Raw genomic sequence first — 56,284 nt, forward strand, 5'->3', positions numbered from 1 at the left:
AGGGCAATCTCAAAAGAAAAGCTGAAACAGGCAGGGCTTGTGAGTTGCTACGATTATTACATGGAACGTCATGCTTTGAAGTTATGTTGAACCGCCGTATGCCGAACGGCATGTACGGTGGTGTGAGAGGGGAGATTTAATCTCCCCTACTCGATTGTATGGCGTTCAGAAATGAGCGTCTATTTTTTTACCCAAATGAAAGGAGAACTAAAAATTATGAAAAAGATATTGAAACGATTATGTACGGGCTTCTTAGCTCTTGCAACTGTCGTTACCACTTTGCCGAGTACACCCGTTCATGCGTCGGAAAAGCAATACTGGACGGAGTCTGCCGAGCGTGTTGATATCGTAGAGCGTGTCAATAATGACGGCTCTATTACAGAAACCTTTAACGAGGGACACATGAAAGTCGAGGACGAGGACGCTTATTGTATCGACATCAACAGGCTTTCAAAAACGGTTATAAAATACGTTCTAATGCAAGCGACCGCATGAGTGCTGACCAGATTGCCGACGTTGCGTTATCCATTGAATATGTAAAACAGTATGCAAAAAACCACACAGGGCTTAGTAGCAAGCACGCCTACCTTTTAAGACAGTTAGTTGTCTGGCAGAGATTAAGTGTTCATTTAGGCTGGAATTGTGATAATGTGCGAGCTTCTTATGATGAAATGCTGTTGACTTCCTGCTTGCAATAAGATATAATATGACTATAAAATCAAATTAGTCATAATGGAGGTATGAGGTATGTATAAAGAAGTTAGCATATCTTCAAATAATGTTCCGATAACCCTTTCTATCTGGTATACAGAAAGAGGTAGTCCTACCATTGTTTTTTTGCCGGGTACTATGTCGCACCCTCTCATGTATGAGAATTTTCTATGTGGACTGGGTGCAAGAGGATTTAATATAATAGGTGTTCATTATCTTTCACACGGGAAAAGCCCTAAAATCAAACAAAATTATACAATGGAAGATTTGCTGTATAATGTATATGACGCAACAACTTACGGAATAGAAAATTTCGGAGCTAACATAGCCGTCATGGGTTCCAGTCAAGGCGGGATTTTAGCAGCAATGGCGGCGGGTAGGGATACAAGATTAAAAGCCGTTTTTCCACATAATATCATGCTGACTACACTAAAAGAAACTATGAGCTTAACAAAGTATCCTGCATGGACACACCGTTTTATGGGGCTGATACAGTGGGGCTTTCGTGTGGGCGGAAAGTTGTTGCCTAACTACAAGGTTCCGGGAGACGCTTATTTAGACTATGACAAAGTATTTTATAGCGAACAGGCAAAACAAGATTGCTTAAACGACCCTATGCTTTTACCATATTATCCTTTAAGATTTGTCGCCAGTTTATTTAATGCTGACTTATCGTGCTTGGAGAACGGCTCAATACAATGTCCAGTTATTTTAATTACAGCCAAAGGCGACCCGCTTTTTAGCTTTGATTATACCAACAAAGTATTTGATTTAATCCATGCGCCGCAAAAGGAATTACTTACTTTAGAACTTAATCGTCACATGATTTTTAATGAGGATACGGACACGACGATAAACGCATTGGAACCTACATTGCATAAATATCTAGGATAGCATATTGATAATATGAGCAGCAAATGCTATACTTTTCATGATGATACTAATGATTTAGTCATAAGGAGGTTATGAGAATTGCCACGATTTACAGAACAAGAGAAAGAGATCATTAGCAGTAAACTTTTGATAGAAGGAGAAAAGCTGTTTGCATTACACGGTTTGAAAAAAGTAACGGTTGATGATTTAGTAGCCGCTGTAAACATATCAAAGGGGTCTTTCTATTCTTTTTATCCCAGTAAAGAACACCTATATGTTGAAATCAATTTTCGCTTACAAAAAGAGTTATTTACAAGTATAGAAACAACCATTAAAAAGAAAAAGTATAAGAACCATAGAGATTTAGCAAAGGACGTTATTATGCTAAGTTTAACGGGGGTGATTACTTCGCCTATTCTTTCACAGATTGATTTATCTTTAATGGACTATCTGCAAAGAAAAATATCGTCAGATATTTTTGAAAATCATATGTACAGTGATATTCGTATATTGGAGATACTGGAAGATTTAGGGGTTATATTTTTGGTTCCGCATACAGTTATCATAAAATCTCTGTATTCTGTTTTATCCTGTTTGGAACAATTCAAAGAGGACGAAGAACTGAATATGATACAAAATCTTTTAGTGAATGGTATTATTCAGCAAGTAGTAGCAGAGTAACAATTTTGTTTGGTTATTTGACAGGCAGGTAGCCAAACAAATTTTTTACAGTATATATGACTATATATCTGTAAACGTCATAAAGTTAAAGGAGGAAAGAATAATGATTGATGTAAAAAAACTGTATTTTAGCTATACTGACAAACCGTTTGTTGAGAATGTAAGTTTCCATGTTGGGAGGGGAGAAATTTTCGGCTTTTTAGGACCCTCTGGAGCCGGAAAGTCAACCATACAAAAAGTATTGACTGGGCTTAACACAAAATATAAAGGCAGTGTAAAAGTTTCAGGTATTGAAATAAAGGAACGCACAAATCGGTTTTATGAAAATATTGGAGTAGACTTTGAATTTTCAACCTGCTATGAGAAATTCACAGCACGACAAAATCTCGCCTATTTTGCTTCTCTATATGAAAAGCAACCTCGGTCTATTGATGAATTATTGCATATGGTAGGCTTGGAAAATGACGGGGACAAAAAAGTTGCTGACTTTTCCAAAGGTATGCGTTCTCGCTTGAATTTCATTAAAGCGTTAGTCCATGACCCTGATATATTATTCCTTGATGAACCTACAAGCGGTCTTGACCCTACAAATAATCGTTTAATGAAAGACATTATTCTTGCGGAAAAGAAACGCGGAAAAACGATTATCATTACTACTCACAATATGTTTGACGCAACAGAGCTATGTGACCAAGTAGCCTTTATCGTTGCCGGAAAAGTCAGTGCATTGGATAGCCCGCATAATTTGATTATGTCAAGGGGAGCTGCCAAAATACAATATACCTACTATGATAAAGGCGAGAAAACCGGAGAATGTCTGCTTGATAGAACCACAGAAGATAAGTTGTTAAAAAGTTTAATTTCCGAAAACCGTTTGCTTTCTATTCATAGTAGTGAGCCTACATTAAATGATATTTTTGTTGATATTACAGGGAGGACACTTCAATGAGATTGGGACGTTTAATTTGTAGTGATATACATTTCCAATGGAAATATGGTTTCTATTTTATCTACTTTATATTAACAGTTTTATATGTGTGTGGGATTGCCTCTTTGCCGGGACATTGGAAAACGGATATTGCTTCTATCATGATATACTCTGACCCGGCAGCAATGGGATTGTTTTTTATGGGAGCGATTGTCCTTTTGGAAAAAAGTCAAAAGGTATTAAATGCTATTGTAGTGTCTCCCGTAAAAATGTCCGAATATATACTTTCAAAAACAGTTGCGCTGATTGCCATATCTACGGTAATTGCAATGATATTAGGATTAGTTTCCGGTAGCAATCAGTTACTTAGTATCGCAGTTGGTACGGCTTTGACATCAGCAATCTTTACTATGCTTGGAATTATTGCGGCTACAAAAATTTCAAACTTGAACCAATTTCTCATTGTGATTATGCCGATAGAAATTGTTTGCTTTGTTCCACCTATCGTTGGTCTGTTTGTAAAGTTACCAGATATATTCCGCTTTTTTCCGTTCACAGCTTGCATGAACCTTATAACTGGAAAAAGCATTTTACTATCGTTTGATATGGTACTTGTAATTGCTACGTTGATTATCCTCTACATAGTTGCGCGACATACAGTTAAGCATATGTGGAAAAGTTTAGGAGGTGTAAAGCTATGAAAAGGATATTATCCAGTACCATACAGGTATTTAGACAAATCAAGAGCGACCCTATGATGTTTGCAGCTTGTTTTACGCCTTTTGTCATGGGAGCTTTGATTAAATTCGGTATTCCCTTTCTTGAAAGAATAACAGATTTTTCTTTGCAAGCATACTATCCGATTTTTGATTTACTACTTTCTATCATGGCTCCTGTATTACTCTGCTTTGCATTTGCAATGATTACATTAGAGGAAATCGACGATAAAGTGTCACGGTACTTTTCGATTACCCCTCTTGGTAAGTCGGGGTATCTCTTTACAAGGTTGGGAGTACCCTCAATTATTTCGGCAATCATCGCTTTTATTGTACTGTTGCTTTTTTCATTAGAAAAGTTGTCCATTGGAATGACAATATGTTTGGCGCTTCTCGGCTCAGTACAGGCAATTATTGTTTCACTTATGATTATTACATTATCAAGCAATAAATTAGAGGGTATGGCAGTTACAAAACTAGCTGCACTTACATTACTCGGAATACCAGCCCCCTTTTTTATTGATAGTTACTACCAGTTCGCGGTTGGCTTCCTTCCATCATTTTGGGTAGCGAAAGCCATGCAGAATGAAGCGGTTCTTTATTTCTCCATAGGATTGGTGGTAGCTTTAGTCTGGTACTACTTCCTTACAAAACGTCTGTTTCGGAAGCTGGCAGGATAAGGAGTCATATTATGGAAAAAGGTAGACTTCTGCAAAACAAAAATATAAATAAGGCTATTCAGGTTTCCAAAATCACACTAATCATCAACCTGAGTTTATCGCTACTTAAATTTGCTGCCGGATATATAGGAAAGTCAAGTGCCATGCTGTCGGACGCTGTACACTCGGCTTTTGATGTATTAAGCACAATCGTTGTGATGGTTGGAATTAAAATATCAGAAAAACAGCCTGATAGAGAACATCCTTATGGGCATGAACGTATGGAATGTGTGGCTTCCATTATTCTTTCTGTCGCATTGGCTATAACAGGTGCTGGAATTGGATATTCAGGTATCAAGAAAATCTTTTCAGAACAGTACAATACGCTTTCTGCTGCTAGTGGAATCGCACTTACGGCGGCAGTCTTATCCATTGTTATAAAAGAGTGGATGTACTGGTTTACAAGGATTGCTGAGGGAGTCCATCAAACGATTGAAAACAACTTTCCACAATGTAAACATTGTATGGTACATGTTAATACGAATGAACTTCTCTATTCTGCATAGGACAGGGAAGATGATTTAAGGCTATTGAAAGGGAAAGGAGGGAAGTAGGTTATGGAACAATACTGGTGGATTATCATTGTTGTGGTTTTGATTGTCGTTGGTTTACTTAAAATTGTAATTATGAAGAAGTATAACCAAAGGAGAAATTCTAACAATCGTTCAAAAGATAGCGAGGACGACAAGATGTATTAAGGTTTATTGAAATCTGTTATGTTGTAGAATGATGTTTTTAGATACTAGAAAGTGCTTTAAGGGGGCTAACGTTATGGAAAGCTTTGAGTACAATTCTATACAATCAAATACAATTTAATAAATCTTTACAAAAAATTGAATGCAATACGGCTTTAAAGGCTCGTACAAACCATATGTTTTGTGCGGGCTTTTTTAGTGCAAATAATTTTTCAAATTTTTTCGGTTTCAACTTAGCAAATCACACCTGCAATTCCCTATATGGTGCGGAAAGAGGGACAAACACTTTTCACGTCATAACGGAAAGGCGGTAATGATATTCGTATTTGTGATGATGAATTGGCACAAGCCTTGAAAAAGCTGTCCGAACGTAACTGTGAAAATTTATTGATGTACTATTTCTTGGAAATGAGTGACACCGAGATTGCAAAAAGACAGAATATTTCCAGAAGTGGAGGAACGAAAAGCCGGGCAGAATCTATTGATTTCCATCCTTTTTACGGGGGTAAAGGCGCTTGTCATCTGGCTGGCTGCAATTTAAGATCTCGCCCATTTGTTTTTGCGTGAGATCACGATCTTCTCTTAGATTTCGGATTCTACTATACATTTTCTTCACAAACTTATTTTGAGGAAGGTTCGAACATGCTAAAAAAAACGAGATAATAGAAATAGGTATTTATCAATTTGGAATCATTTCCAAAACAGAAATTATTTTTGATCAAGAAATCAGAAAAATATGTGAGGATAATGTCTGCCGCCTGTACGGGAAGTCCTGGGCTTGTCCTCCGGCTGTGGGTACAGTTGATGACTGACGCCAATATGCAAGAGCACTGGTATTTAATGCCGTTTATCCTTTGGACAATTCCTTCGATTATGAAGGAATGATAAGAGGACACAGTGGGTTCAAGGATCTGTGCAGTCGATTATATACAGTGATAAAACCACAGTTGCATTTTTTTCTCATATTATCAAACGAAGGATGTAAACGGTGTAAAAACTGTACTTATCCTTCAGTAAAATGCAGAAATTCAGAAATGTTATCTCCTTCTTTAGAAGGTTTTGGGAGCAATGTTGCCAAGCTGGAAGAAACTGCAAACCTAAAGTATATGAATGAAAATATCGTCACATATTTCGGAATGTTGCTGTATTAACCATCATAGAAAGTGAGGAATATCATGAAAAAAGATGTAATAGGCATTATCTGACATTAATAAAGCATATAAACACCGTAATACCACATCAGAATACTAGTTCTTTTAATATTAACTTTTATCGTTCGCCAAACTGCCAGGTCGATTATATTTTCTGTATTCAGTGGGAGACAGAGAAAATTCCTTTTTAAAAAGTTTTGAAAAAGCCAGCTGATCTTCGAAACCAAGGGAACCGGCGATCACAGAAACAGGAAGTCCTGTCGTCATCAACAGACGGCAGGCTTTTTTTAACTTTAATTTTAGAAGATAGTGTTTTGGAGAGTATCCAAATTTCTCAGAAAAAATTCTGCTTAGATAATTTGGATGGACTCCGAAAGATTTTGCCAGATCTTTTATCACTATTTTTTCTGAATAATTGGTATCTAAATAAAACTTTACTTCATCTGCAACGGATACTTTTCCCCAGCTTCGCTCGTTAAAAGAAACATCTTCAAAGAGCATGCCGATAATATTAAGGAGCAGACTATTTGCCTTAAAATATTGGCTTGTCGTATTCCCCTGCAGACCTAGAATCTGAGAAATGACTTCTTCGTATTTTTCGGTATCAAGCTGATGGATGATATAAATATCTTCGGAGGAGGTCATAAGCTGGTATGTGTAAGTTTGCGAACTGATTCCGAGGTAGCCGATCCAAGCATAACTCCATGGATCGTCTGTTGAAGCTTCATAATAGGAAACTTTACCCGCAGGAATGATAAAAGCATCTCCAGTGGAAAGGTGGAATATGTGCTCATTGATATGAAGTTTTCCCTTACCTTTTAACACGAAATGAATTAAATCGTAGGAACGGTACTTCGGTCCATAGTGGTATCCTGGTAAACAGTCTTCGTAACCAGCACTGTAAAAGGAAAGATCGGAATTTGATTTGTAAATTAAGGAGTGTTGAGTTTCTTTATATTCTTTCATGGTTTTATTATAAACAAAAAGGTTAGGTTTTTCCATATTTTTTTATGTAATTTCTATATAAAATGAATTCTGTTTATTTTATTATGATTGTAGAAAAAAGGAGAAAGGAGAGTAATACAAAGTGGGTGGGATGAGACAAAAGTATCATCTTGAACCGGACCGGGGCCTCTTAAATGACCCAAACGGATTGGCTTATTTTAAAGGAAAATACTATGTTTTCTTTCAATGGAACCGATTCGCAAAGGATCATGGATACAAGGAATGGGGGCTTTTTAAATCATCAGATCTTTTGAACTGGACATTTGAAGGAAGCGCCTTGCTTCCAGATCAGATTTATGATCAGGACGGCGTCTACTCGGGAAGCGCATGTGTGATAGAAGATAAGTTATGCCTGTTCTATACCGGGAACACAAAATCGGATGGTCGGAGAAAAGTTTATCAGTGCATGGCGGTGAGTTCAGACGGAAGAAAATATCTTAAACACGGATGCGTGCTGGAGACTCCGGCAGATTATACGGAACATTTCAGGGATCCGAAAGTGTTTAAGGGAAGCCGCCAGGGCTATTTTATGGTAATCGGTGCCCAGAAGAGTAATGGGAAAGGCGCTGTTGCTCTGGCAAGTTCCTGTGACGGAGTTCACTGGAGCGTAAAGGGAAATCTGGCTGAAACAGAGATGTATGAAATGGTGGAATGTCCGGACCTGTTTGAACTGGACGGTAAACATGTTTTAATGTTCAATCCTCAGGAACGTGACAACGATAACGATGTATGCGGAGTTAGTTTTTCCGCATATAAGATCATGGAGTTTGATGAGAAAACGGAAACGGTTGGTGACCGTGACCTCGATAAACACTGTCGTTTTGATCAGGGGTTTGACTTCTATGCACCGCAGACATTCTGTGATGATAAGGGACGAAGGATTATGTTCGGATGGATGTCACGAATGAATGAAATGCAGGAGCAGATTTTTGCGGCTGAAGAGAGAAACATTCATTGCCTGACGCTTCCAAGAGAACTGAATGTGAAAAATGGCAGGTTATATCAGAGGGTCCCGGAAGAATTCGAACGATTGAAAGGAAAGCAAATTCCTTTAGAGATGCCGAAAACGAAAGAAATAAAAGCGGTATTCCCCCAGAAAGCGGCATTTGTTAAAGTGTCAGGATCAGATTTGGATCAGGGAATATTCATAAGGTTTCCAGAAGATGGTACAAAGATATTCTATAATGGAAGTGAAAAAGTTTTCACATTTGTAAGGTATGACTGGGTAAATAAGACGGAAGAACAAAAGAGTTTTCCAATGGAAATGCTTTATTCATTGGAATTATGGCTGGATCAGTCCAGTATTGAGATATTTTTAAATGAAGGGGAGTATGTGCTGTCTTCGAGGATCTATTCAAAAGGAGAAGGGCAAACCGTTATTTTTAAAGGAATGACAGAAAAATCAGAGATTGAGTGTAAAGAGATCAATACAGGAGGTATGCATAATGAGTGACAAAGAGTTGGCAAAAAAGATTGTTGAACTTGTTGGCGGCAAAGAAAACATTGTTTCCGTAAGGCACTGTGCAACGAGGCTTAGGATAGTTGTGTCGGACAAAGAGAAGATCCAGGTGAAAGAAGTAGAAGCGTTGGATAAAGTAAAGGGATCTTTTTTCAATTCCGGTCAGTATCAGATTATTCTGGGCACAGGATTGGTAAACAGAATTTATGATGAAGTTATTAAGATTACCGGCGGACCAGATGAGGGGCAGGTTGAAGAAAAGAAAGAAGTGGTTTATGGAAATAAATTTCAGAGAGCCATTCGGATGTTTTCAGATGTATTCGTACCGATTATTCCGGTTCTGGTGGCGACCGGTCTTTTCATGGGTCTCAGAGGCCTTCTGACACAGCAAGCAGTGCTGGGAGTATTTGGAATGACACCGGAAGATATCCCAGCTTCCCTGCTGACATTTACACAGATTTTGACGGATACTGCTTTTTCGTTCCTGCCTGCGCTCGTCTGTTGGTCTACATTTCGCAATTTCGGCGGAAGCCCGGTCATCGGAATCGTACTTGGTCTCATGCTTGTAAGCCCGAGCCTTCCAAGTTCTTACGACGTTGGATCAGGAGTGGCAGATCCGCTTGTATTTTTCGGATTTATCAAAGTGGCAGGATATCAGGGATCAGTCCTGCCGGCTTTCGCTACTGGTATTATCACGGCAAAATTTGAAAAATGGCTCCGAAAACATGTACCGGATGCCCTTGATCTGATCGTGACACCGTTTATCACACTTTTTGTTGGTATTGTGATGGCTCTGTTTGTGCTTGGACCGATTCTTCACTATGTGGAAAATGGAGTTTTATTTGTGGTAGAGAACCTGCTGTTCCTTCCGATGGGAATCGGGGGACTTATCTATGGTAGTTTTGGACAGTTGCTTGGAATATTTGGTATACACCATATCCTGAACTTCCTGGAAATCAGTATGCTGGCTAATGATGGATGGAATTACTTAAATCCAATCGGAACATGCGGAAATGTAGCTCAGGCGGGCGCTGTTCTTGCAGTAGCTATCAAAGCAGCTTCAAATAAGACAAAACAGGTCGCATACCCTTCCTGTCTGTCAGCGCTTCTCGGAATTACAGAGCCGGCTGTTTTTGGTGTAAATCTGCGATTTGTGAAACCATTTATCATGTCCATGATCGGTGGAGGAATTGGAGGTTTCCTTGCTTCTTTGTTCCACTTAAAAGCAACTGGAATGTCAATCACTGGTATTCCGGGAACTCTTTTATACCTGAATGAACAGCTTCCGATTTATATATTTGTAAATGTAGTAGCTTTTGCGGTAGCATTTATTCTTACGTGGTTGTTTGGATTTAACAAAAAAATGGAGAATGCGGCATGAGTATTGTCTTAAAGGATCACATCGTACATATCAGTAACAACAAGATCAGTTATGTGATGGAGGTTGTTGACGGGAAATATCTGATACACAGGTATTTTGGGAAAACAATCCGGAAGTACAGAGGGACAGGAATCCCTCTGTATTTTAAAAGAGGATATAATACCAGCCACAGCTGCAGTGTGGAGAATGTATCTTTTGACGATTTCCCATTTGAATATCCTGTAAGAGACAGTGGCGATTACAGAATCCCAGCAATTTCTTTCGTGACAGCTTCAGGGATCCGGCATGCGGATTTTAGATTCGAGAACTGGAGAGTTTTACCGGATAAGCCATCACTTCCGGGGCTTCCTGGCATTATTGCGAAAAAAGGAGAGGCTGAAACGCTGGAAGTGGTCTGCAGGGATGAGATGGCAGAATTAAAATTGTATCTTTATTATACCATTTTACCGGATATCGGCGTCCTGATGCGTCATCAAAAGCTGCAAAATACAGGCAGCCGATCTATATGTATTGAGAATATCCAGAGCATGTCTCTGGAACTTCCGGCGAAAGAATACGATGGTCTGATTCTCTATGGAACACATGCAAAAGAGGCAAACATGGAAAGATTTCCGCTTCATCATGGTGTACAGCGGATTGAAAGCGTGCGAGGCAGCTCCAGCCTTCAATATCAGCCGTTTGCTGCTCTGATGGATCACGAGACAACGGAAACCTCGGGAACAGTATATGGTTTTCAGCTTATTTACAGCGGGAATTTTCTTGCACAAATAGAAAAGGATCAGTTCGGTAACATACGTGCTCAGATGGGGCTTCATCCGGATATGTTTTCCTGGGAACTGAAACCTGGGGAAAGCTTCTGTACACCGGAGGCAGTGTTAAATTACAGTGGCAACGGATTAAATGAAATGAGTCATAATTTTCACCGTTTGTACAGGGAACATCTGATTCCCGGGGAATTTGCCGGAAAAGTACGTCCGGTGCTTTTAAACTCGTGGGAGGCTATGTACTACGATGTCAGTCTGGAAAAAATAAAGGAGCAGGTAATAATTGCCAAGAGACTGGGAATCGAGCTCTTTGTACTGGATGACGGATGGTTTCGCAGAGGAAACAACAGTCATGATTCCATGGGTGACTGGATATGCAATGAGAAAAAGCTGCCGGGTGGGATCCGGCAGGCGGCAGACCTGGTTCACAGTCAGGGACTTCAGTTTGGTCTTTGGTTTGAGCCCGAAGCGATAAGCCTCAAAAGCGATCTGTACCAACTTCATCCGGACTGGGCCCTTGGCGTTCCGGGATATCCAAATACGGAAGGGCGTCATGAGTACCTGCTGGACCTGACCAGAACAGAGATAAGAGATTATATCAAAAACGTTCTAGATTCCTATTTGAGGGAAGGATTTATTGATTATATCAAATGGGATATGAACCGGCCTCTGACAGATGTGTATTCACAAGCTTACCGGGATGGAAATAGTAAGGAAACCAGCCACAGGTACATCCTGGGGTTATATGAAATCCTTGAGTGGCTGAAAACTGCTTATCCTAAGGTTCTGGTAGAAGGATGTTCCAGCGGAGGAGCGAGATTTGATCCGGGCATGCTGTATTATGTGCCTCAAAATTGGGCCAGTGACAATACAGATGGCTATGACAGAGCGGTAATCCAGAATGGTTTCAGCCTTCTGTATCCCAAAGAAGTAATGGGAGCGCACGTAAGCATTACGCCGAACCATCAGACGGGAAGAACAACATCACTGCGTACAAGATTTCAGACAGCCCGTTTTTTCAATCTTGGGTATGAATTGGATGTAACAAAGTGCAGCGAAGAAGAATTAAAGATTATTTCAGAGCAGATTTCACAATATAAGTCAGAACAGGAATTTTTTAGTAACGACATTTTTTACCGTCACGAGGTTCCTAATCAGAATTATTATATGTGGTCATGCGTGGGGAAAAAAGAGTGTAAAGTGATAATCTATCAGAAATTTTTCAATCCCCTGTACTCTCATGGGTGTTTCCGGATGCTTGGGCTGGATCCTGATGCGGACTATTATGAAGAAGCAACAGGCAGAATATACGGAGGAGATGAACTGATGGAAATTGGAATTACGGTGCCTCTTGTAAAAGAAGATTTTTACGTATTTGACATTCATCTGATAAAAATCGAGGAGAAATAATAACGGTATGAAAATAAAACTGTTTGCCAGTGATCTGGATGGGACATTGCTTAATGAACAACATAAAATATCGCAACAAAGTGCTGACGCAATCCGAACCGCACAGCAAACAGGAAAAGTATTTCTGGCGGTTACTGGCAGAGCGTGGGGGACGGCGTCTCTCTTATTGAAAGAGGCGGGCATATCCTGCGTATGCTTTTGGCGTATGGAATTGAATTTGAAATTAATACAAGTTGCGGTGATTTTTCTACAGACACTTGTGTTTATAACGGTGTCAAATATAAGGAATAATAAAGCAGCTGTCTATTCGTCCCATTGGCAAGCTTTCAAATCGACATGCCAATCATCTTTAAACACAGCGCCTTCTTCTAATAAAAGCAGTCCTTGTTCATGCCAGCCCGGGACCAGTCTTCCGGCGTGATTGACCACACGGTGGCAGGGATAACTGCCGTAGTACTCTGCCATGCCAAGGACCCTGCCCACAAGTCTTGCGTTTTTTTCTCTGCCGATCAGACGGGCAATCTGGCCGTAAGTCGCAACCTTCCCCAGGGGAATTTCTTCCACTACAGAGAGGATTTCATAAATTAAACGCTCATCTAAAATCTTTTTCATATGTGCAACCTCAAAAATGTATTACAGATCATATTAATCAAATCATGCTTCAAGAAAGAAGAAATGTCAAGATGAAGGATGACAAAAAATTGAATGGAATCTGCACAGTTCTATGTTATACTGAACATATACATAGAATGGAGGTTGAGATTATGGGAATTTGGATGATGAAGCACTGACAGCAGGGCGTTGGTGTTTCCATAGCCTTGCTGATCGATAAGAGGCGTAAACAAAGAAACGGTCAGGAGGCAAAGGATGTCATATTTTAATTATCAGTCAAAAAAGATTTATTACAAAGAAACAGGAAGCGGAAAACCCGTAGTGTTATTGCACGGGAACACAGCATCTTCCAGGATGTTTGAATTTATACTGCCTTTATATGAAGATAAGTTTCATGTAATTCTTATTGATTTTTTGGGCCATGGGAAATCAGACAGGCTGGAAGCATTTCCGGCGGAACTCTGGATGGAAGAGGCAAGACAGACTATAGCTCTGCTTGAGCATCTGGATCTTGGAAAGGTAAACCTTGTGGGAACCAGCGGCGGTGCATGGGCGGCAGTCAATGCAGCCTTGGAACGCCCCGATCTGGTGGACAAGGTAGTGGCGGACAGTTTTGACGGACGTACTCTGGCAGACGACTTTGCAGAGAATCTGCTTAAGGAGCGGGCAGATGCCAAGAAGGACGAAATGGGGACAGCATTTTACGAGTGGTGCCAGGGGGAAGACTGGGAACGCATCGTGGATATGGATACAAGTGCGATGGTACAGTGTGCCAAAGAGAAGCTGCCCTTATTTACAAAGCCGCTGAGCGCGCTAAATAATCCTCTCCTGCTGATGGGCAGCAAGGGAGATGACATGTGCAGATCAGATTTTCTGGATGAATATCGTGCAATAACCAAAGAAACCAATGCAGAAGTATGTATTTTCCCGGAAGGGGTACATCCCGCAATTCTCTCCTGTGCCGAGAAGGCGGCAGAGGTTATTGCCGGATTCCTGGAAGGAAAAGAAACATAAGGAGGCTGGAAGATGAGAATGCCGGAGAAGATTGAAGCAGACATGTTTGCACCCTGTGGGATGAACTGCATGGTTTGTTACAAACATTGTTATCATAAAAAACCTTGTGCCGGATGTCTGAACAGTGACCGGGGAAAACCGGAACACTGCCCGAACTGCGGCGGTATTATTTCCCTGCATGATGCAGAATGCAGCGAATGTCAACATAAGATACACACATAACGCAAACGGGGGAAGGTGAAAGCACTTGTGGAAAAAAAGATGAGCTGCTGCGGCACAGCTGTTATTGAAATGTCTGGTGCAGCCGGTATAACGCTGGTTTCTGAAAAAGACAGAAATCCGATGTACACAACAACTTATGGAGTTGGAGAAGTTATCCGGGATGCTGTGCAGAAAGGCTGCCGAAAATTTATCATTGGAATTGGCAGAAGTGCAACCAATGACGGCGGGATTGAGATGCTTCAGGCTTTGGGATACGGATTCCTGAATGCCGGGGGTAAGCAGGTTCCTTTTGGAGCCAGAGGACTCGCTGAGCTTGAGAGGATTACGGACACCTGCGTGCTTCCGGAATTAAGTGAATGTAAGTTTGAGATGGCATATGACGTGACCAATCCTCTGTGCGGGAATCATGGATGCAGTGCGGTCTACGGGCCCCAGAAGGGGGCTGAATCTGTGACAGGCATTGATATTTCAGCAAAATGTTAGAGACTGCAGGAGAAAGGAACAGCCATGAAAAGATCCGGTACCGAAGATATGCCATGGAAGATCTGGACTTTCCAAAGGAATCTTTTGATGTGGTCATCAGCTCACTTGCATTCCATTACGTGAAGGATTTTGAACGTTGGCAGAAAAGATCAGCCAATGGATTGCGCCGTCCTATGATGCTGATCGTGGCGGCGGAAAAGGATTGACAAAAGGAGGTGCGGAATGCTGGAAGACGATGTGATAAAGGCGGCAGCCGGGGAAGAGCCGCTGATACAAAAAAAATATGAAGGTGAGATACTGTGTCTGGAAATGCCTGTAAAGGTAGAATTTAATCATGTTTGTTTCAAAAAATGCAGGTTTGTATCATGTGATTTCAGCGGTTCTATGTTCTACAATGTAAAATTCCTGAACTGTGATTTCTCTAACTGCAGATTTCAATCCTGCTATTTAAAAGAAACGGAAATATGGGGATGCAAAGGTGACGGAGGAGACTTCAGTCAGAGCACGTTCCGCACAACAATGGTTGAAGAAGGATGTTATCACTATGCCAACTATGAAGGCACGCTCTGGGACGGCTGCAGACTTAAAGGAGTTGATTTCAGTGAAGCGTTTTTTGCGGAAGTAAAGTTTAAAAAAATCCGGTTTGAAAAAGTGAACCTTTCCCGAGTCGATTTTTTTAAGACGCAGCTGGAAGGCATCGACTTATCGGACAGCAACATCGAGGGAATCATGGTATCCGATACTTTTCGGGAACTGCGCGGGATGAAGATCGGCCCGATGCAGGCTATGGATCTGGTGCGTTTCTTAGGAGTGAAAATCATCTGAGTTTTGTTATAAGCAAATGGGCACAGAGAATAAACCGTGTTATGCTAAATAATGCCAGGCAGAAAGCCGGAAGGGTCAGGGAAGCCGCTTTATCGTCACTCTGAATTTGAAGATCGCCGATTCGGATCAGGTTACGGAGCACAGGATGACGGGATTTAAAATACAAGGTGTGCCAGGGGCTGATTCCCGGTGTTCGGACAGACTCAGGGGCAAACGGCTTCTGCTGGTAGAAGATAATGAACTTAATATGGAGATTGCGGAGACGATACTCACTGAAGTGGGATTCGTGGTTGAAAATGCAGAGAACGGAAAGGAGGCTCTCGACAGGTTCCTGGCATCTGAGCCGGGACATTATCAGGCAGTCCTTATGGATCTGCAGATGCCGGTCATGGACGGATACACCGCTGCAAAAGAGATCCGGAACAGCACACATCCCCAGGCTCTTACGGTTCCGGTGATCGCTCTGACAGCCAATGCCTTTGCAGAGGACATGGCTAAAGCACTGGCAGCAGGCATGAATGATCATGTCTCAAAACCGATTGACTACAAGCGCCTCATAAGAGTTTTGGAAAAAAATATAGAGTAGAGAAAGATGAGGAATGACATGAAAGACCAAATACTGTTGATCAATGATCTGGCCGGTTACGGCAAAGTGGCACTGTCTGCCATGCTGCCGGTCATGACCCATGCGGGACTTAATTTATATAACCTGCCCACTGCACTCGTCTCAAACACTCTCGACTATGGAAAGTTTGAGATATTAGAGACCACAGAGTATATGAGGAAGACGATGAAAGTCTGGGAGGAGCTGGGATTTTCTTTTGACGCTGTCTGCACGGGGTTTATCGCATCTGAAGAGCAGGTAAAACTGATCTCAGACTATCTGAGAGATCAGAAAGAGAATGGAACATGGATTTTTGTAGATCCCATTATGGGAGATGAAGGGAAGCTTTACAACGGAATTGAAGGAAAAACCGTAGGTTATATGAGAGATCTGTGCTCCCTGGCCGATGTGATCGTGCCGAACCTGACGGAAGCAAGCTTTTTAGCGGAAATGTATCAGGGAAAGGAAGTCATCACAGAAGGAGAGAGCAGAGAGCTTCTCAAAAAACTCAGAAAGCTTGGTGCAAAATCTATCGTCATCACGAGTGTAAAGACGGAGGCCGGAGATTTTGTTTTGATCTATGACCATCAGACGGATACGGTGTCTGAGCTTCCATTTGAACAGATTCCGGTGCGTTTTCCGGGAACCGGAGATATTTTCTCGGCTGTTCTGGCAAGTCAGGTACTGAACGGAACACAGCTTGACAAAGCGGCCGAGCGGGCCATGACCGCCGTCAGAGAGCTGATCCTGCTCAACAGAGAGACAGCCGATAAGTTTAAGGGAATACCGATCGAGAAAAATCTGGAGGTGCTGAATTTTGAGACGTCCGAAGATTAAACTTACACTGATCGAAAGAAAAGGGGATCACGGTTGTCACCGGGGACATAAGGCCGGAGACAGTTTTGATTTTGATACGGAGAGGGGACAGCTTTGTCCGATGGCTATGCATGTGGCGTTTCCGTACGTTGATATTTTAAGATATGGCGGAAACATTCCGGGTCAGCCGGAGGGAACGGCGGTGTTCTGTTGTCCGGACGCGGATACGATTAATGTCTTTAAAGCTGAAATCATCAGTGAAGAATAGTGAGGAGCGGTTAATCAGAGTTAGCCGCTCCTTTCCGAATTTTACGGTATCCGAAAGATACCAGATTTCCTGGCGGTAACCATCCTACTTTTTTGTGCGTACTTTACGTTTGGAGAACGGGGAATTATCATGAAATTAGAATCTAAGCATTCACAAAGGAGGATAAAGGGATGACAGCAGAAGCGTGTATTAAATTATTAAGAGAGATCAAAGATGCGGCGTTTGCAACGGTAGATGAAGAAGGACATCCCCAGGTGCGCATTATCGATGTCATGATCGCAGAGGGAGAAAAGCTGTATTTTTGTACGGAAAGAGGGAAAGACTTTTACCGACAGCTGATAGCAAATGAATATACGGCTATCACAGGGATGAACAAAGAATTTCAGATGGTGAGGCTTTCCGGCCCGGTGAAAAAGCTTTCGGATCAAAAGATGTAGATTGACCGCGTTTTTGAGGAGAACCCGATGATGAACGATGTGTATCCGGGGGAAAGCTGAAGCATGTATCGGCTGCGGGACGTGCAGGGACGTATGTCCCCAGAAATGCATTAGTGAAGGAATGCCGTATATAATACTACAGGATATCAGTCATAAATATCTCATTCAGCCGCTGGATAATAAATGACGGTATTGTAAGTTGAAATTCTTCCTGAAGTGAAATATAATAAACAAAAACATGTAAGGGAGATAAATTATGAATGTAATAGAAATCGTAAAGTCGATTGTGCTCGGTATTATCCAGGGAATCACAGAGTGGCTTCCGATCAGCAGTACGGGCCATCTCATTCTGTTTGACAACATATGGCCAATGGCTTCAAGTCCGGAGTTTTTTGAAGTATTCAAAGTAGTCATCCAGTTCGGGTCTATTCTGGCGGTTCTGGTTCTGTTTTTTCACAAACTGAATCCATTTTCTCCGCAAAAGAGCAGAAGAGAAAAACGGGATACGTATAACCTTTGGAAAAAGGTCATCGTAGGGTGCATACCGATTATTATCGTAGGGCTTCCGCTGGATATGATATTGGAAGATTATCTATCGGGTGTCTATGTAATAGCGGCAACTTTGATCTTGTACGGTATTGCATTCATTGTCATTGAGAGCAGAAACAGGCGTCCATCCATGCGGTCACTGGAGGATCTGACTTATAAAGCGGCGTTTTTTATTGGATGTTTTCAGGTGCTTGCGGCAATTCCGGGGACATCCAGAAGCGGTGCAACGATCCTGGGAGCCGTGTTATTAGGCTGCTCCCGTTATGTTGCCAGTGAATTTTCATTTTTCCTGGCAGTTCCGGTCATGGCCGGGGCCAGCGGTCTGAAACTGATCAAATATTTTCTGAAGGTAGGAATGTTTTCAGGCAGTGAATGGCTTCTTCTGACTGTGGGAACCGTGGTTTCCTTCTTAGTGTCCATCCTGGCAATCCGTCTGCTGCTAAGTTACATCCGAAAACATGACTTTAAGGTCTTTGGGATTTACCGGATCCTGCTTGGTATCGTGGTAATTGTATACTTTGGATTCCTGGCATAATAATGAAAGAAACAAGTTTGGAATAAATAAAAAATGCATCTGTTACAGATTTCATTTTTCTGTAACGGATGCATTTTTAATGGGAAATATATATTTTTTGTATTTTTAACTATTTGCAAAATCTCTGGTAAACATGTCGCTCTTTTCCACAAACTCCTCCATATTTTTAAAACCAAGGCGGTGGAGAAGTTCCATCACATACGGATTGTCAAGGGGTGTTTTATATGGTGCTTCTTTTCCGTAGGTCTCTACATTTCTTTTTCCCTTGTCCTTATCAATGATGATTTTAGGCCCGCCGACACATCCGCCTCTGCATGCCATTCCCTCAAAAAAGTTGGCGTCTGTCTCGCCCTTTTGGATCTGTTCGATCATGGCCTTGCATGCAGGGACGCCGTCTGCCTGCTGTGCACGGACCGGAACTTCCCTTCCCGGACTGAGTTTTTCCACAGTAGACCTTACGGCCTCGCTGACGCCGCCGGTGTGGGCATAGATCCTGCCCGCCCTGGAGGAATGTTCCCTGTCGTTGTCGGCAAGTTCTTCCGGCCGTATCTCGGCCGCGTCGAAAATATCCTGTACTTCCTGAAATGTCAGTACATAGTCCACTGCATCTGCAATGTCCGGTTCCCTGGCTTCTTTCTTTTTTGCGATACACGGGCCGATGAATACTGTAACCGCATCGGGATGAATATGCTTTACCGCCCGCCCTGCCGCGATCATCGGGGAGACTGCTCCCGGCACGTGGGGGATCAGTTCATGGTAGATTTTGCGGATCATGGCGATCCAGACCGGACAGCAGCAGCTGGTGAGCTGGAAATCATCTCTTGAATTGATATGCTTGTCAAATTCCAGAGCCTCCTTCAGAGTCAGAATGTCTGCAAAGACCGCTACTTCCACCATTCCTTTGAATCCGGCGGCTTTCAGTGCACTTCTCAGCTGTCCTGGGGAAGCATTTTCATACTGGCCTACGAAAGCAGGGGCGATCAGGGCATAAACATCTTTTTCTTTACTGCGCACTTCTTTTAACACGGGGAAGATATCCTTGCTCTCTGCCAGCTTATCCAGCCTGCATGACTCAATACAGACACCGCATCCGCTGCATTTATCCGGATCGATAGCCAGCTTTCCGTCAACCTCTTCTATGGCGTCAAAAATACAGCTGTTTTTGCATGCCCTGTCATAGGCACAGCTCTCACATGATTCCGTGTGGATGACCGGGGCATACTGGTCCGGATTTAAAAGGCAGTCAAGCTGATGAGGATCATAGTCAGCCTCGCTGATATCTTCATTTTTCATTTGTTTTTGAAGCAATTCTTTGTAGAGTTCATGGAATGATGTTAATTTTTTTACTTCCGGCATATGAATCACTCCTATTCTGCATTCAGTGCGGCCATAGTGATATAATTGTACGGCTGATTAAAATGCGGAAGGAAAAACAGGTCGAACAGTTTTAACTTATCAATGGTGACTTTTTCCTGGATGGCCATAGAAAACAGGTGGATCGCCATGGAGATATCATAGTCGGAACAAAGCTGTGCACCGAGGATTCGTCGCGTCTTTTTGTCATAAACGATGCGGATCACGACCTTATAGTTGTCCTTCTCCATAAACCCGGCTTTCTGCCAGTCCTCATAATCTGTGGCGGCGGCATCAAAACCGAGTTTTTTTGTTCGCTCCAGGGAAAGCCCGGTGCTTACCATGTTTAAGCCCCAGATGCTGATCCCGTTAGAACCCTGTACCCCCGGGGATTTCAGCTCTGTACCGCAGGCGTTGTGGGCGGCAATGATCCCGGAACGGACCGCATTGGTGGCCAGTGCGATATAATCCGTATCTTCGATGGCATTGTTGTAAACGGTGGCACAGTCACCCACGGCATAGACGTCCGGGCGGCTGGTCTGCTGCATGAGATCTGTAAGATAAGCGCCGTTGTTGTGAAACTGCTTAAGCTGGCCGTTTCCGAGCTTCGTGTTGGGGCGGAAGCCTACACAGAATATGACCATGTCGGCGTCGTAGGTGTTTTGGTCTGTGACTACTTTATCGACTTTCCCGTTTCCTTCCAGCTGTTTTACTTTCTCTCCAAATGCAAGGCGGATTCCGTGGTCAGACAGCTGCTTTTCCATGCGTTTGCAGAATATATCGTCATAGTAGGCGGAGAGACAGGTGTCTGCGCAGTCAATTAAAGTGACTTCTCTGCCGTTTCTCTGAAAAGCCTCGGCAAGTTCCACACCGATATATCCGGCTCCGACGACAGCGACTTTCTTTATAGAGGTATCTCCAAGCTTTTCGATGACTTCCGCCGCATTCTGATAGAGCTTTACAAACTGGACATTGTCAAGACTCATGCCCGGAAGCTGGGGGCCTACCGGAGTAGAGCCTGTGGCAAGAATTAGCTTGTCGTAAGGGTACTCACAGTCTTTGCCGGCAGCATCTTTCGTATAGACGACCTTGTTGTCAAAATCTACGGAATTGACCGAGGTCTCCATATAGATCTTTGCGCCCTTCCCTTCCAGGATTTCTTTGCTGGAATAAAACAGCCCGTCAGGCCCGGAAATCTGTCCCCCGATCCAGAGAGCCATCCCGCAGCCTAAGAAACTGATATTGGAATTGGCGTCAAAGGCGGTGACGTCCACATCCTTATAATTGTCGAGTATCGTATTCAGCGCTGCGGTACCTGCATGATTCGCACCGATGACAATAATTTTTTTTGGCATAATCCTTATCTCCTTTATATCTGATAACACTTGGTATAATAATCAGTATGCCAAAAAAAGAAAAAATTATTGATTAGAGGAGGAATAAAACGATGCTGATCTTAAACGGGAAAATCCTTCCTATGGAAGGAGAAACTATAGAACACGGCTATGTGCAGACGAAAGGAAAGGTAATAAAAGAACTGCCGTGTGGATGACCGGGTCGGAAGCCTGAAACCCGGGAAGGATGCGGATCTCGCAGTATTTTCCGACAATCCGGTGAGTACCCTTACCAAGACGCTCTATACATTCATCGACGGTCAGATCGTTTACCATGAAGGAGATAAGAGTTAGGGTTTTAAGATGACCTTGATGCACTCGTCCTATTTTTGTCGAAGATTTTGTATGCGTGTTTCCCTTTACTAAGAGGAAGGCGGTGTGTGATGATATCGGTGGCGTCAAAGGAACTGTCTGGGATTGGGAAAGGATAGGGTCCACATATTTCTGTGCAGGGCACTGTTCCATTCTCAGTGTGATATTCCGGTCAAAAAAGTTGCCCAGAGGGAATAGATTGTATCTTCCACCGTAGACACCGATTATTGTCACGGTTCCGCATTTTCTCACCACTTCGGATGAGATCTCGATGGCAGACTTGGAGCCGGCCTGGAGTTTCAGGGCGGATTCCACTTTTTCCACAACCGACATTTTTCCGTCATACCCACGCAGTCGATGACACGTTCTGCACCCAGTAAAAAGGCCCATTTGATTGTCAAAAGGCGACTGGACCACAGCCTGAGACCACAACATCAGGAATAAGACCTGTTCATCTTCAAGTTCTTCCGGGACTTTTACAGGCCCTACATTGGCATAGGGGACCCGGAGATACTGTGCCTGTCCTCCGGGATATCCGCCGAAGGCGTCACTGTACCCGAACAGGCCGCCGGCTCCTCCGTTTGGATCAGATGGAGATCGGAAGCGCAGATGGCTGTGGAGGTCACTTTGACGATGATATTATTCTCCTTTTCGATCCTGGGGTCCGGAACCTTTTCTACTCCCACATCTTTCACCCCGTGATAAACAATCGCATCCATAGTTTGTACCGTCCTTTCTAAATATCATATTTACTTTTTAATATGGCTTTTGTCATGGACAGCTATACTTGACAATTAACTCTTACGGTTGTAAGATTTTAAAAAAAGGAGACAAATGACTATGAGAATCATAAAGATTTTGATCCCAATGCTGGGATGCCTTTTCTGCCTTTCTGCCTGCGGCACAGAAACGAACAAGAATCCGAAAGGAAGTACAGAAAAGATCAAAAAAGAACTCTTTGCGGCGGCAGACTGTTATAAGACGATTTATTCGTCCGCAGACAAAGGGAAAGGCATAAATCCGGTATTGTCCAAGAAGGAGATCCACAGAATCGTTTGGCGGCTCGGAACATGCGGATATTCCGCCGCGTGTATGGAAAATGACTGTGATATGCAGAATGGACGGACAGTGGAGAAAGCTTTGCGGAAGGCCGAAAAAGGCGGGAAGACTTCCACCGTGTTTTTTGGTGTCACCAGATCCGGTGGAATCCACAGATATGAACTTAGGATGAAAGGAAAGAAAGCAGAATTCACAGACGCCTATCTGGACTGGGACAAACAGGGAAATCCGGCGGTATCCTATGTAAAGACAGAAAAAGTATCCTCTTTTAGAATGACAGAGAAGGGCTGGCTGATCTGGGAGACCATACATACAGAAAATGAGGAGATGGACACCCACAGTATGATCCGCATCCGTCCCCTCTCAAAAGAATACCGTAGATTTTGCAGGAGATATATTGAACCGGTGGGTTACAGAGGAAATAATCTGTTTCTTACCGACTGGGATGAAAAACAGCCGGGGAAACTTTATATGAATGATCTCTATGAGTATCTGTACCGTATAGAGACCGGCAGATATTTTGACGGGGACAACGGGACAAAAGGAATACTGTCAGAAGAATTTGAACTTCTGCTTCAAAAATATCTTCCGTTTTCAAAGAGACAGATCCGTGCACTGGCAGACAGAGGCGAAGACGGAACACGTTATCTGTGGGAGCCTTTAAGGTGCGGAAACTTAATTCCCCAGAGTATGCCGGTTCCTGAGGTGATCCGGGCAGAGTATAAAAAAGACGGAAGGATCATCCTCACCGTGGATGCTGTTTTAAAACAAAAGGGGACGGACTGCCTGTTCCGCCATAAGGTGACCTTAAAAAAATCCGAGGACGGCAGAGTGCGGTATATCAAAAATCAGATCAGGAGCTCAGATAAAGAGAGAGTTTTAGATTATCAGAAAAGGAACCGATAAAGCTGTCAGACGGGAAGGTTTTCTGTTATAATAGCAGAAAGTGAAGACAGGAGGTTTTGAGTATGGAAATATCAAAAGTGACGGAAGTATTCTTCAGCCCTACATACAGCACGGAACGCATTGTCAGACTGATTGGTGAAGCGTGGGAAGAAACTCATCAGGAGATCGACCTTTCCAGAATACCAAAGGAAGGGGAAGTACACGAATTTGGAGCACAGGACCTGGTGATCTTCGGAGTCCCGTCCTACGGGGGAAGAGTGCCGGCTCCGGCTGCAGAGCGGTTTCGAAACTTAAAGGGACAAAAGACACCAATCATCCTTCTGACCGCATTCGGAAACCGGGACTATGACGATACTCTTCTTGAGATGAAAGACCTGGCAGAGGAGCAGGGATTTGTTCCTGCGGCAGCCGTGGCTGCAGCGGCGGAACATTCCATTATGCGCCAATATGCAGAAGGAAGGCCGGACAGCCGGGATAAGAGTGAGCTCACGGACTTTGCGGTGAAGATTCGGGAAAAGATAGAGCAGACAGAAGATACAGAAAGGGTCTCAGAGCTTTCCGTGAAAGGAAACCGGCCGTACCGGGAGTACAATGGCGTTCCCATGAAGCCTTCTGCCGGAAAACAGTGTAAGAAATGCGGTCTCTGTGCCCGTCTCTGTCCGGCCGGCGCCATACCTGCAGAGCATCCGGAAGAGACAGTGAAGAAAATGTGCATCTCCTGTATGCGGTGTATTGCCGTTTGTCCGGAACATGCAAGGAGCATTAGCAGACCGATGCTCCTTGCAGCATCTATGAAACTGAAAAAAGAGTGCAGTGAACGAAAAAGGAATGAATTGATCATATGAAGCCAGAACTGATTATGCTCGGGACCGGGCATGCAATGGTTACCAAATGTTATAATACATGTTTTTCCATCCGCAACGGCGAGGAATATTTCCTCGTGGATGCAGGAGGAGGGAATGGAATCCTTTTAAGGCTTGACGAAGCTCAGATTCCATTTGAACAGATCCGCAGTATGTTCCTGACCCATGCTCACACGGACCATATCTTAGGCGCCGTCTGGATCGTCCGGAAAGCGGCGTCCATGATGCTTTCGGAAGCTTATCACGGGTATTTTACCATCTACTGCCACGAGGAGGCCGCAAAGATCCTGAAAGAGATCTGCCGGCTCACATTGGCAGAAAAATTTTTGAAGTTTTTGGGCGGTAAAATACGGATACAGGAAGTAGAAGACGGAGAAGAGATGGATATCTCAGGGATGCACGTCCGCTTTTTTGACATACATTCCACGAAGGCAAAACAATTTGGATTTCGTGCAGATTTGGAGGAAGGCATTTCACTGGCATGTCTTGGTGATGAACCGTACAACAGCATCTGCAGACCTTATGTGGAAGGAGCGGACTGGCTGCTTTGTGAGGCATTCTGTTTATATGGCATGAGGGATATATTCCATCCATATGAAAAGCACCACAGCACAGCGTTGGATGCCGGGAATCTGGCCGAAAAACTCAAAGTCAGAAATCTGGTGCTTTACCATACGGAGGATACCGATTTAAAGAACCGGAAGAAGCAGTATACAAGAGAAGTGAAACTGCTGTACTCAGGGACTGTCTATGTGCCCGATGACCTGGAGGTACTGAAGCTGTGACAGAAAATGTCAGCAGCCAAGAACACTCAGATAATGCCGGAAGATCTGTACATGGACTTTTTCATCCATGGCGATCCGGTTTAGCACGGCGCAGACAAACGGGTCCTGTATCTTAGAGGCAGTCTCCAGATAAAAGCTGGCGGCCGCCTCTTCTGCTTCCATGTTGCTTTTCAATGCCTGGTGAAGATCCTTTGTATAATCAGGGGCGTCTCCGCTCCAGCATTGGCAGGGGTCTTCGGCGAATCTCGGATCGCCGCCCAGAAGGGAGACCAGTGTGCCGAGCATCTGCATGTGGTGCATTTCCACCTTTGCTATTTTCATCAGAGTATCGGCCAGTGAGGAATACTTTTTGAAGAAGATCCAGTTTTGATAAATGTATGTGGTGACAGCAGTCAGTTCGCTGGACTGGGCTCTCAGTGCAGGCAGTATCATTTCCGCATACCGGGGGTTCCGCCGGGCTGCTTTTACAGGCGGATAGGGATGGGGATCTGTGACCGCCGGATGGTAAGAATCACAAAATGTCATATGAAAAATCCTTTGCTGTTTCAGTTGTTTTTATAATATGCACGCCCGGCCGGACGGTGAATCTTTATAGTACATTTCAAAGGCATATGCATATTCTATAAGTACTCAGATTTGAAGGGTGTAGGGACCGGTGAGACAGCAAAGAAAAGAACGGATAGCCATGAAAGTGTCTGTCAACAGTATTTTTGTAAACCTGGTACTGTCAGCATTTAAATTATTTGCCGGCATTGCGGCAAGATCCGGCGCCATGATCTCGGATGCGGCCCACTCCGCATCCGACGTGTTCAGCACGATCATTGTCATGGCAGGGGTTGTCCTGGCTTCCAGGGAAGCAGATGAAAAACATCAGTACGGTCACGAACGGATGGAATGTGTGGCGGCGGTCCTGCTGGGCGCAGTGCTGTGCATAACGGGGCTTTTCATAGGAGCTGCCGGGCTTCAGAAGATTTTTGCGGGGGATCAGGGAAAACTTGTGATCCCTGGAGCCCTGGCCATGGCGGCCGCCCTGATCTCCATAGCCGTCAAAGAGGGGATGTACTGGTATACGAGGAATGCAGCCAGGAAAATAGATTCTGCTGCGCTGATGGCGGATGCGTGGCACCACCGCTCCGACGCCCTATCTTCCGTCGGCAGCCTTATCGGTGTCCTGGGAGCCAGGATGGGGTTTCCAATTCTGGACCCTCTGGCAAGCGTGGTGATCTGCATTTTTATTGTAAAAGCGTCCTACGACATTTTTGCAGACGCCGTGCGCAAAATGATCGATGAGTCGTGCAGCAGGGAGACGGTGGAACAGATGAGAAGCGTGATTCTTGACCAGCCCGGGGTCAGGGGGATTGACGATATCCGAACGAGAAAATTCGGGGCCAGGGTATATGTGGATGTGGAGATCTGCATGGACGGAAATCTTCCGCTCAGGAAGGCTCACGATACGGCGGAGAAGGTCCACTTAAAAATCGAGGAAAAGTTTGCGCCGGTGAAACATTGTATGGTACACGTAAATCCCGTCAAGAATGAAGATGGGGGAATGAACGAGGAAACGACAAAATGAAACTAATTTTATCTTACTTGAAACATTATAAAAAAATGTTTGCACTGAATGTATTTTCGGTATTCGGCTTTGCTCTTGTGGAGCTGGGGATACCGACCATCGTAGCGTGGATGATCGACCGGGGCGTAACGGAAAAGGACACGGCTTTTATTTTTGAGATGGGAGGAGTGATCCTTCTTGTCTCTTTGCTTGGAACCGCGGGGACGATCCTGCTGGGCTACTGCTGTTCCTATCTGTCTACCTCCATCACAAGGGACATCCGAAATGACATGTTTGAAAAGACGCAGGAATTTTCACACAGGGAATTCAAAGAATTTGGGACGGCATCCCTTATTACGAGAACGACCAACGACGCTTTCCAGATCCAGATGTTTTTAAATATCCTGTTCCGCACCGCCCTGATGACGCCGGTGATGACCGTCGGCAGCATCGTGCTCGTGCTGAAAGCTTCTTTAAGTCTTTCTATGGTGATCCTGGGAACTATACCTTTTATCGTTGTGGGAGTGATCATCGTGGCAAAACGCTCTGAGCTTTTAAGTGAACGCCAGCAGTCCTCGCTGGAATGGATCAACCGCATTTCCAAGGAAAATATCAGCGGTATCCGGGTCATCCGGGCGTTTACCAACGACAGGCATGAAAAGAAGCGCTTTGATGAAGCCAACAGCGCCTATATGGGATATTCCAAAAAGCTGTTTAAACTCATGTCTGTCACCCAGCCGGCCTTCTATTTTCTCATGAATTTAGCCGGTATGCTCATTTACTGGATCTCTAGCATTATGATAGAGCAGGGAGGGCTGAACATCGGACAGCTGGTAGCCTTCATGGATTATCTGTTCCATGTGATGTTCTCTATCATGCTGTTCTGCCTGGTTTTCATGATGTATCCCAAAGCGGCGGTCAGTGCCAGGAGGATCACCAGGATCTTCGACGCTGTGCCGGCAGTTGAAAATACTTCGGGAGAAGGAGGCAGCCCTATCCGCATTGATGAGATCACGTTTGACCATGTGACCTTCGCATACCCGGACGGAGAGGAAGCAGTGCTTACCGACGTGTCCTTCACTGTGAAAAAAGGAGAGACTATCGCCTTTATCGGCAGCACGGGTTCCGGGAAAAGCACTCTGATCAATCTTGTCCCCAGGGCTTATGATGTGTCCGGCGGAAGGATTTTGGTCAATGGGACAGACATCAGAGATATAGATCTTAGTTCCCTGAGAAATTCTATCGGGTTTATACCGCAGAAGGCACTGCTTTTCTCCGGAAGCATCGCAGATAATCTCAAGTTTGGAAAAGAAGATGCCTCTTTTGAAGAAATGGAGGAGGCGGCAAGAACTGCCCAGGCATATGATTTTATCATGGAAAAGGGCGGGTTTGACGTACAGATCACGGAAAATGCAACCAATGTATCCGGCGGACAGAGGCAGAGGCTTTCCATTGCGCGGGCACTTGTGAGAAAACCGGAAGTCTATATTTTCGATGATTCTTTCTCTGCTCTTGATTTCAAGACAGATGCAAAGCTCAGAAAAGAACTGAAAAAGGTTTTAAAGGATGCGGTCATGATGGTCGTAGCCCAGAGAATCACCAGCATCATGGATGCAGATAAGATTATGGTGCTCAATGAGGGACGGGTCGCAGGAGCCGGAACTCACAGAGAACTGCTGGAAAGCTGCAGGATTTATCAGGAGATCGCTGCATCCCAGCTGGATAAGGAGGAACTGGCCGATGATTAAGAAAATAAAACAGGCGGGTGCGGTGATCAGCAGACTCAGGCCGTTTATCGCTCCTTATAAATGGGGATTTATCGGAGCGGTTGTGATGACGGTTTTAAGCGTGGCCGCCATGACCTCGGCACCAAGGATCGAGGGAATGATCACTACCCGGCTGGCCAAAGACGCGGCACAGATCGCAGGGAAAGTACCCGGCGCGGGAGTCCGGTTTGATGTGATCGTGAGAATCCTTGCAGTACTTGCGGCTGTCTATATTATAAAGATGGCATCCCAGGTCATTAGTATGTTCCTGCTGACCAATTCCATCCAGAGCGCAATGCATGATATGAGAAATGCGGTGCAGGATAAGATCCGAAGGCTGCCGGTGAAATATTTCGATACCCACAGCTTTGGAGATACTTTAAGCCGGGTGACAAATGATATCGACTCGGTATCCAACGGTTTGCAGCAGAGTTTTACCCAGGTCATCAGCGGAGTCCTGACGCTCATCCTGGTCCTTGTGATGGTATTTACCATCCAGCCAGTGATGGCATGGCTGGTCGTGCTGATCATTCCTGTCAGTATTTTGATCAGCGTGGCTGTGGTAAGGAAAAGCCAGAAGCACTTCAAGGCTCAGCAGGACTCTCTTGGAGAACTGAACGGGACGATAACAGAGCTCTATACGGGATACAATGAGATTCTGCTGTTCGGAAGGCAGCAGTCTTCCCGGGAGCGGTTTAAAGAGATCAACGGAAGGCTCCAGAAGCATGCTCTGAAAGCACAGTTTGTATCTTCCATGATGAGTCCGCTGATTTCTCTGACTGTATATCTCTGTATCGGAGGTGTGGCAGTATCCGGGACTGTCTTTGTAATACAGGGGATGCTGACCGTGGGCAATCTCCAGGCTTTCATCCGCTATATCTGGCAGTGCAATGAACCCCTCTCTCAGGTGGCTCAGCTCTCAGCTCAGATCCAGGCGGCATTTGCAGGGATGAAAAGAATTTTTGAGATCCTCGATGAACCCGAGGAGATTCCCGATCCGGAACCGGGAACCCGTATCTCCGATGTAAAAGGAGAGGTTTCATTTGAGCATGTGGCTTTTGGATACGGAGATAAACCGGTCATAAAGGATTTGGATATTCATATAAAAAGCGGCCAGATGGTCGCCATCGTGGGTCCTACCGGGGCCGGGAAAACAACCATCATCAACCTGCTGCTGCGTTTTTATGACACAGACAGCGGAAGAATCCTGATTGACGGCGTGGATATCAAGTCCATGAAAAGAGAAGACTTAAGAAGCATGTTCGGCATGGTCCTTCAGGACACATGGCTGTTTTCCGGAACAATTTATGAAAACATCCGGTATGGAAGGCTGGATGCCAGAAAGGATGAGGTGATCGATGCGGCCAAGACGGCAAATGTCCATCACTTTATCCGGACGCTGCCGAAAGGATATGATATGGAGATCGACGAGGAAGGAAGCAATATTTCCCAGGGTGAAAAACAGCTTCTTACGATTGCGAGGGCAGTGTTAAAGGACCCGAAAATATTGATTCTGGATGAAGCTACATCTTCCGTGGATACAAGGCTCGAAATGATACTTCAGGAAGCTATGCATAAGCTGCTGGCCGGAAGGACCAGCTTTGTCATTGCTCACAGGCTGTCAACCATAAAAAATGCAGACCTGATTCTTGTGCTGAAAGAAGGCCGGATCGTGGAGACCGGCACACACACGGAACTGCTAGAAGAAAAAGGATACTACGAACAGCTTTACCACTCACAATTTTCCACATAAAAAAATCACCAGGCCGTATTTTGTCAGGTCTGGTGATTTTTATGCTTGGATTAAAGCAGGCAGTTCAGTACTTTCAAGTGTTTCAGGGCATGGAAAATCCCATCCTCTTTATAATGCCGGGTGACGTAATCTGCGGCTCTTTTCGCTGCCCGTGTTGCGTTTTCCATGGCAACGGCCGTACCGGCGGCCTCAAACATGTGAACGTCATTGTCTCCGTCTCCGAATGCATAGCTGTCATCCTGTGAAAAGCCGAGAGCACTGGTCGCATAGGCAACAGCATGTCCTTTGTTGAAGGATACGCTGGAGACATCGGCGGAGCCGTCAAAGTGGTCATTGATGATATATTTGCCGTCAAAATTCTGCTTGATCGTCTTTAGATGTTCCGCATCCCTGTAGATGATATCAAATGCATAGGCCCTGACATCCCGGATGTCCCAGCTCTCTTCATGGATTACATCGATGGATTCGTATGGTCTCGTATGTCCGTACAGATACAGCGGATTGCCGTGGTATACGACACCGTCTCCGAGGAGACAGTAGGAGCACTGGGAAACCCTGCACAGCTTAATGATTTCTTTCAGTTCGGCGACGGTAAAGCTGTTGTCCAGCAGGACGCTTCCCTCGTGCTCTATGCGTCTGCCGTTTGCGGCTATAAATCCGTCGGCCAGCCCGGAAAACATATGCCTGATATAGCCGGCAGGCCTTCCTGATGCGATCATGACCGTGTGCCCTTTTAACCTCAGTTCCCGAAGGGCTTTCTGATTCGAGGGAAGGATGTCTTCCTGATCCGCAAGGGTTCCGTCGATATCAAAGAAAAAAATTTTTTTGGACATAGTATGATACCTCCATTCTGATTGCAGTTATTATACCATATATGCAGAGTAATGTGTCACTTACCCTCTGTTTTTTACCACTTGGCTGTTTTTCATTTACAGCCTCACGGCCTCTGCTATAATAAAGACGTGGAGATGAAAAGATGAAGATACGGATTGAAATTGATGAAAATTTAATGGAAGAAGAGGTCATCATCCGGTGCGCCGGTTTAAATGACATCGTCCGGGAAGTGCAGAAAGCGGTCTCGGAGGCAGCATCCGGGACACAGACGGCCGTGTTTTCCAAGGGAGAGCAGGAGTACTATTTCCCGCTTTCCAAGGTTTTGTTTTTTGAGACAGACGGAAACACCATCAACGTGCATACGGCGGATGATATCTACGAGACCAGGTACCGGCTGTATGAACTGGAGGAGATGCTTCCGGGGTCCTTCATGAGGATCTCAAAGTCGGCAGTTGTCAACACCAACAGGATCTATTCCATCAGCAGGGGGATGTCAGCTTCCGGCGTCATACAGTTTGAACATACCCATAAGCAGTTGTATGTGTCGAGACTTTATCTGAAACCGCTGAAGCAAAAATTAGAAGAAAAGAGGATCGGAAGATGAGAAAAGAAAAGATTTTCTGGGGATTGTTTTTTATCTTTGGAGCAGTGTTCATTATTTTTGGAAGACTGGGGTACCTGAGAGAAGTCAGTGTATTCAGCCTTATGCTGACTATATTTTTCGCAGCCATGCTGATCAAAAGCCTGATGCATCTGGAGTACACGGGAATCCTGTTTTCCATTGCATTTCTCTGCATTATTTATGCAGGGCCGCTGGGAATCACCGCTGTCACGCCATGGCCGGTATTAGGAGCTGCACTCCTGGGAAGCATCGGGTGTCATCTGCTGTTTCCTTCCAGGAAAAAGAGATGGAAGGAATGGCACAGAGATGAGCCGTTTGAGTCAGTCATTGACGAGGAGGACGGAACTGCTGTCTGTCACAGAACTACATTCGGTTCTGCCGTCAAGTATGTAAATTCTGATCATTTCAAATACGCACAGTTTGACGTAAGCTTCGGAGAGATCAAGGCTTACTTCGACAATGCAGGAGTAGAGGGCGGAGATGCCGAAATCAATGTGGACGTATCGTTTGCAGGGATGGAGCTTTTTCTGCCGAAAGAGTGGACGGTGATCAATCAGGCCAGCGCTGTCTTCGGGGCTGTGGATGAGAAAAACAGGAACCACGGCGACGGTACGATACGGATTAGACTGACCGGAAGAATCAGCTTTGGGGGAGTCACGATCATCTATGTATGACATCTTCCACATGATTTCCGTTCGGCTCTTAGAATGCCTCACTCTAACCATGTAAAAATGGACATAATGGCTGCCGAACAAGTATTGTCAAGTAAATTGGACGCAGTATCTGCCAGAGAAAGCAGATGAATAAAGAACACTATTACAGAATGGTTCCCTTCTGCTGAAAGAATTCCTTCTGCCGCAGATATTATATGGAAAATATCGTATGAAAACAGCTGGTTCATCCGGCTGTTTTTTGCGTTTCTCTTCTTGTTTTGTGTTATAATTAATAATATAGTGTAAATTGGAAATAAGAACGGAAATATTTGGAGTGCAGTAACGGGGGAAATGTGATGACAGGAAGAGACACTATTTTAATCGTTGATGATATGGAGATAAACCGTGTCATCCTCCGTGGAGTGTTTGAAGCAGATTACAATTTTCTTGAGGCAGAGAACAGACAAAGCTGTCATGAACGTATGGACGGAGGCAGATGCATCGCTGATCCAGTGGGGAGAAAAAGATGCATGTATGCTGTCCTGCCATGATATTACCAGGTATAAATAACATAGAAAGGATGATGAAAAATGGCTGTAATTGGTGCATTTATGGTACCGCATCCCCCGTTGATCGTTCCCGAGGTGGGATGCGGAAAGGAGCAGGCGGTGGCAGACACCGTAAAAGCTTACAGAGAAGCCGGAAAAAAGATCGCCTGTCTTGCCCCGGAGACAGTAGTGATCGCCACACCCCACTCTGTCATGTATACGGACTACTTTCACATTTCTCCGGGAGACGGGGCCCGGGGGGATTTCTCACAGTTTGGAGCCGCAGAGAGCCGGATCTGTACCGACTATGACCGGGAAATGACAGAGCTGATCACGAGGCTGGCGAAAGAAGACGGATTTATGGCAGGCACTGCGGGAGAGCAGGAGAAACAGCTGGATCACGCGTCCATGATTCCTCTCTATTTCATACAGCAGAATTATCAGGAGTTTCAGACTGTCAGGATCGGCCTTTCGGGTCTTTCTCTTTCTGACCATTATACAATGGGGCAGTATGTGAAAAAGGCGGCAGACAGCCTTGGAAGAAAGACAGTTTTTATTGCCAGCGGAGATTTGTCCCACCGACTGATGGAGGACGGGCCTTACGGATACTGTGAGGAAGGTCCCCGGTATGACAGCAGGATTATGAAGACTATGGAAAGCGGAAATTTTCTGGAGCTTTTTGAGTTTGACGAGGAATTTCTTGAGAAAGCAGGAGAGTGCGGCCACAGGACTTTTGTGATGCTGGCCGGAGCCCTGGACGGCACGGCCGTGAAAACGGAAAAACTGTCTTATGAGGGGCCGTTTGGCGTGGGATACGGGGTCTGTGCCTTTGAGCCGCTCAGGGAGGATCCGGACCGGAAGTTTAAGGACGAGTATTTGAGGCTTCAGAGAAAGAAGGCGGAGCGAAGGCAGGCCAGAGAAGACTGTTTTGTGCGTCTGGCGAGACTGTCACTGGAGTCTTATGTGAGAAACGCAACCGCCATCGGAGTTCCGAAAGGGCTTCCGGAAGAACTTTTGAGCAACCGGGCAGGTGTCTTTGTCTCTCTGAAGAAAGAGGGAAGGCTGAGAGGCTGTATCGGCACTATTTGTGCAACGAAATCTTCTGTTGCTGAGGAAATCATACAAAACGCGGTCAGCGCCGGAGCCAGAGACCCGAGATTCTCCCCTGTCAGGGAGGAAGAACTGGATCAGCTGGAATACAGTGTGGATGTCCTCGGAAAGACTGAGAAGGTAACATCAATGGAGGAACTGGATGCCCAAAAATACGGAGTCATCGTAACACGGGGAGGGCGGAGAGGGCTTTTGCTCCCGAATCTTTCCGGTGTGGATACTGTGGATGAACAGATTGAGATTGCAAAACAAAAAGCCGGGATCGGAGAAGAGGAATCTGTACAGATCGAGCGGTTTGAAGTCATAAGGCACAGGTGAGAAGATGAAAGAGACATGTACGGTATGCATGCACCGCTGCAGGCCGAAACCAGGCCAGTTCGGGAGATGCGGGGCCAGGAAAAATGTAAACGGTATGATCGTGTGTGAAAACTATGGCAGGATTACTGCCCTGGCTCTGGATCCTATCGAAAAGAAACCGCTTTCCATGTTTTATCCTGGGAGTGTCATACTGTCTGTGGGAAGCTTCGGATGCAACTTAAACTGTCCTTTCTGCCAGAACTATGACATTTCCATGGAGAATGCAGATGAGGCGGAGACGGTCTTTCTGGCACCGGAGAAGCTTGCACTCAAGGCTTCGGAACTCAGGGCCAGAGGCAACATCGGAGTCGCATATACTTACAACGAACCGCTGACAGGTTATGAATATGTGAGAGATGCGGCAAAAATAGTAAAACAGTACGGAATGAAAAATGTTCTCGTGACCAATGGCGCCTTTTCAGAAGCCGTGGAAGAATCGCTGCTCCCTTACATTGATGCGATGAATGTGGACTTGAAAGGCATAAGAGAAGAATATTACAGGAAATTGGGAGGAGATCTGGGCACGGTACAGAATTTTATAAAAAAAGCGGCGGACAGATGTCATGTGGAACTTGCAGCACTGATCGTTCCCGGAGAAAATGATACGAGGGAAGAGATGAAGGAGATGGCCGCCTGGGTGGCCTCTGTAAATCCGGAAATTCCGCTTCACGTGAACAGGTTTTTTCCGAGATGGAAAATGGCGGACAAGAAGGCCACGGAAGCCGAACAGGTCTACCGGCTGGCAGAGACAGCGAGAGCTTATTTGAAATATGTATTTGTGGGAAATTGCTAAGAGAGAACAGCGGGACATGGTCCTTGCTGTTCTCTCTTGTGTTCAGGCATTATATGCCGCAATGCTCACGGCCCCCGTAATACTGAAGGCTTTTGGGGATTCCGGATAGCTCACCCGGAAACTCAGGGAAGCCGGGCTGTGCAGGGCTTTATCTGTGATAAAACAAGCCGATGCCGATGCGATCCCGTCTGAGGCGGCAGGGGAAAAAGAAGCATATAAAAGCGCGGGCTTGCTGTTGATGCACGGAAGGATACGAAAATACTTCCAGCTTCCGGGACCGGCAATAAAATGATAGCTCACAAAGTAAAACGAAGACGGCATCAATATGGCTGTATGTTCATCTGCCTGTCTGATCTGTCCGCCCTGTTCAAAGACCTGGAACATGGGAAGGAGACTTTCGGAGGCAGAATCGGCATCAATACTATATTGGGCACAGGAGGGCAGATGGCTTCCCGGGGGTTGGCAGGAGACAGTAAAATGATTCAAAACATCACATCCATAATTTGTCTTTCTATATTTTATGGTCCCGGGAAAAATGTGTGAAAGAAAAAACGAGGGAGAAGATTTTTCATAGAAAAAAGTATATTGTATACAGGTAGGAAGGTCACGTATTCTATGGTAAAATAAAAAAAAGATGTACAGTTTAGAAAAGAGGTGCAAGATGGAGCAGAAAAATGAAATGAAATGGACCATTCTGAAAAGTTCTGCACAAGGTTTATTGGATTGCCTTCATTGTTATACGAAGAGCCAGCTTTTAGAGATTGCCTCTTTTTATGGAATGGACGGCACACGGTACAGGAAGCATGAACTGGCGGAGAAACTGGAAGCCGAGATTTTAGCCCAGATGCCTGCTGTTTTAAAATACAGCTCTTCTGAAGACTTGAGAGGACTGAAACTGCTTTTGAGTGAACCGGACGGGCCGGATGGGGAAAGCGCCGGCATCTGGACATACCAGAAAAGAGGCTGGCTTTTTGTATTCGGTGAAGACGGCGGGAGGAAGTTTGTTGTGCCGCCCGGGGTAGAAGCAAAGATCGTAAGATTTTTGTCCAATGCAAAAAACAGGAAGACAGTCGTCCACAACCAGGAGTTGTACCGGTATGCAAGAGCTCTGGCTCATTTGTACGGCGTTTATGAAAAAAAACAGCTGATGAGGGTGTGGGAAGAGTTTCACAGCACACCGCTCAAGAAAGGGGAGCTTTCCAGATTCCTGAAAATTACCGAAAAAGTCTACGGAGATTACCGTGTCGAAGGGCGCTACGTGATCTCCTCCAAGATTTCGGATACCAGGGTCTGCTTAAACCTTATGAATGAGGTGAAAAACCTGCCGTATTACATACCCGATCAGGAGGAAATCCGTCTGTATTATGAAGAGTATGTGGATGTAGATGCACCTGAGTACAAGGAACTGAGAAGGTTCCTGGAGAAAAGGAAACACAATCCTCTGTCGTTTGCGGAGCTGATGACAGCGCTGGAAGACAATCTGCTCTTAGGAGGCGGTGTCTCTCAAATGTTCAGTCTGATGAAAAACGCCGGTATTTTTCTGAATGAGACACATGAAAAAGAGGAATTTCTGGCCTGCTGCGCCCGCTGGCAGAAACGCACCCGGCAGTGGAGATGCCGGGGCTTTACGCCAGAAGAGATCATCGAAGAATAAGAAGTACAGAGCCTTCTATGGCCTCCGTTGTCTGATGCAGCGGAGGCCATATGATTTGTCAGTTTTATTCTGTGCGGGAATTTTTCGGTTTGTTTTGCTTTTCTTCAGGGAATCGGCAGAAGTCAGAAAGGGGCATAGGACGTCCGAAGAGATAGCCCTGTATGCCTTCGCGCTGCAGAGCTTTGATAATTTCAAACTGATCCTGTGAGATGGAAGAAAAATCGGATATGACAGACTTTTGATTGCAACAGGAGCGAATAGCTTTATTCCGCCGATTGGAGAAATGCGAACAGCCAATAATGTGTTTGGACCGCATCCTGCCGATTCAGCTCATTGAAAAGGTGGGAAAAGTCTACAAAGAACAGTTTGAGGCACATGGCTGTCAGTTTATTCTTGGGCAAAAGTCATGGATATACATAAGAATAGTGAAGGGGCAATTGACGCAGTTTTTTAGAAGATGGAACCAGACTGGACTGTGATCCGGTGAGTGTGGCAGGACTCTCAGGAGTCTGGTCAAATGCTATGAAGCAGGCACAGGCAGCGGTTCCATGTGTCCGTTGCAGATTTCTTTGTTGTGGATGAGAAAGGAAAATATTTTTATCAGTTATCTTAAAGTTGTCTTAAATATCAGTTTCTGCCAGCCTGTCTTGATGTTATAATAGAACTATCAATGGTACAGTTCAGTTACAGCACTTGATTAAAAGGTTGATACAAAGAGAAATTGAACAGAAAAATAGCAACTATTGATATGAAAACAGTATAACAAATGTTAAAACAGCAGACAAAATTAACAGTTAGATTATATGCATGTTTATCAAAAGACAACGGGGACACTGACAAAGAAAGCAACAGCATTACCAACCAGTTACAGATGTTACGCTATAACGCAAAAGAAAAGGGCTTTATAGCTTTCTGTACCGAACAGGGCGCTTGCCGGAACTGTTCAGATACAGAAGTTCGTATGTATCTATATCTGCAACATAGATCATTTCTGTGATATCATCGATTTATTTAAACACGATCGTCCTCCTCTGCCCCCTTTTATTCTTAACCTGTCTTTTTATATTCAGCTGCGGCAAATACTGTACTTGTCATTATACAACAGATTTTGCCGAATTCTCAGTCGTTTACTGTAAAAAACGCGAAATATGCGTTACATTTTGAACAGACTGATTTACCTTGACACATATATCCTACATGTGTAAGATATAGATGATGTTGATACCTGAAGATCAGGAACAGGAGGTATTTATGAAAAAGACAGGGATTTTTATACTCGGAGCGGCAGCGGCACTTGGCATTGCCGCATATGCTCTCTGGAATTATTTTGGCACAGGACGTCCAGGAGATGTACTTTCCGAGTATGTTTCGTGTATTGAGAAAAAAGACTATGGGACGATGTATGGACTGTTAGATAAAGGCAGTCAAAAGGAGATCTCAAAAAAAGAGTTTATACAGAGAAATCAAAAGATCTATCAGGGGATAGGGGCTAAAAATATGAAGGTTACTGTGGATAAAGATTCAGAGGGAGATAAGGTTTCCTATCGCATGTCCATGGATACGATCGCAGGCAGGATTTCTTTTGATCACCAGGCTCATTTTGAGAAAGAGGGAAGAGATTACCGTCTCAAGTGGGATGACAGCTTAATCTTTCCGGACATGGAATTCACAGATAAAGTTCGTGTCACGAAATTAAAAGGGAACCGTGGAGCAATCTACGACCGAAATGGGAAAATGCTGGCGGGAAAAGGAAAAGCCGCATCTGTGGGACTCGTGCCGGGGAAAATAAAAGACCGGAAAGCTTCCATATCCGGTTTGGCGAAACTGCTTGGCATGAAGGAAGAGGATATTGATAAGAAGCTTCATGCATCCTGGGTTGCAGAAGATTCTTTTGTACCGGTAAAGAAAATGACGTCTGCCGGAGAAGCAAAAATAGAGAAGAAGCTGTTAAAAATACCCGGCGTGCTGGTGTCTTCAGAGGACAGCAGAGTATATCCGTACGGGAAGAAGGCATCACACCTGACCGGATATGTCCAGGAGATCAGTGCAGAAGAGCTGGAAAAAAAGAAAGATCAGGGGTATGAGCAGGGACAGCTGGTGGGGAAAAGCGGCCTTGAAGTATTGTATGAAGAACGGCTCCATGAGACGGACGGATATAAGATATCGATCCTCAATGAGGACGGCAGAGAGAAGAAGGTGCTTGCCGTAAAAAGGGAAAAGAACGGGGAAGATATTTATACAACTATCGATGCGAGACTTCAGGAAAAAATTTATGACCAATATAAAGACGATAAGAGCTGTTCCGTGATGATGAATCCGAAGACAGGGGAGGTCCTGGCCCTGGTCAGCACTCCGGCTTACGACAGTAATGACTTTGTGCTGGGGATTCCTGCGGATCAGTGGGAGGAACTGAACAAAGACAAGGCAAAACCGCTCTACAACCGTTTCCGCCAGAAATGGGCTCCGGGATCATCCTTTAAGCCGGTGGTGGCCGGGATGGGCATGAATACAGGGAAACTGAAGCCCAATGAGGATTTCGGATACAGTGGGCTTTCATGGCAGAAAGACAACAGCTGGGGATCTTACAAAGTAACGACCCTGCATACATATGAGAATGCAGTGCTTGAGAATGCACTGATTTATTCCGACAACATTTATTTTGCGAAGGCAGCGTTAAAGATCGGGGCCAAAGACTATGCGGCACAGGCAAAACATCTCGGGTTCGGCCAGGAACTGCCCTTTGACATTAAGATGGCAGTGTCTCAGTTTTCAAATAATCAAAAAAGCATTGATTCAGAAGTCCAGCTGGCTGACAGCGGGTACGGCCAGGGCCAGGTGCTTGTCAATCCAGTGCATCTGGCATCGATCTATTCGGCCTTTGTCAACAAGGGCAGCATGGTACGTCCATATCTGCTGTATAAGAAGAAACCGGAGCCAGAGTACTGGATGAAAGACGCATTTTCAGAAAAAACGGCGGAGATCATCAAAAAAGACCTCATCCAGGTCATTGAACACCCGGACGGCACCGGACACGGAGCCAGGACTCCCGGCGTGAAACTCGCCGGAAAGACCGGGACCGCCGAGATTAAAGCGAGCAAGAGCGATACTTCCGGGACAGAGCTTGGCTGGTTCGGGGTTTTTACTGCCGGAAAGAGAGAAAAAGAGCCATGGCTTTTGATCACCATGGCAGAAGATGTGAAAGAACGCGGAGGCAGCGGATATGTCGTGAGGAAGACTCTTCCGGTGATCAAAGCGAAAGAGAACGAATAATCTTTAAGGCAGTCTGAGCCGCTTTCTTCCCCGATGCGCCGTCGCGGCCTTTGATCCTCAGGGCAAAGCAGTAAGTATTATCTTTGGTTTTCAGAATACCGATGAACCATCCGTTTATGTCATGGCCGTCTATACATCCAGTCCCGGTTTTTCCATACAGGATGCGGCCGGGGCCGCAGTTGAGCCGGATGGAATTTCGGACTGCTCTGGCCGTTTTTTCAGAGCAGCCGAGCCGGTTTTGATCAAAGTCTCTGAGCAGCATGACCTGTTCTAAGGGGGAGATCTTCAGAGAGGACTCCAGCCAGAAAGAAGTGATTCCGCCGGAAATATCCTCATTGCCGTACCGGATGCGTCTGAGTGTTTTTTTCAGTGCTGTCTTCCCAAGTCTTTGATCCAGGGTCTGGAAGTACCAGTTGACCGAGGAGGACATGGCGCTGTCAAGAGTCTGGTCTTTATTCCAGGATGAAAATGGATACTGCTTTTGGTCCCAGGCAATCTCGGATTTGCCGGGGGAGATCACGCCGGCATCCAATGCGGCCAGGGCGCTGTATATTTTATAGGTGGAATCCGGGGAGACTCTCTGCCGGCTCATTTTTTCATTGTATATGCTGTACTGGTTTTTATTTTTATCATATAGGACAAAACAGCCCTCATTTTCGGGAAAGAAAGTAGACAGATCCACCGGAACGAATGGCCGGTCAGGTTTCCCGGATACGGAGTCCGCCAATAAATTATGATTCTGAACGAAAGGCGAAAACAGGAGCCAGAGGATCAGCAGGAGAGAAAAACCTGCAAGCTGCGTTTTCTTTGACGGCCTGCGGTAGGAGGCGATGGCCGTGATGCGCTGTTTTAGCTGGGAATAGCTGCCTCCGATGCCCGAGGAAACGAAAAATATCTCCCGGGAAGACAGGTATCCTGCAAAATTCAGGATCGTGTGGCCGTAAGAATTCCATTCATGCTGTCTTATATGATTCAGCACGGACGCATCACAGGCTATTTCCCGGTCTGTTCTCATTTTTTTGAGTGAATACAGGACGAAAGGGTGGAACCAGTACAGCACCTTTACGATACAGCAGATGAGGCTGCCGGCGAGATCACCCCGCTTGTAATGGCTCAGCTCGTGATAGAAAACATAGGAAAGTTCACGTTTAGAAAAGACCGAGAGAAATTTTTTCGGAAATACGATGACAGGGAAGAAGATCCCGAACGCCATGGGTGTATCTGAAGTCTCGGAGAGTACAAAACGGATTTTTCTGCGGATTCCCAATTCCTCTTTACACTGGAGAAAAAGGCGCTCTGTATCCATGTTTTTAACAAAGGCGATAGAGCGGCCGAAACGGTTTAAGCGGACGCAATGATACAAAAAGATTATTGTCATGGCGGCAGCGCCGGCGGCCCAGATCCAAAACAGGGCAGTAAAGACCGGGCCGGGGACAGCTGCTCCGGCGGATACGGCATAGTCTCTGATTTGTCCGGCAGAGCCTGATGCGGCGGAGACAGTGGAGGTCTGTACAGCCTGCCTGGGAGCATTTTTCATAAAACTGCTGACAAAAGAGCAGAGATCTGCTGATCCGGGCAAACGGACGGGAAGAAAGAAAAGGAGGGCGCAGAAACAGTAAAGATACCAGGTCATATGCCGGTACTGCGCCGTCAGACAGTGCCGCAGCAGCTTTTGTCCCGCCAGGATCACAGGGACGATAAGAGCAAGAAACAGGCAGTGGAAGAGAAAATTCTCCATCAGCGCTTGGTACATTTTATTCATCCTCCTTGTCAAGTTCCGTATCCAAAATCTCTTTTAATTCACGAATCTCCCGGGCTGTCAGCCGGTCTTCTTGTAAGAAATTCGATACAAGTGAACTGAAACAGCCGTCATAAAAGCGGTTGAGAAAAGAAGCTGTCTCCTGCTTTAAGATCTCTTCCTCCTTTACCAGGGGAGTATAGAAAAAGGCTCTGCCATGCTTTTCGTAGGTCAGGGCTCTTTTTTTGACCAGTCTTGAGAGAAGGGTCTGGACGGTCTTCGGACTCCAGTCATTTTGGGCGGCCAGAAGCTTTGTCACCTGGGGTGTGCTGATCGGCGCATGGGCCCACACGGTTTTCATCACTTTGTATTCGGCATCTGATATCTGGGGAATCGGTTTCATAGGTCCTCTCCTTTTAATCTTACAAATGTAGTATATGAAATTATATCACAGGATTTTATAAAAAGCAAAGCCGGAACCATGCAGCACTATGGTTCCAGCTTTTTTAAGATGTTTAAGGTTGTCTGGGCCGCCTGTTTTAAATCGTTCAGATCCTCTTCCGGCAGCCGGTGAAAGGACTGCTTCAGATGATTAATAAAAGCCTGTTTTGCTTTCTGTGTCATACATGTGCCCTTTTGGGAAAGCCGGATGTAGACATATCTCCGGTTTTCCTCATCCATGTACCGCTCCACCAGACCTTCCTTTGCCAGGGGAGCCACTGCCCGGGTAGTCTGTTCTTTTGACGATCCGATATATTTGGACAGCCTGGACATCGTAAGGCCGGGTTTAACTTCCAGCGCAAATAAGACAGACAGCTGGCTTTTTGTCAGATTCAGCTCCTTCATATCCAGGGAACTGAAAATCAGTTTCCGGCACAGAGGGAATATTTCAAACAGAGATACGGCGATCCCCGTTGATTCTGCCTGATTCATGTTTTATACTCTCCTTAATTTTTCTTTTATATTTATTCCTTGAACAAAAAAAGCTGTCCAACGATCGTTTTTTAGCACTATTGGAGGAACGCATTTTAAAGCGTGACGGAAATAGTGCTAAAAACCTCATATTTATAGTATAGTGAGTTCTTTGATAAGTGTCAATCGTTGACAAAAATCAAGTATTGAGGTATGATGAAAAGAAATACCAGGAAATGTAAAGGAGGTATCCAGAATGAAATACAAGAAGACGAGCAGCATTATCAGAGAGTATACAGATTCCTATTCTAAGCTGTGTACGGAGAGCTGTACGGTTCCGAAAAAGCTGTATTCCCAATACGGTGTAAAGAGGGGACTGAGAGATGAAAACGGTACGGGCGTCCTGGCGGGACTCACCAATATTTCATCGATCCAGGCGTATGAAGAGATTGACGGGAAAAAGGTACCGTGCGACGGGCGGCTCCTGTACCGGGGCTATGATATTATCGACCTCACAAAGAATTTTGTGCAAAACCGCAGGTTTGGTTTTGAGGAGACTGCATATCTTCTGCTGTTCGGGCAGCTTCCAGACGAAACTAAGCTGGCAGAATTTAAAAACGTCCTTTCACTCTGCAGGACACTTCCCAGAAATTTTACCCGCGACGTTATCATGAAAGCGGCCAACGCTGACATTATGAACTCTTTGACAAAGAGTGTGCTTAATCTTGCGTCCTATGATCCGAAGGCGGCCGATATCTCAATGCCGAATGTACTTCGGCAAAGCCTGATGCTGATCAGCGTATTTCCGATGCTGGCAGTCTACGGCTACCATGCGTATAATCATTATGTAAAACAGGAGAGTTTTTATATCCACCGGCCGGACGAAAGGCTTTCTGCAGCTGAGAATATTTTGAGGATGCTCCGTCCGGACATGAAGTATACAGAACTGGAAGCCAAGGTACTGGACATCGCGCTTGTGCTGCATATGGAGCACGGAGGAGGAAATAACTCCGCATTTACGACCCATGTGGTCACATCCGCAGGGTCTGATACATATTCCGTCATCGCGGCAGCCTTATCTTCTCTGAAAGGACCGAAACACGGCGGCGCCAATATCAAGGTCGTACAGATGATGCATGATCTCAGGAAGCATGTAAAAGACGTCAAAGACGAGGATGAGGTGAAGGCATATTTGCTGAAGCTGCTGAACAGAGAAGCTTTCGATAAGAAGGGTCTGATCTACGGCATGGGACATGCGGTGTATTCGATCTCCGATCCGAGAGCGCTGATCTTTAAGAGCTTTGTGGAGAAACTTGCGAAAGAAAAGGGCCGGGATGATGACTTTGCACTTTATTCGTCAGTGGAAAAACTGGCAACTCAGGCCATTGCGGAGGAGAGGAAGATCTACAAAGGCGTCAGCGCCAACGTAGACTTTTACAGCGGATTTGTTTACAGCATGCTGGATATTCCGCTGGAATTGTTCACACCGATCTTTGCCATGGCGAGAATCGTCGGCTGGAGCGCCCACAGGCTGGAGGAGCTTGCCAACGTGGATAAGATCATACGCCCTGCCTACAAGAGTGTGGCAAAAGAAAAGAAGTATATTCCTATGCAAGAGCGCTGATTTTAATCTCAGCGGGGAACGGCTGCTGCCGCTTCAGAAGAAGAATCCTGTGAAGTTTCCAGCTTCCGCATCTGAATAAATTCATGACGGCCAAGGAAGAAGGCGGTGACAGCGGCAATCCCGTCAGCGATGGGGCCTGCATACATGACTCCGTCGATTCCGAGGAATACAGGGAGCAGCAGGATCAGAGGGAGCAAAAACAGTATCTGCCTGGTGAGGGATAAGAACATCCCTTTCAAGGATTTCCCTATGGAACTGAAAAAGTTGGACACGATAGGCTGGAGTCCATTTATAAATACCATAAAAAGATAAATGCGGAAATAGCGCTCGGCAAAGTGAAAATAGGCCGCGCTTCCCTCTCCGAAAATGCTGACGATCTGCCTCGGGATCAGCTGAAAACAGATAAATGCGGCGGAGAAAATAGCGGTTACGGTTATGATCTCTTTTTTCAGGGTGTCACGAACCCGGCTGTACAGCTGTGCTCCGTAGTTGAAGCCAAGGATGGGCTGGCAGCCCTGAGCGATGCCGATGGCAAATGCCATGACAAATGCATTGACCTTTATAATCACTCCCGCACATGCAAGCGGAATATCGCTTCCGTAGGAGGAAAGGGCACCGTAGTATGCCAGAGTGTTGTTTAAAGCGATCTGTACGGCCATCATGGCAATCTGGTTGAAGAAGCTGGCGATGCCGATGGACACAATGTCCTTAAGATTATCCGCCTTGATCTTCAGACAGTCTTTTGTGAGCTTCATGGTCCGGAATCTTGTGAGATAGACAGCGGCCATGACACAGGAGACGGCCTGGCCGATGACCGTGGCCGCGGCTCCACCTGCGATGCCCCAATGGAATCCAAAGATAAACAGAGGGTCCAGGCAGGTGTTGATGACGGCTCCTGTCACTATGACGACCATAGAGTATCTGGGGCTGCCGTCGGACCGAATCAGATTGCAGAACCCATTGGTGGCGATCAGAAACGGAAATCCCAGTGCAGTGATCCTTGTGTAGGTCAGGGCATAGGGAAATACCTGTTTCGTGGAACCGAAGGCGATCAGGATCGGTTTCAGGAAAAGAAGGGAAAAAATACTTAAGGCAAGACCCGAGAGGATCAGAAGAGATATAGAGGTACCGGCAAAACTTTTTGCCTTTTCGTTTTTTCCTCTCCCCATGTTGAGATTAAAATTAGAGGCACCACCGATGCCAATGAGAAGTGAAAGGGCGATGCAGACATTGACGAAGGGAAACGCCACGTTGGTTGCCGCATTGCCGAGCATGCCGACACCCTGGCCGATGAAGATCTGGTCCACAATATTGTAGAGGGAGCTCACCAGCATGGCGATCACGCTCGGCACGGAATATTTGGCAATGAGCCGGCCGGTGCTCTCAAAGGCCAGCGGATTGTCCTGAACTGAATGCTGCTGTTCCATAATTCATATCTCTCTTTCTTATCTATGATATACAAAGTCTAACATATGGTTTCCGGCCCGCGTGAGGAATTCCAGAAACAGATGTTTTTCTTCTTCGGTGAAGCCTTCAAGAATCTTTGAGTTCCAGCGCTTCAGGGCGTCTTTGATGACCGGGCAGACGTCTTTTGCTCTTTGGGTCGGATAGATGTTGTAGCAGCGTCTGTTGTCCCTGTTCTGCACCCGAACAATATAATTTTCTTTTTCCAGGTGGGCAAGAGCCCTTGTCACGTTGCTGGCATTGACATTGAACGCGGTCAGCAGGTCTTCCTGGGCAATGCCCGGATCTTCACAGATTTTTAATATATAAATGTGCTGGCTGCTGTTAAACCCCAGATCTTTGAATTCTTTATCCAGCTGCATTTTCGTAAACCGGGATATGGTCGATATCCATTTTAAAAAGCCTTTCACTTATCTACTCCTTTATAACAGTTGCGTGCGCAATAAATGATAACTTTATGATACCGCTGGAAAAAAAGATTGTCAAGGCGTATGATAATCGTAAGGACGATGTATCAGGCGAAGAATTTCGGGAAAAATCAATGTAAGATGAAGTAAGAGAAAGAAGGATTTTTAAATGGAAAAGTTTATTTGTATCCTGGATTCTTTTCGGGGGACCGCAAGTTCCCTCGAAATGTGCCGGATCATGAGCCGAAAAATTTCAGAGATATATCCGGACAGTGAAGTTATTGCCATCCCTGCGGCAGACGGAGGGGAGGGCAGTGTGGATGTGTTTATGAAGGTTTTTGGCGGAGTGAGGGTGCGGATTGAGGCAAAAGACAAAAGGGAGCAGACTCTGAACAGGTGGCACATTTGGACCAGGGGCTGATGCATTTTTCCGAGAGCCGTTTTTACACTGAAGAACACATCGCGTTTGCGGTGGAGAATATCCTGCGTCTTGTCAGGGCTTTAGAAAAACAGGGAGGAGAGTCATGTTTGTCCAGTTAAACAGCATCAAAATGTATTATAAAAGGTACGGCAGCGGAAGGCCGCTGATCCTGCTGCACGGCAATGGGGAAGACCACACTATTTTCAGGGAGGTCATAAAACCGCTGTCCAAAAATTTTACGCTTTATCTGCCGGATGCCAGAGGACATGGGAGAAGCTCGGGCACAGAGGAGTTTCACTATATGGACATGGCATCCGATATGGTCCAGTTTATCAAAAAGCTCAGGATTGAAAGTCCGGCTTTTTATGGATTCAGTGACGGTGGGATCGTGGGGCTTCTGCTGGCATCCAAAAGGCCGGGGCTCTTGTCCCATTTGATTATAAGCGGAGCCAATATCAATCCAGAAGGCCTGAAAGCAGAGCTCAGGATTCCGCTGAAGATTTCTTATTTTTGGTCCCGGGACCCGAAGGTGAAGTTAATGCTCACAGAACCCCATATTTCCAGAAGCCAGCTAAAGGGCATAAGGACAAAGACCCTGGTCCTTGCCGGAAGCAGGGATCTGGTCAAAGAGAGCCAGACGAGAGAGATCGCCAGGCTGATTCCAAGAGCCAGGCTCAGGATCTTAAAGGGGGAGAGCCATGAAAGCTACGTGGTTCATAACAAAGCACTGGCAACTATTATCGAACATGAACTTCTGCGTTAGTATTTTATGATGCCAAAGGTCTTGCAAAGAAACGATGGTGAGCATATACTAAAGGAACCAAAATTGATAGTCTGAAAAGAGAAATCCAAAGGAAAGAGGTAGGAATATGGAAGAATTAAAGACACTGAAGATCGGCCTTTTGGGGTCCGGGACTGTGGGAACCGGAGTTTATAAGCTGGTGGAGAGCCAGAGGGAAGAGATGCCCCATAAAATCGGAGCCAATCTCTCGGTGGCAAAGATCCTTGTGAGGGATAAGACAAAAAAGAGGGACGGGATCGACCAGAGCCTGCTCACAGACCGTTTTGAAGATATTATAGAAGATGATGATATCCGGATCGTCGTGGAAGTGATGGGAGGGATTGAACCTGCCAGAACCTACATAAATGCCGCGTTGAAAGTGGGAAAGCATGTGGTCACTGCCAACAAGGACCTGATCGCAGAGCATGGAAAGGAACTTTTGGATGAAGCTTCCGCCAACGGCTGTGATCTGCTGTTCGAGGCGGCAGTGGCAGGAGGCATTCCGATCCTGCGTCCGTTAAAGCAGTGCCTGGCGGGGAACCATCTGTCCGAAGTCATGGGGATCGTAAACGGCACCACAAATTTTATTCTCTCCAAGATGACACAGGAGGGAATGGAATTTTCGGATGCTCTCATGCTTGCCACGGAACTTGGATATGCAGAGGCAGATCCCACGGCGGATATTGAAGGGTACGATGCGGGGCGCAAAGTTGCCATTATGGCCTCTATCGCATTTAATTCCAGAGTTACTTTTTCAGATGTTTATACGGAAGGGATTACTAAGATTACGTCCAGAGATATCTCCTATGCCAAAGAGATGGGCTGTACCATCAAGCTTTTGGGTGTGGCCAAGAACACGCCGGATGGAATAGAGGTACGTGTCCATCCGATGCTGATTCCAAGCGGCCATCCGCTGGCAAAGGTAGATGATTCCTTTAATGCGGTGTTTGTCCACGGAGACGCGGTGGATGATGCTATGTTTTATGGAAGAGGTGCCGGAGAACTGCCGACGGCCAGTGCCATCATGGGTGACGTGATCGATGTGGCAAGGAATATCCGGTTTGACTGCTGTGGAAGGATCAGCTGTACCTGTTATAAGGACCTGCCGATCAAGAAGATCAATGAGATCGAGAGTAGATATTTTCTGAGGCTTAAAGTTGAGGACAGGGCAGGAGTGCTCGCAAAGATCGCGGATACACTCGGCAGATATAATGTCAGCATATCCCAGGTGATTCAGAAAGACAGCAGAGAAGGGACAGCCGAGCTGGTTGTCATTACCGCAAAAGTAAAAGAGCAGAACTTCTCAGACGCGCTGGCTACCATTGCCGAGATGCAGACGACAAAGAAAGTTTCCAGCGTCATCCGGGTATATTAAGTATCCACGGATGTCTGTCCGGCTTCTCTGGCTTCAGCCCTGGAGTAAAGAAGCACGCCTCCGACCGTGATGAGTCCTCCCAGAACCTGAAGGACAGCAGGAAGTTCCTGAAGCAAAAAGACCGCAAACACGGATGCGACCACAGGCTCACACAGCTTAGAGGCCGACACAAAGGCAGGAGAGAAAAATTTCAGGCACCAGCTGAAGATGCTGTGGCCCAATAAAGTAGAAAAAATACTTAACAAAAGCCCGACGACTGCCGCTCTTTTTCCATGCCCGAAAAGCGAATATCCCTGGACCAGTAACGTAAACACCAGAGATATGGAGCAGAATCCGTATACGATATATGTATAGCTGACCGTGGACATTTCCGTCCGGGCGATCCTTCCGATCAGTGTATATACCGCCACGAAAACGGCAGCGGCCAGGGCGAGCATGTCTCCGTACAGGCTGCCGTGGGAGCCGGCAGAGTCGGAAAATGCGATCAGGACGCTTCCGGCCAGAGTGAAGATAATGCTTATGACAGCAGTGCGGGACAGATGTCCCTTCATAAAAATTGTGAAGCCCAGGGCAACCCAGATGACTTCCGTACAAACGATGGCCGTGGAGCTTGCAACGGTGGTGTGGGAGAGGGATTCAAACCAGAATGTAAAATGCAGGGCCAGGAAAATACCGCTGACCGCACAGAGACAGACGGTTTTACGGTCTGTCTGCCTGAGCTCGGCAAGATAACTTTTTTTTCCGAGCACCACCGGTGTCATCAGAAGCACCGTCCACAGCAGGCGGTAAGCTGCGGTCACTGACGAAGGAGCATAAGAATATTTGACCAAAATTGCAGAAAGGGATATCCCGATGATCCCGATGACGATCATGGTCATCGGATGTTTTTCTAAAAATTTCATAATAACTCTCTTTTCTATCGTATTTATAAAATCTAGTATACCACATCTTTACACCGTTTTAATGCCCTTACCCTCTACCTTGACACTAATTTTATTTTCTCTGTGATAAGCTTTTTAATCATAAAGGAGGATATGAAGAATGAATACAGTTATTTGTCTGATCGGTGTCACAGCGCTGGCACTGCTTTGTGTGAAGTATGCACTGCAGCATAAAACGATACCGCTCGTAAAAAGCGTGACCAGGGAAAGTATTAAGGATAATTTAAAGCTTGATTTTACGATCAGTCCTGAAGATATGAAGATTCTGGATGCGGTTTCCACCTGTGAAGGTTCTTACAGAGACAGTGACCACATTGACTTTTAAAATGATACGAGTTTTTGGTAAGGGAATAATTGAGAATGACTCTCAGTTATTCTCTTGCTTTTTTTGAAAAGGGTGATATGATGTTGGTAGTTAGTTAATACTAACCATCGCGCGGTGTAAGAATGAAGCAGGTGTGACATGAGAGAGAAAACCTTATCAGATTTAATCGTAGAGCATTGTGCCCCGACTTTGGCGGGAATGAAATGCGGCAGCCTGTTTAACTACCGTTATCAGGAAAATGCGGCTGCAAGGCAGGAAATCCGCAGCTGGAATCAATGGCTGAATCCATGCGGGCTATATCTGGAAGCGCTGAAATGGAGAGAAGAGTCGGTCTTGGTTTATGTATACCGAAGAAAAGACCTGGATCAGAGACTCCGGGAGGAAGGAATTGCTGAGCTGCTTTTTGATTTCGGTTATTCCGGAACAGAGGCCGGACACTGTCTGAGCCATTTGAAAAGCAGGCTTTTGGCAGATGATTTTCCCCACGAGATTGGTGTGTTTCTGGATTACCCACTGGGGGATGTTCGGGGATTTATAGAGAACAGAGGGATGAACTGCCGGTTCTGCGGAATGTGGAAGGTTTACTGCGATCAATGTGAGGCACTGAAATTATTTAAAAAATATAGGAAGTGTAAAGAAATCTACTGGAAATTGTATCAGCAGGGCAGGGGTATTTTGAAGATGACCGTTGCGGCATAAGAAAGGAGTTATCATGGCAAAAGTATACATAGCATTTTGGAGCGGCACAGGCAACACAGGAATTATGGCGGAGGCCATCGCAGAGGGAGTCACGGCGGCAGGCGGGACCGCGGAATTTGTGGATGTGGAATCAGTCTCTGCGGACACACTGAAAGATGCAAAAGCATTTGCACTCGGCTGCCCTTCAATGGGAGTAGAACAGCTGGAGGAATCGGCAATGGAGCCATTTGTTGAGGAAGTAGCAGCCTTTGCTTCAGGAAAGCAGATCGCACTTTTCGGTTCCTACGGATGGGGTGACGGAGAATGGATGCGGGACTGGACAGACCGTATGAAATCTGCAGGAGCATCTGTTGTGGGCGGAGAGGGACTGATCGCCCATGAAACTCCGGATGACGATGCAAAAGCGGCCTGCATAAGCCTTGGGAAAACCCTGGTAAAGCTGGCCCAATAAAAATGATAACAAGTGCGGGAGCCGGTTTGACTGGCTCCATTTTAAACAGAGGAGGCTGCTTATGAGTGTTGTGATCATTGGAGGACACGACCGGATGGTCTGTCAGTATAAAAGAATCTGCAAAGAATATAACTGCAAAGCAAAAGTGTTTACTCAGATGAGTGCAAAACTGGGAAAGCAGGTGGGGAGCCCTGACTTAGTTGTTCTGTTCACCAATACAGTTTCCCATAAGATGGTGAAATGTGCCCTCTGCGAGGCGAAAAGGAGCAAGGCCAAAATCGTCCGGTCGCACAGCAGCAGTGAGGCGGCGCTGGAATCAATCTTAGAACAGTGTTCCTGAGAAAAGGATGCAGGGAGTTGAAGCGGACTTATCCGCTTCTTTTTTTTAATGAATCCTTACAAGAAGTATAAGTGTTATTCAGAAGTGTTATTTTGTATAATAAGGTCAGAAAGACAACCGAGTCCTATGACTGTGAGAAAGGATACAAAATGACCGAGAAAAAAATGGAGGTACAGTCTCTTAAAAAGTATTATGGAAAAAAAGAAAATATAACAAAGGCCCTGGCTGGAATCAGTTTTCAGGTTGTGGACGATGAGTTTATTGGTATCATGGGAAGCAGCGGGTCGCAGCGGCCAGGGCTCTCTTGTTAAGACCGGAAATTCTGCTGGCAGACGAACCCACAGGGGCGCTTGATTCTAAAAATAATGCTGTATTATGCAAGACTTAAAAATGCGTGTACGGACGATGTATTTGAAAAAGTTTCACTTCCGCATATATGCGGTGAAGTGATACTTGCAGTCAGGGACAATGGAATCGGGGTCAAGCCGTATGATCTGCCGTTTATTTTTGATAAAGGATTTACGGGAGATACAAATTAGAAGAAAAAGAATTCCACAGGAATGGGGCTTTATCTGGCAAAGCAGACGGCGGACAGCCTGGGGATACAGATCGAAATCCCGGAGGATTACACAGAAGGCTTTGAAATTGTCTTCCGGTTCTGCAAGGTTTTAACGCCAAAAATTTCTATACTGAAACGGTGTCATATCGGTATTTTTCCGAAAAGCCATAATAAAATGGGATGGATTGGAAAAGCCGCATTCAAGCCCGATCTCCTCGATACTCAGGGAGGTTGTGGTCAGCAATTTTTTTGAGCAGCGAAGTCTCTGTGTTAAGAGATATTTGTGAGGCGTCAATCCATAAATTTCTTTAAATTTTCTCAAATAATAATAATGGCTGAGTCCTGCCATGTCTGCAAGAACTTCCAGAGAGATATCTTTCTCGTCTAAATGCCCCTTCATGTATTCTGCAGTCTTTTCAATAGAAAGCTCCAGATCACTTTTTTTCTTTTCTCTGGATGTGATGGCCAGTAAAGCCAGCAGTCTGTGCAGATAGACGGAAGCTACATGAGGAGAAGGTTCCGTCTTGTCATACAGCATCAGGATCCGTTCACAGCAATGTTCAATCTCAGGAATAAGATCGGCAGAGCTGATGACAAATCCCTGCTGATTCAACAGCATATCCGTATAAGCATGGCTGGTGTTGCCTTTAAAATGAAACCATCTCATGCGCAGATGATCCCCGCTGGCGTAGTAGCGGTGTGGTCTTCTGCAGTCTAAAAGTATGATCATTCCAGAATGTGCTGTTTTAGTCTCACCTTCGTATTCTATTGTAAGTGAGCCTGAATCTACCAGAATAATCTGGTTTACATCCAGCGAATTTCTGCTCAAAGAGTATTCTCCGTCACAGTGATAGATCCCTCCGTGAGGCGAATAAAACAGATAGTCTGCCGTAAACGGGTCAGGTTCATAATAGTAGCGTTCTGAGTCTTTCAGTACACCGTTCTCTCCAATCATCGATTTCTCCTTAAAGAGCAATTTTTTATTATTTTCTGACAATCCTGCATAGTGATTTATTGTACAGATTATTGTACGATACAACATGTAAAGAGTCAAACATGATTTTGCCGGCATGTTTTATCATAATCAAGGAGTGGTGCAGCAGGAGCTGTACTGCGCTGGTCTCTTGCAGAAAAAGACAATATATTATTATGAATGGGAACACAATCTTATGTTAGGAGGATCTGAAAATGAAAGGAATTCGTATTGGTTTAATCGGAGCAGGATGGATGGGAAAGGCACATACAACTGCATTCCACAGCGCAAAAATGATATTCGGAGATGATGTGCCGGTGTTTGAGATGATTTCTGATGTGAATGAGGAACAAGTAAAGAACATGGCTGAGTCCTTAGGTTACAACCGTTATACAACAGACTGGACGGACATCGTAAAAGATCCGGACATTGATCTGGTAGATGTGGCTACACCCAACAGCATGCACTTTGAAATGGTGAAGGCTGCCCTGGAAAACGGAAAGCATGTCTTCTGTGAGAAACCGCTGTCCCTGTCCGGAGAGCAGTCACAGATTCTTGCGGACTTGGCAGCAGAAAAGAATGTGGTAAATTACTGTGGATTTTCAAATCTTATGAATCCTGCCAATCAATATGTAAAGGATTTAGTGCAGAGCGGCAGACTGGGTAAGATCATGAGGATTCATGCAACTTATGATCAGGATATGCTGTTAGATCCGGAACAGCCGATCACCTGGAGACATGTAAATAAATTTGCCGGATCCGGTGCGTTGGGAGATCTGGCAAGCCATTTGCTTTCTGTATCCCAGATGATCTTAGGCGATATTGAAGAGGTGAATGCTGTGAACTCTATTGTCATACCAGAACGGCCGCTTCCGGGCAAAAACGAAATGGCCACGGTGGAAAATGATGATTTGATCACCTTCCTTGTAAAATACAAAAATGGGGCCATCGGAGATATTTCTGCATCCCGGGTTGCCACAGGCAGAAAGAATTACTTCTATTATGAGATCCAGGGAACCGAAGGGACTGTGGTTTATGATTTGGAGAGAATGTGTGAAGTTCAGGTTTATTTTAAGGCGGATGCAGATAAGGACAACGGGCGTGACTGCGGTTTCCGCACAGTTCTTTTAAATCCGGAGCACAAGGGATTCAAATACTTCCAGCCGGCAGGAGGGATCGCCATAGCCTTTGATGATATGAAGACCCTGCAGGCACATGAGCTGATGCAGGCCATGAACGGGGGCAGCTATGAGGGGAGTTTTGCCATGGGGGCAAAAGTGGACGGAGTCATAAGCGCTGTTCTGAAATCCGTAAAGAGCAGACAGTGGGAATCATGCTAAAGGAGGAGAAACATGAAGTTTCAAAATGTTAAATTAGGAATCGCACCGATCGGGTGGACAAACGACGATATGCCTCAGTTAGGGGGAGACCTGTCCTTTGAGCAGATGGTCTCCGAGGCTTCCCTGGCAGGCTTTCAGGGCACTGAAGTGGGAGGAAAGTTTCCAACCGATCCAAAAGCACTCAACAAGGCTTTAAAACTGAGAAATATGGAGATCGCCAGCCAGTGGTTTTCTTCCTTTCTCTGCTCTGAACCTTACGAAAAAAATGAAAAAGCATTTATCAAACAGCTGGACTTTCTGGAGGCAGTGGGGGCATCCCGCATCAATGTCTGCGAACTGACAAGATGTCTGTTTGCGGAGGAGACCTCTATGTTTGGTGACAACAAGCCGGAGGCCACAGAACAGGAGTGGGAGCTGCTGTGCCAGGGACTTGACAGGTTGGGAAGGATTGCCACAGACCGTGGGTTTAAACTATGCTTTCACCATCATATGGCTACGGTGGTACAGACTACAGCAGAGACAAAACGGCTGATGGACCATACAAATCCCCGTTATGTATTTCTCTGCTATGATACCGGGCATTTCACGTTCTCGGATGAGGATCCGGTGGAAGCTGCCCGGATGTTCGGTGACAGGATCGGACATGTGCACCTGAAAGATATCCGCAGGGATAAAATGAAACAGGCATATGACGAAGGCTTCAAGTTCAGGAAAGCAGTGCTGGAAGGATGCTTTACGATTCCGGGGGACGGATGTGTGGATTATGACGGTGTGTTTTCGGAACTTCATAAGGCGGGTTACGAGGGCTGGTTCATCGTTGAGGCAGAGCAGGATCCGGCAAAGGCAAATCCATTTGAATATGCAGTCATGGCAAGAAACTATATCAGGGAGAAGACCGGTCTGTAAGGAGGACAAAAAGTTATGAGAAAGATCAAGTTTGGAATTATAGGAATTGGAAATATGGGATGTATGCGTATCCGAAATCTTCACTGCCGTATTCCGCAGTCAGAAGTCATCGCCGTATGTGGTAGGAGGGAGGCGCAGGTGAAAGCGGTCCAGGAGGAATTCGGCATTCCTTATGGCTACACAGACTATGACGAGATGCTTCAAAATCCGGAAATCGATGCGGTTTTGATCGCCACAGGAGCAGACGCCCACAAGGATCAGGTTGTGGCTGCCTGCAAGGCAAAGAAGCATATCTTTTGTGAAAAGCCGCTGGCGAAAAAGGTAGAGGACTGTCTGGCCATTGAAGAGGCAGTAAAACAAAATTCAGAAAAGTGTTTTACCGTGGGATTTATGAGGAGATTTGATCCCTCCTATGCAGAGGCAAAGAAAAAGATCAAAAACGGTGAGATCGGGACACCGATCTTATTTAAGGGGGTCAGCCTGGATCCGTCTACGGTGCTGGACGCTCATCTGGAGGGTGTGAAAAAAGGAATTTATGTACCGTGGTTTATTGAGATGGGCAGTCATGATACAGATCTTGCACGGT

Annotated in this window: 62 protein-coding genes and 6 pseudogenes (1 of these 68 cut by a window edge); 53 read left to right on the plus strand and 15 right to left on the minus strand. The window is 45.4% G+C overall.

Features of this window, described 5'->3' with window-relative positions; translation table 11 throughout:
* Positions 1–216 precede the first annotated feature (216 nt).
* The 10 genes and pseudogenes from CI597_RS09055 to CI597_RS19740 all read left to right on the plus strand — a co-directional run.
* Positions 217–674 (plus strand): annotated as a pseudogene (locus CI597_RS09055) (hypothetical protein); the annotation flags it as partial.
* A gap of 73 nt (positions 675–747) precedes the next feature.
* The gene (locus CI597_RS09060) at positions 748–1,605 is read left to right on the plus strand and encodes an alpha/beta fold hydrolase (RefSeq protein ID WP_024728514.1); all 858 of its coding nucleotides are present in this window, start codon (positions 748–750) and stop codon (positions 1,603–1,605) included.
* Positions 1,606–1,683: 78 nt separating this feature from the next.
* Entirely contained in the window at positions 1,684–2,265 is a 582-nt protein-coding gene (locus CI597_RS09065; RefSeq protein ID WP_024728513.1) for a TetR/AcrR family transcriptional regulator, read from the plus strand.
* Positions 2,266–2,368: 103 nt separating this feature from the next.
* Complete coding sequence (locus CI597_RS09070) at positions 2,369–3,214, plus strand: ABC transporter ATP-binding protein (RefSeq protein WP_024728512.1); 846 nt, start codon at positions 2,369–2,371, stop codon at positions 3,212–3,214.
* Complete coding sequence (locus CI597_RS09075; RefSeq protein WP_024728511.1) at positions 3,211–3,894, plus strand: hypothetical protein; 684 nt, start codon at positions 3,211–3,213, stop codon at positions 3,892–3,894. Before CI597_RS09070 ends, CI597_RS09075 begins: the two co-directional genes overlap by 4 nt.
* Entirely contained in the window at positions 3,891–4,589 is a 699-nt protein-coding gene (locus CI597_RS09080) for a hypothetical protein (RefSeq protein WP_024728510.1), read from the plus strand. Before CI597_RS09075 ends, CI597_RS09080 begins: the two co-directional genes overlap by 4 nt.
* A gap of 11 nt (positions 4,590–4,600) precedes the next feature.
* Positions 4,601–5,134, plus strand: a complete 534-nt coding sequence (locus CI597_RS09085) for a cation diffusion facilitator family transporter (protein WP_024728509.1) — start codon at positions 4,601–4,603, stop codon at positions 5,132–5,134.
* A gap of 51 nt (positions 5,135–5,185) precedes the next feature.
* Positions 5,186–5,326, plus strand: a complete 141-nt coding sequence (locus CI597_RS18140; protein ID WP_006354945.1) for a hypothetical protein — start codon at positions 5,186–5,188, stop codon at positions 5,324–5,326.
* A 306-nt stretch (positions 5,327–5,632) separates the two neighbouring features.
* Positions 5,633–5,890 (plus strand): annotated as a pseudogene (locus tag CI597_RS19425) (hypothetical protein); the annotation flags it as partial.
* A gap of 125 nt (positions 5,891–6,015) precedes the next feature.
* A pseudogene (locus tag CI597_RS19740) lies at positions 6,016–6,474 on the plus strand (DUF2284 domain-containing protein).
* A 111-nt stretch (positions 6,475–6,585) separates the two neighbouring features.
* Here CI597_RS19740 and CI597_RS09105 read toward each other — a convergent pair.
* Positions 6,586–7,476, minus strand: coding sequence for an AraC family transcriptional regulator (locus CI597_RS09105; protein ID WP_235824585.1), 891 nt, complete (start codon positions 7,474–7,476; stop codon positions 6,586–6,588).
* Positions 7,477–7,570: 94 nt separating this feature from the next.
* Here CI597_RS09105 and CI597_RS09110 point away from each other — a divergent pair, with 94 nt between their 5' ends.
* From CI597_RS09110 to CI597_RS19430, 4 genes are read left to right on the plus strand one after another with little or no spacing between them, the layout of a single operon-like run.
* Positions 7,571–8,932, plus strand: a complete 1,362-nt coding sequence (locus tag CI597_RS09110) for a glycoside hydrolase family 32 protein (RefSeq protein WP_024728507.1) — start codon at positions 7,571–7,573, stop codon at positions 8,930–8,932.
* Positions 8,925–10,319 carry a sucrose-specific PTS transporter subunit IIBC gene (locus tag CI597_RS09115; RefSeq protein WP_024728506.1) on the plus strand — a complete coding sequence of 465 codons (1,395 nt, stop codon included), beginning with the start codon at positions 8,925–8,927 and terminating at the stop codon, positions 10,317–10,319. Before CI597_RS09110 ends, CI597_RS09115 begins: the two co-directional genes overlap by 8 nt.
* Positions 10,316–12,493, plus strand: coding sequence for an alpha-galactosidase (locus CI597_RS09120; RefSeq protein ID WP_024728505.1), 2,178 nt, complete (start codon positions 10,316–10,318; stop codon positions 12,491–12,493). The genes CI597_RS09115 and CI597_RS09120 overlap by 4 nt, the downstream gene beginning before the upstream one ends.
* A gap of 7 nt (positions 12,494–12,500) precedes the next feature.
* Positions 12,501–12,914, plus strand: a complete 414-nt coding sequence (locus tag CI597_RS19430; protein WP_081723884.1) for an HAD family hydrolase — start codon at positions 12,501–12,503, stop codon at positions 12,912–12,914.
* Here CI597_RS19430 and CI597_RS09130 read toward each other — a convergent pair.
* On the minus strand, positions 12,797–13,105 hold the full coding sequence (locus CI597_RS09130; RefSeq protein WP_024728504.1) for an MGMT family protein: 309 nt from the start codon (positions 13,103–13,105) through the stop codon (positions 12,797–12,799). The genes CI597_RS19430 and CI597_RS09130 overlap by 118 nt on opposite strands.
* A 255-nt stretch (positions 13,106–13,360) precedes the next feature.
* Between CI597_RS09130 and CI597_RS09135 the strand changes: the two genes are divergently transcribed.
* From CI597_RS09135 to CI597_RS09180, 11 genes and pseudogenes are all read left to right on the plus strand, one after another.
* Complete coding sequence (locus CI597_RS09135) at positions 13,361–14,119, plus strand: alpha/beta fold hydrolase (protein WP_024728503.1); 759 nt, start codon at positions 13,361–13,363, stop codon at positions 14,117–14,119.
* Between the two features lie 12 nt (positions 14,120–14,131).
* A complete protein-coding gene (locus tag CI597_RS09140; RefSeq protein ID WP_024728502.1) occupies positions 14,132–14,341 on the plus strand; it encodes a hypothetical protein in 210 nt (69 codons plus the stop codon).
* Between the two features lie 51 nt (positions 14,342–14,392).
* Positions 14,393–14,788 (plus strand): annotated as a pseudogene (locus CI597_RS09145) (glycerate kinase); the annotation flags it as partial.
* A gap of 29 nt (positions 14,789–14,817) precedes the next feature.
* Positions 14,818–15,030, plus strand: a complete 213-nt coding sequence (locus CI597_RS09150) for a methyltransferase domain-containing protein (protein ID WP_024728500.1) — start codon at positions 14,818–14,820, stop codon at positions 15,028–15,030.
* A 16-nt stretch (positions 15,031–15,046) separates the two neighbouring features.
* Positions 15,047–15,649: a pentapeptide repeat-containing protein gene (locus tag CI597_RS09155; protein ID WP_024728499.1), complete on the plus strand. Its 603-nt coding sequence runs from the start codon at positions 15,047–15,049 to the stop codon at positions 15,647–15,649.
* A gap of 202 nt (positions 15,650–15,851) precedes the next feature.
* A pseudogene (locus tag CI597_RS09160) lies at positions 15,852–16,235 on the plus strand (response regulator); the annotation flags it as partial.
* Between the two features lie 18 nt (positions 16,236–16,253).
* Positions 16,254–17,090: a pyridoxamine kinase gene (locus CI597_RS09165; RefSeq protein WP_024728497.1), complete on the plus strand. Its 837-nt coding sequence runs from the start codon at positions 16,254–16,256 to the stop codon at positions 17,088–17,090.
* Complete coding sequence (locus tag CI597_RS09170) at positions 17,071–17,337, plus strand: TIGR04076 family protein (RefSeq protein WP_024728496.1); 267 nt, start codon at positions 17,071–17,073, stop codon at positions 17,335–17,337. Before CI597_RS09165 ends, CI597_RS09170 begins: the two co-directional genes overlap by 20 nt.
* A gap of 170 nt (positions 17,338–17,507) precedes the next feature.
* Entirely contained in the window at positions 17,508–17,774 is a 267-nt protein-coding gene (locus tag CI597_RS18480) for a pyridoxamine 5'-phosphate oxidase family protein (RefSeq protein WP_051405242.1), read from the plus strand.
* A 37-nt stretch (positions 17,775–17,811) separates the two neighbouring features.
* The gene (locus tag CI597_RS19435) at positions 17,812–17,961 is read left to right on the plus strand and encodes a 4Fe-4S binding protein (protein ID WP_235824586.1); all 150 of its coding nucleotides are present in this window, start codon (positions 17,812–17,814) and stop codon (positions 17,959–17,961) included.
* 69 nt (positions 17,962–18,030) lie between these two features.
* A complete protein-coding gene (locus tag CI597_RS09180; RefSeq protein ID WP_024728495.1) occupies positions 18,031–18,858 on the plus strand; it encodes an undecaprenyl-diphosphate phosphatase in 828 nt (275 codons plus the stop codon).
* Between the two features lie 105 nt (positions 18,859–18,963).
* Here the strand turns inward: CI597_RS09180 and CI597_RS09185 are convergent, their stop codons facing one another.
* Positions 18,964–20,214 (minus strand): [Fe-Fe] hydrogenase large subunit C-terminal domain-containing protein, encoded by a 1,251-nt coding sequence (locus tag CI597_RS09185; protein ID WP_024728494.1) that lies wholly within the window; start codon positions 20,212–20,214, stop codon positions 18,964–18,966.
* Positions 20,215–20,225: 11 nt separating this feature from the next.
* Positions 20,226–21,566 carry a H2O-forming NADH oxidase gene (gene nox, locus CI597_RS09190; RefSeq protein WP_024728493.1) on the minus strand — a complete coding sequence of 447 codons (1,341 nt, stop codon included), beginning with the start codon at positions 21,564–21,566 and terminating at the stop codon, positions 20,226–20,228.
* Positions 21,567–21,755: 189 nt separating this feature from the next.
* Between nox and CI597_RS19440 the strand changes: the two genes are divergently transcribed.
* Entirely contained in the window at positions 21,756–21,899 is a 144-nt protein-coding gene (locus CI597_RS19440) for an amidohydrolase family protein (protein WP_235824587.1), read from the plus strand.
* 503 nt (positions 21,900–22,402) lie between these two features.
* Here the strand turns inward: CI597_RS19440 and CI597_RS19200 are convergent.
* On the minus strand, positions 22,403–22,636 hold the full coding sequence (locus CI597_RS19200; protein WP_024728492.1) for a hypothetical protein: 234 nt from the start codon (positions 22,634–22,636) through the stop codon (positions 22,403–22,405).
* Positions 22,637–22,757: 121 nt separating this feature from the next.
* On the opposite strand from CI597_RS19200, the gene CI597_RS09205 reads away from it, so the two are divergent.
* From CI597_RS09205 to CI597_RS09215, 3 genes are all read left to right on the plus strand, one after another.
* On the plus strand, positions 22,758–23,882 hold the full coding sequence (locus CI597_RS09205; protein ID WP_235824588.1) for a DUF6070 family protein: 1,125 nt from the start codon (positions 22,758–22,760) through the stop codon (positions 23,880–23,882).
* Positions 23,883–23,944: 62 nt separating this feature from the next.
* A complete protein-coding gene (locus CI597_RS09210) occupies positions 23,945–24,727 on the plus strand; it encodes a 4Fe-4S dicluster domain-containing protein (RefSeq protein ID WP_024728490.1) in 783 nt (260 codons plus the stop codon).
* Positions 24,724–25,530 carry an MBL fold metallo-hydrolase gene (locus tag CI597_RS09215; protein ID WP_024728489.1) on the plus strand — a complete coding sequence of 269 codons (807 nt, stop codon included), beginning with the start codon at positions 24,724–24,726 and terminating at the stop codon, positions 25,528–25,530. Before CI597_RS09210 ends, CI597_RS09215 begins: the two co-directional genes overlap by 4 nt.
* A gap of 9 nt (positions 25,531–25,539) precedes the next feature.
* On the opposite strand, the gene CI597_RS09220 is transcribed toward CI597_RS09215, so the two are convergent.
* Positions 25,540–26,055, minus strand: coding sequence for a ferritin-like domain-containing protein (locus CI597_RS09220; protein WP_024728488.1), 516 nt, complete (start codon positions 26,053–26,055; stop codon positions 25,540–25,542).
* 130 nt (positions 26,056–26,185) lie between these two features.
* On the opposite strand from CI597_RS09220, the gene CI597_RS09225 reads away from it, so the two are divergent.
* From CI597_RS09225 to CI597_RS09235, 3 genes are read left to right on the plus strand one after another with little or no spacing between them, the layout of a single operon-like run.
* Complete coding sequence (locus CI597_RS09225; RefSeq protein WP_024728487.1) at positions 26,186–27,103, plus strand: cation diffusion facilitator family transporter; 918 nt, start codon at positions 26,186–26,188, stop codon at positions 27,101–27,103.
* Positions 27,100–28,830, plus strand: a complete 1,731-nt coding sequence (locus CI597_RS09230) for an ABC transporter ATP-binding protein (RefSeq protein WP_024728486.1) — start codon at positions 27,100–27,102, stop codon at positions 28,828–28,830. The genes CI597_RS09225 and CI597_RS09230 overlap by 4 nt, the downstream gene beginning before the upstream one ends.
* On the plus strand, positions 28,823–30,601 hold the full coding sequence (locus CI597_RS09235) for an ABC transporter ATP-binding protein (protein WP_024728485.1): 1,779 nt from the start codon (positions 28,823–28,825) through the stop codon (positions 30,599–30,601). Before CI597_RS09230 ends, CI597_RS09235 begins: the two co-directional genes overlap by 8 nt.
* Before the next feature lie 50 nt (positions 30,602–30,651).
* Here the strand turns inward: CI597_RS09235 and CI597_RS09240 are convergent, their stop codons facing one another.
* On the minus strand, positions 30,652–31,434 hold the full coding sequence (locus CI597_RS09240; protein WP_024728484.1) for a Cof-type HAD-IIB family hydrolase: 783 nt from the start codon (positions 31,432–31,434) through the stop codon (positions 30,652–30,654).
* A gap of 143 nt (positions 31,435–31,577) precedes the next feature.
* Between CI597_RS09240 and CI597_RS09245 the strand changes: the two genes are divergently transcribed.
* The 5 genes from CI597_RS09245 (at position 31,578) to amrS (ending at position 35,518) form a co-directional block, all read left to right on the plus strand.
* A complete protein-coding gene (locus CI597_RS09245; protein WP_024728483.1) occupies positions 31,578–32,039 on the plus strand; it encodes a LytTR family DNA-binding domain-containing protein in 462 nt (153 codons plus the stop codon).
* Positions 32,036–32,731, plus strand: coding sequence for a LiaF transmembrane domain-containing protein (locus CI597_RS09250; protein WP_024728482.1), 696 nt, complete (start codon positions 32,036–32,038; stop codon positions 32,729–32,731). Before CI597_RS09245 ends, CI597_RS09250 begins: the two co-directional genes overlap by 4 nt.
* A gap of 426 nt (positions 32,732–33,157) precedes the next feature.
* On the plus strand, positions 33,158–33,280 hold the full coding sequence (locus CI597_RS18945; protein WP_268876116.1) for a hypothetical protein: 123 nt from the start codon (positions 33,158–33,160) through the stop codon (positions 33,278–33,280).
* A 20-nt stretch (positions 33,281–33,300) separates the two neighbouring features.
* Positions 33,301–34,686, plus strand: a complete 1,386-nt coding sequence (amrA, locus tag CI597_RS09265) for an AmmeMemoRadiSam system protein A (protein ID WP_024728479.1) — start codon at positions 33,301–33,303, stop codon at positions 34,684–34,686.
* Positions 34,687–34,690: 4 nt separating this feature from the next.
* A complete protein-coding gene (gene amrS, locus CI597_RS09270) occupies positions 34,691–35,518 on the plus strand; it encodes an AmmeMemoRadiSam system radical SAM enzyme (protein WP_024728478.1) in 828 nt (275 codons plus the stop codon).
* A gap of 42 nt (positions 35,519–35,560) precedes the next feature.
* Here amrS and CI597_RS18145 read toward each other — a convergent pair whose 3' ends face one another.
* A complete protein-coding gene (locus CI597_RS18145) occupies positions 35,561–36,004 on the minus strand; it encodes a hypothetical protein (RefSeq protein ID WP_186992431.1) in 444 nt (147 codons plus the stop codon).
* A gap of 175 nt (positions 36,005–36,179) precedes the next feature.
* On the opposite strand from CI597_RS18145, the gene CI597_RS09285 reads away from it, so the two are divergent.
* Both CI597_RS09285 and CI597_RS09300 read left to right on the plus strand, forming a co-directional pair.
* Positions 36,180–37,172, plus strand: coding sequence for a hypothetical protein (locus CI597_RS09285; protein WP_235824589.1), 993 nt, complete (start codon positions 36,180–36,182; stop codon positions 37,170–37,172).
* A gap of 1,251 nt (positions 37,173–38,423) precedes the next feature.
* Positions 38,424–40,442, plus strand: a complete 2,019-nt coding sequence (locus tag CI597_RS09300) for a penicillin-binding transpeptidase domain-containing protein (protein ID WP_034550046.1) — start codon at positions 38,424–38,426, stop codon at positions 40,440–40,442.
* Here CI597_RS09300 and CI597_RS09305 read toward each other — a convergent pair.
* The 3 genes from CI597_RS09305 to CI597_RS09315 form a co-directional block, all read right to left on the minus strand.
* Entirely contained in the window at positions 40,420–42,195 is a 1,776-nt protein-coding gene (locus CI597_RS09305) for a BlaR1 family beta-lactam sensor/signal transducer (protein ID WP_024728472.1), read from the minus strand. The genes CI597_RS09300 and CI597_RS09305 overlap by 23 nt on opposite strands.
* A gap of 1 nt (position 42,196) precedes the next feature.
* Complete coding sequence (locus CI597_RS09310; protein ID WP_024728471.1) at positions 42,197–42,583, minus strand: BlaI/MecI/CopY family transcriptional regulator; 387 nt, start codon at positions 42,581–42,583, stop codon at positions 42,197–42,199.
* Positions 42,584–42,669: 86 nt separating this feature from the next.
* Positions 42,670–43,113: a MarR family winged helix-turn-helix transcriptional regulator gene (locus CI597_RS09315; protein ID WP_024728470.1), complete on the minus strand. Its 444-nt coding sequence runs from the start codon at positions 43,111–43,113 to the stop codon at positions 42,670–42,672.
* Between the two features lie 235 nt (positions 43,114–43,348).
* On the opposite strand from CI597_RS09315, the gene CI597_RS09320 reads away from it, so the two are divergent.
* Positions 43,349–44,716, plus strand: a complete 1,368-nt coding sequence (locus CI597_RS09320) for a citrate/2-methylcitrate synthase (protein ID WP_024728469.1) — start codon at positions 43,349–43,351, stop codon at positions 44,714–44,716.
* Between the two features lie 8 nt (positions 44,717–44,724).
* Here CI597_RS09320 and CI597_RS09325 read toward each other — a convergent pair whose 3' ends face one another.
* On the minus strand, positions 44,725–46,143 hold the full coding sequence (locus CI597_RS09325) for an MATE family efflux transporter (RefSeq protein ID WP_024728468.1): 1,419 nt from the start codon (positions 46,141–46,143) through the stop codon (positions 44,725–44,727).
* Between the two features lie 18 nt (positions 46,144–46,161).
* Positions 46,162–46,590 carry a MarR family transcriptional regulator gene (locus CI597_RS09330; RefSeq protein ID WP_024728467.1) on the minus strand — a complete coding sequence of 143 codons (429 nt, stop codon included), beginning with the start codon at positions 46,588–46,590 and terminating at the stop codon, positions 46,162–46,164.
* Positions 46,591–46,756: 166 nt separating this feature from the next.
* Here CI597_RS09330 and CI597_RS09335 point away from each other — a divergent pair, with 166 nt between their 5' ends.
* From CI597_RS09335 to CI597_RS09345, 3 genes are all read left to right on the plus strand, one after another.
* Positions 46,757–47,008 carry a glycerate kinase gene (locus CI597_RS09335; RefSeq protein ID WP_024728466.1) on the plus strand — a complete coding sequence of 84 codons (252 nt, stop codon included), beginning with the start codon at positions 46,757–46,759 and terminating at the stop codon, positions 47,006–47,008.
* A gap of 103 nt (positions 47,009–47,111) precedes the next feature.
* Positions 47,112–47,771, plus strand: a complete 660-nt coding sequence (locus CI597_RS09340; protein ID WP_024728465.1) for an alpha/beta fold hydrolase — start codon at positions 47,112–47,114, stop codon at positions 47,769–47,771.
* A gap of 106 nt (positions 47,772–47,877) precedes the next feature.
* Positions 47,878–49,164 carry a homoserine dehydrogenase gene (locus CI597_RS09345; RefSeq protein ID WP_024728464.1) on the plus strand — a complete coding sequence of 429 codons (1,287 nt, stop codon included), beginning with the start codon at positions 47,878–47,880 and terminating at the stop codon, positions 49,162–49,164.
* On the opposite strand, the gene CI597_RS09350 is transcribed toward CI597_RS09345, so the two are convergent.
* Positions 49,161–50,066, minus strand: coding sequence for a DMT family transporter (locus tag CI597_RS09350; protein WP_024728463.1), 906 nt, complete (start codon positions 50,064–50,066; stop codon positions 49,161–49,163). The genes CI597_RS09345 and CI597_RS09350 overlap by 4 nt on opposite strands.
* A 139-nt stretch (positions 50,067–50,205) precedes the next feature.
* On the opposite strand from CI597_RS09350, the gene CI597_RS09355 reads away from it, so the two are divergent.
* The 7 genes and pseudogenes from CI597_RS09355 to CI597_RS18495 all read left to right on the plus strand — a co-directional run bounded on the left by CI597_RS09355 (position 50,206) and on the right by CI597_RS18495 (position 52,459).
* On the plus strand, positions 50,206–50,430 hold the full coding sequence (locus CI597_RS09355) for a hypothetical protein (protein WP_024728462.1): 225 nt from the start codon (positions 50,206–50,208) through the stop codon (positions 50,428–50,430).
* A gap of 138 nt (positions 50,431–50,568) precedes the next feature.
* A complete protein-coding gene (locus CI597_RS09360) occupies positions 50,569–51,129 on the plus strand; it encodes a DUF3793 family protein (RefSeq protein ID WP_024728461.1) in 561 nt (186 codons plus the stop codon).
* A gap of 13 nt (positions 51,130–51,142) precedes the next feature.
* The gene (locus CI597_RS09365; protein ID WP_024728460.1) at positions 51,143–51,580 is read left to right on the plus strand and encodes a flavodoxin; all 438 of its coding nucleotides are present in this window, start codon (positions 51,143–51,145) and stop codon (positions 51,578–51,580) included.
* 61 nt (positions 51,581–51,641) lie between these two features.
* Positions 51,642–51,920, plus strand: coding sequence for a DUF2325 domain-containing protein (locus tag CI597_RS09370; RefSeq protein WP_006566567.1), 279 nt, complete (start codon positions 51,642–51,644; stop codon positions 51,918–51,920).
* A gap of 149 nt (positions 51,921–52,069) precedes the next feature.
* Positions 52,070–52,231, plus strand: coding sequence for a hypothetical protein (locus tag CI597_RS09375; protein WP_330607079.1), 162 nt, complete (start codon positions 52,070–52,072; stop codon positions 52,229–52,231).
* Positions 52,195–52,296 (plus strand): annotated as a pseudogene (locus CI597_RS19030) (ABC transporter ATP-binding protein); the annotation flags it as partial. The gene CI597_RS09375 and the pseudogene CI597_RS19030, both read left to right, overlap by 37 nt.
* Positions 52,271–52,459 (plus strand): hypothetical protein, encoded by a 189-nt coding sequence (locus CI597_RS18495; protein ID WP_235824590.1) that lies wholly within the window; start codon positions 52,271–52,273, stop codon positions 52,457–52,459. The pseudogene CI597_RS19030 and the gene CI597_RS18495, both read left to right, overlap by 26 nt.
* A 129-nt stretch (positions 52,460–52,588) precedes the next feature.
* Here the strand turns inward: CI597_RS18495 and CI597_RS09390 are convergent, their stop codons facing one another.
* Complete coding sequence (locus CI597_RS09390; protein WP_024728458.1) at positions 52,589–53,434, minus strand: AraC family transcriptional regulator; 846 nt, start codon at positions 53,432–53,434, stop codon at positions 52,589–52,591.
* A gap of 233 nt (positions 53,435–53,667) precedes the next feature.
* Here CI597_RS09390 and CI597_RS09395 point away from each other — a divergent pair, with 233 nt between their 5' ends.
* The 3 genes in view from CI597_RS09395 to CI597_RS09405 are tightly spaced (at most 15 nt apart) and all read left to right on the plus strand, a layout consistent with a single transcriptional unit that may run on beyond the window.
* Positions 53,668–54,792: a Gfo/Idh/MocA family protein gene (locus tag CI597_RS09395; RefSeq protein WP_024728457.1), complete on the plus strand. Its 1,125-nt coding sequence runs from the start codon at positions 53,668–53,670 to the stop codon at positions 54,790–54,792.
* A 12-nt stretch (positions 54,793–54,804) separates the two neighbouring features.
* A complete protein-coding gene (iolE, locus tag CI597_RS09400) occupies positions 54,805–55,698 on the plus strand; it encodes a myo-inosose-2 dehydratase (RefSeq protein ID WP_024728456.1) in 894 nt (297 codons plus the stop codon).
* A 15-nt stretch (positions 55,699–55,713) separates the two neighbouring features.
* Positions 55,714–56,284, plus strand: partial view of a Gfo/Idh/MocA family oxidoreductase gene (locus CI597_RS09405; RefSeq protein ID WP_024728455.1) — the 5' portion only. The gene runs 434 nt beyond the window's last position; 571 of the gene's 1,005 nt are visible here — the first part of the coding sequence; it begins with the start codon at positions 55,714–55,716; its stop codon lies beyond the right edge, outside the window.

Origin of the sequence: Anaerostipes hominis (ex Lee et al. 2021), assembly GCF_002270485.1 — a bacterium.
GTDB lineage: Bacteria > Bacillota > Clostridia > Lachnospirales > Lachnospiraceae > Anaerostipes > Anaerostipes hominis.

Coding starts and splice junctions, on each gene's coding strand:
- CI597_RS09285 (WP_235824589.1), top strand. CDS start 36,180: ATGGAGCAGAAAAATGAAATGAAATGGACCATTCTGAAAAGTTCTGCA.
- CI597_RS09300 (WP_034550046.1), top strand. CDS start 38,424: ATGAAAAAGACAGGGATTTTTATACTCGGAGCGGCAGCGGCACTTGGC.
- CI597_RS09130 (WP_024728504.1), bottom strand. CDS start 13,105: ATGAAAAAGATTTTAGATGAGCGTTTAATTTATGAAATCCTCTCTGTA.
- CI597_RS09240 (WP_024728484.1), bottom strand. CDS start 31,434: ATGTCCAAAAAAATTTTTTTCTTTGATATCGACGGAACCCTTGCGGAT.
- CI597_RS09075 (WP_024728511.1), top strand. CDS start 3,211: ATGAGATTGGGACGTTTAATTTGTAGTGATATACATTTCCAATGGAAA.
- CI597_RS09150 (WP_024728500.1), top strand. CDS start 14,818: ATGTTAGAGACTGCAGGAGAAAGGAACAGCCATGAAAAGATCCGGTAC.
- CI597_RS09180 (WP_024728495.1), top strand. CDS start 18,031: ATGAATGTAATAGAAATCGTAAAGTCGATTGTGCTCGGTATTATCCAG.
- CI597_RS09355 (WP_024728462.1), top strand. CDS start 50,206: ATGAATACAGTTATTTGTCTGATCGGTGTCACAGCGCTGGCACTGCTT.
- CI597_RS09345 (WP_024728464.1), top strand. CDS start 47,878: ATGGAAGAATTAAAGACACTGAAGATCGGCCTTTTGGGGTCCGGGACT.
- CI597_RS09370 (WP_006566567.1), top strand. CDS start 51,642: ATGAGTGTTGTGATCATTGGAGGACACGACCGGATGGTCTGTCAGTAT.
- CI597_RS09070 (WP_024728512.1), top strand. CDS start 2,369: ATGATTGATGTAAAAAAACTGTATTTTAGCTATACTGACAAACCGTTT.
- amrS (WP_024728478.1), top strand. CDS start 34,691: ATGAAAGAGACATGTACGGTATGCATGCACCGCTGCAGGCCGAAACCA.
- CI597_RS09165 (WP_024728497.1), top strand. CDS start 16,254: ATGAAAGACCAAATACTGTTGATCAATGATCTGGCCGGTTACGGCAAA.
- CI597_RS09250 (WP_024728482.1), top strand. CDS start 32,036: ATGAGAAAAGAAAAGATTTTCTGGGGATTGTTTTTTATCTTTGGAGCA.
- CI597_RS18140 (WP_006354945.1), top strand. CDS start 5,186: ATGGAACAATACTGGTGGATTATCATTGTTGTGGTTTTGATTGTCGTT.
- amrA (WP_024728479.1), top strand. CDS start 33,301: ATGGCTGTAATTGGTGCATTTATGGTACCGCATCCCCCGTTGATCGTT.
- CI597_RS09305 (WP_024728472.1), bottom strand. CDS start 42,195: ATGTACCAAGCGCTGATGGAGAATTTTCTCTTCCACTGCCTGTTTCTT.
- CI597_RS09360 (WP_024728461.1), top strand. CDS start 50,569: ATGAGAGAGAAAACCTTATCAGATTTAATCGTAGAGCATTGTGCCCCG.
- CI597_RS09320 (WP_024728469.1), top strand. CDS start 43,349: ATGAAATACAAGAAGACGAGCAGCATTATCAGAGAGTATACAGATTCC.
- CI597_RS09325 (WP_024728468.1), bottom strand. CDS start 46,143: ATGGAACAGCAGCATTCAGTTCAGGACAATCCGCTGGCCTTTGAGAGC.
- nox (WP_024728493.1), bottom strand. CDS start 21,566: ATGCCAAAAAAAATTATTGTCATCGGTGCGAATCATGCAGGTACCGCA.
- CI597_RS09375 (WP_330607079.1), top strand. CDS start 52,070: ATGACCGAGAAAAAAATGGAGGTACAGTCTCTTAAAAAGTATTATGGA.
- CI597_RS09365 (WP_024728460.1), top strand. CDS start 51,143: ATGGCAAAAGTATACATAGCATTTTGGAGCGGCACAGGCAACACAGGA.
- CI597_RS09120 (WP_024728505.1), top strand. CDS start 10,316: ATGAGTATTGTCTTAAAGGATCACATCGTACATATCAGTAACAACAAG.
- CI597_RS09220 (WP_024728488.1), bottom strand. CDS start 26,055: ATGACATTTTGTGATTCTTACCATCCGGCGGTCACAGATCCCCATCCC.
- CI597_RS09155 (WP_024728499.1), top strand. CDS start 15,047: ATGCTGGAAGACGATGTGATAAAGGCGGCAGCCGGGGAAGAGCCGCTG.
- CI597_RS09135 (WP_024728503.1), top strand. CDS start 13,361: ATGTCATATTTTAATTATCAGTCAAAAAAGATTTATTACAAAGAAACA.
- iolE (WP_024728456.1), top strand. CDS start 54,805: ATGAAGTTTCAAAATGTTAAATTAGGAATCGCACCGATCGGGTGGACA.
- CI597_RS19435 (WP_235824586.1), top strand. CDS start 17,812: ATGTGTATCCGGGGGAAAGCTGAAGCATGTATCGGCTGCGGGACGTGC.
- CI597_RS09350 (WP_024728463.1), bottom strand. CDS start 50,066: ATGAAATTTTTAGAAAAACATCCGATGACCATGATCGTCATCGGGATC.
- CI597_RS09390 (WP_024728458.1), bottom strand. CDS start 53,434: ATGATTGGAGAGAACGGTGTACTGAAAGACTCAGAACGCTACTATTAT.
- CI597_RS09245 (WP_024728483.1), top strand. CDS start 31,578: ATGAAGATACGGATTGAAATTGATGAAAATTTAATGGAAGAAGAGGTC.
- CI597_RS09230 (WP_024728486.1), top strand. CDS start 27,100: ATGAAACTAATTTTATCTTACTTGAAACATTATAAAAAAATGTTTGCA.
- CI597_RS09205 (WP_235824588.1), top strand. CDS start 22,758: ATGAGAATCATAAAGATTTTGATCCCAATGCTGGGATGCCTTTTCTGC.
- CI597_RS09310 (WP_024728471.1), bottom strand. CDS start 42,583: ATGAAACCGATTCCCCAGATATCAGATGCCGAATACAAAGTGATGAAA.
- CI597_RS19430 (WP_081723884.1), top strand. CDS start 12,501: ATGAAAATAAAACTGTTTGCCAGTGATCTGGATGGGACATTGCTTAAT.
- CI597_RS09340 (WP_024728465.1), top strand. CDS start 47,112: ATGTTTGTCCAGTTAAACAGCATCAAAATGTATTATAAAAGGTACGGC.
- CI597_RS09235 (WP_024728485.1), top strand. CDS start 28,823: ATGATTAAGAAAATAAAACAGGCGGGTGCGGTGATCAGCAGACTCAGG.
- CI597_RS09105 (WP_235824585.1), bottom strand. CDS start 7,476: ATGGAAAAACCTAACCTTTTTGTTTATAATAAAACCATGAAAGAATAT.
- CI597_RS09215 (WP_024728489.1), top strand. CDS start 24,724: ATGAAGCCAGAACTGATTATGCTCGGGACCGGGCATGCAATGGTTACC.
- CI597_RS09060 (WP_024728514.1), top strand. CDS start 748: ATGTATAAAGAAGTTAGCATATCTTCAAATAATGTTCCGATAACCCTT.
- CI597_RS09395 (WP_024728457.1), top strand. CDS start 53,668: ATGAAAGGAATTCGTATTGGTTTAATCGGAGCAGGATGGATGGGAAAG.
- CI597_RS09115 (WP_024728506.1), top strand. CDS start 8,925: ATGAGTGACAAAGAGTTGGCAAAAAAGATTGTTGAACTTGTTGGCGGC.
- CI597_RS09110 (WP_024728507.1), top strand. CDS start 7,571: ATGAGACAAAAGTATCATCTTGAACCGGACCGGGGCCTCTTAAATGAC.
- CI597_RS19200 (WP_024728492.1), bottom strand. CDS start 22,636: ATGGATGCGATTGTTTATCACGGGGTGAAAGATGTGGGAGTAGAAAAG.
- CI597_RS18480 (WP_051405242.1), top strand. CDS start 17,508: ATGACAGCAGAAGCGTGTATTAAATTATTAAGAGAGATCAAAGATGCG.
- CI597_RS09085 (WP_024728509.1), top strand. CDS start 4,601: ATGGAAAAAGGTAGACTTCTGCAAAACAAAAATATAAATAAGGCTATT.
- CI597_RS09315 (WP_024728470.1), bottom strand. CDS start 43,113: ATGAATCAGGCAGAATCAACGGGGATCGCCGTATCTCTGTTTGAAATA.
- CI597_RS09140 (WP_024728502.1), top strand. CDS start 14,132: ATGAGAATGCCGGAGAAGATTGAAGCAGACATGTTTGCACCCTGTGGG.
- CI597_RS09080 (WP_024728510.1), top strand. CDS start 3,891: ATGAAAAGGATATTATCCAGTACCATACAGGTATTTAGACAAATCAAG.
- CI597_RS09335 (WP_024728466.1), top strand. CDS start 46,757: ATGGAAAAGTTTATTTGTATCCTGGATTCTTTTCGGGGGACCGCAAGT.
- CI597_RS09210 (WP_024728490.1), top strand. CDS start 23,945: ATGGAAATATCAAAAGTGACGGAAGTATTCTTCAGCCCTACATACAGC.
- CI597_RS09185 (WP_024728494.1), bottom strand. CDS start 20,214: ATGCCGGAAGTAAAAAAATTAACATCATTCCATGAACTCTACAAAGAA.